The 57671-nt window shown below is 40.4% G+C and carries 61 protein-coding genes (1 of these 61 running past the window's edge); 16 read left to right on the top strand and 45 right to left on the bottom strand.

Going from position 1 to position 57671, the window contains the following annotated elements; translation table 11 throughout:
- Together JI665_RS13040 and JI665_RS29205 are read right to left on the bottom strand one after the other, a co-directional pair.
- Positions 1-369: the 5' portion of a metallophosphoesterase gene (locus tag JI665_RS13040; protein WP_206839928.1), read on the bottom strand. The gene continues 447 nt to the left of window position 1, outside the view; only the first 369 of its 816 coding nucleotides appear in the window; its start codon is at positions 367-369; its stop codon lies off the left edge, out of view.
- An 83-nt stretch (positions 370-452) separates the two neighbouring features.
- Positions 453-1010, bottom strand: coding sequence for a YkoP family protein (locus tag JI665_RS29205; protein ID WP_206839883.1), 558 nt, complete (start codon positions 1008-1010; stop codon positions 453-455).
- 259 nt (positions 1011-1269) lie between these two features.
- On the opposite strand from JI665_RS29205, the gene JI665_RS13030 reads away from it, so the two are divergent.
- From JI665_RS13030 to JI665_RS13020, 3 genes are all read left to right on the top strand, one after another.
- Positions 1270-1473: a DUF1657 domain-containing protein gene (locus JI665_RS13030; RefSeq protein WP_206839881.1), complete on the top strand. Its 204-nt coding sequence runs from the start codon at positions 1270-1272 to the stop codon at positions 1471-1473.
- A gap of 65 nt (positions 1474-1538) precedes the next feature.
- Positions 1539-1745: a DUF1657 domain-containing protein gene (locus tag JI665_RS13025; protein ID WP_206839880.1), complete on the top strand. Its 207-nt coding sequence runs from the start codon at positions 1539-1541 to the stop codon at positions 1743-1745.
- Between the two features lie 20 nt (positions 1746-1765).
- The gene (locus JI665_RS13020) at positions 1766-2623 is read left to right on the top strand and encodes a DUF421 domain-containing protein (protein WP_206839879.1); all 858 of its coding nucleotides are present in this window, start codon (positions 1766-1768) and stop codon (positions 2621-2623) included.
- A 40-nt stretch (positions 2624-2663) separates the two neighbouring features.
- Here JI665_RS13020 and JI665_RS13015 read toward each other — a convergent pair whose 3' ends face one another.
- The 12 genes from JI665_RS13015 to pepF form a co-directional block, all read right to left on the bottom strand.
- The gene (locus JI665_RS13015; RefSeq protein WP_206839878.1) at positions 2664-4028 is read right to left on the bottom strand and encodes an amino acid permease; all 1365 of its coding nucleotides are present in this window, start codon (positions 4026-4028) and stop codon (positions 2664-2666) included.
- 112 nt (positions 4029-4140) lie between these two features.
- Complete coding sequence (locus tag JI665_RS13010) at positions 4141-4482, bottom strand: hypothetical protein (RefSeq protein WP_206839877.1); 342 nt, start codon at positions 4480-4482, stop codon at positions 4141-4143.
- A 32-nt stretch (positions 4483-4514) separates the two neighbouring features.
- The gene (locus JI665_RS13005; protein ID WP_206839875.1) at positions 4515-4967 is read right to left on the bottom strand and encodes a YndM family protein; all 453 of its coding nucleotides are present in this window, start codon (positions 4965-4967) and stop codon (positions 4515-4517) included.
- Between the two features lie 103 nt (positions 4968-5070).
- Positions 5071-6948 (bottom strand): molecular chaperone HtpG, encoded by a 1878-nt coding sequence (gene htpG / locus JI665_RS13000; protein ID WP_206839873.1) that lies wholly within the window; start codon positions 6946-6948, stop codon positions 5071-5073.
- A gap of 117 nt (positions 6949-7065) precedes the next feature.
- Positions 7066-8001, bottom strand: a complete 936-nt coding sequence (locus JI665_RS12995; RefSeq protein WP_206839871.1) for a phosphotransferase — start codon at positions 7999-8001, stop codon at positions 7066-7068.
- A gap of 114 nt (positions 8002-8115) precedes the next feature.
- The gene (locus tag JI665_RS12990) at positions 8116-8709 is read right to left on the bottom strand and encodes a polysaccharide deacetylase family protein (protein WP_206839869.1); all 594 of its coding nucleotides are present in this window, start codon (positions 8707-8709) and stop codon (positions 8116-8118) included.
- Between the two features lie 56 nt (positions 8710-8765).
- Positions 8766-9539, bottom strand: a complete 774-nt coding sequence (gene phnC, locus JI665_RS12985) for a phosphonate ABC transporter ATP-binding protein (RefSeq protein WP_206839867.1) — start codon at positions 9537-9539, stop codon at positions 8766-8768.
- Positions 9540-9551: 12 nt separating this feature from the next.
- On the bottom strand, positions 9552-10307 hold the full coding sequence (gene phnE, locus JI665_RS12980; RefSeq protein ID WP_206839866.1) for a phosphonate ABC transporter, permease protein PhnE: 756 nt from the start codon (positions 10305-10307) through the stop codon (positions 9552-9554).
- Between the two features lie 11 nt (positions 10308-10318).
- Entirely contained in the window at positions 10319-11221 is a 903-nt protein-coding gene (gene phnD, locus JI665_RS12975) for a phosphate/phosphite/phosphonate ABC transporter substrate-binding protein (RefSeq protein WP_206839865.1), read from the bottom strand.
- Between the two features lie 64 nt (positions 11222-11285).
- Entirely contained in the window at positions 11286-12335 is a 1050-nt protein-coding gene (gene selD / locus JI665_RS12970; RefSeq protein WP_206839864.1) for a selenide, water dikinase SelD, read from the bottom strand.
- Positions 12336-12351: 16 nt separating this feature from the next.
- Positions 12352-13368 (bottom strand): glycosyltransferase, encoded by a 1017-nt coding sequence (locus JI665_RS12965; RefSeq protein WP_206839863.1) that lies wholly within the window; start codon positions 13366-13368, stop codon positions 12352-12354.
- 169 nt (positions 13369-13537) lie between these two features.
- Positions 13538-15325, bottom strand: a complete 1788-nt coding sequence (gene pepF, locus JI665_RS12960; protein WP_206839862.1) for an oligoendopeptidase F — start codon at positions 15323-15325, stop codon at positions 13538-13540.
- Between the two features lie 132 nt (positions 15326-15457).
- Between pepF and JI665_RS12955 the strand changes: the two genes are divergently transcribed.
- Entirely contained in the window at positions 15458-16267 is an 810-nt protein-coding gene (locus JI665_RS12955; RefSeq protein ID WP_206839861.1) for a hypothetical protein, read from the top strand.
- Positions 16268-16296: 29 nt separating this feature from the next.
- Here the strand turns inward: JI665_RS12955 and JI665_RS12950 are convergent, their stop codons facing one another.
- A complete protein-coding gene (locus JI665_RS12950) occupies positions 16297-17328 on the bottom strand; it encodes a DUF438 domain-containing protein (RefSeq protein WP_206839859.1) in 1032 nt (343 codons plus the stop codon).
- A 205-nt stretch (positions 17329-17533) separates the two neighbouring features.
- Here JI665_RS12950 and JI665_RS12945 point away from each other — a divergent pair, with 205 nt between their 5' ends.
- Positions 17534-18697, top strand: coding sequence for a glycosyl hydrolase family 18 protein (locus JI665_RS12945; protein ID WP_206839857.1), 1164 nt, complete (start codon positions 17534-17536; stop codon positions 18695-18697).
- 48 nt (positions 18698-18745) lie between these two features.
- On the opposite strand, the gene JI665_RS12940 is transcribed toward JI665_RS12945, so the two are convergent.
- The 3 genes from JI665_RS12940 to JI665_RS12930 all read right to left on the bottom strand — a co-directional run bounded on the left by JI665_RS12940 (position 18746) and on the right by JI665_RS12930 (position 21265).
- A complete protein-coding gene (locus tag JI665_RS12940; RefSeq protein ID WP_206839855.1) occupies positions 18746-19657 on the bottom strand; it encodes a CBASS cGAMP-activated phospholipase in 912 nt (303 codons plus the stop codon).
- 129 nt (positions 19658-19786) lie between these two features.
- Positions 19787-20053, bottom strand: coding sequence for a DUF1292 domain-containing protein (locus JI665_RS12935; RefSeq protein ID WP_206839853.1), 267 nt, complete (start codon positions 20051-20053; stop codon positions 19787-19789).
- Positions 20054-20167: 114 nt separating this feature from the next.
- A complete protein-coding gene (locus JI665_RS12930) occupies positions 20168-21265 on the bottom strand; it encodes a branched-chain amino acid aminotransferase (RefSeq protein WP_206839852.1) in 1098 nt (365 codons plus the stop codon).
- A gap of 433 nt (positions 21266-21698) precedes the next feature.
- Between JI665_RS12930 and JI665_RS12925 the strand changes: the two genes are divergently transcribed.
- The gene (locus tag JI665_RS12925; RefSeq protein WP_019379946.1) at positions 21699-22004 is read left to right on the top strand and encodes a hypothetical protein; all 306 of its coding nucleotides are present in this window, start codon (positions 21699-21701) and stop codon (positions 22002-22004) included.
- Positions 22005-22043: 39 nt separating this feature from the next.
- Here the strand turns inward: JI665_RS12925 and JI665_RS12920 are convergent, their stop codons facing one another.
- The 3 genes from JI665_RS12920 to JI665_RS12910 all read right to left on the bottom strand — a co-directional run bounded on the left by JI665_RS12920 (position 22044) and on the right by JI665_RS12910 (position 24913).
- Positions 22044-22643, bottom strand: coding sequence for a response regulator transcription factor (locus JI665_RS12920; protein WP_206839850.1), 600 nt, complete (start codon positions 22641-22643; stop codon positions 22044-22046).
- Complete coding sequence (locus tag JI665_RS12915) at positions 22640-23776, bottom strand: sensor histidine kinase (RefSeq protein ID WP_206839849.1); 1137 nt, start codon at positions 23774-23776, stop codon at positions 22640-22642. Before JI665_RS12915 ends, JI665_RS12920 begins: the two co-directional genes overlap by 4 nt.
- A 93-nt stretch (positions 23777-23869) precedes the next feature.
- On the bottom strand, positions 23870-24913 hold the full coding sequence (locus JI665_RS12910; RefSeq protein ID WP_206839848.1) for a fatty acid desaturase: 1044 nt from the start codon (positions 24911-24913) through the stop codon (positions 23870-23872).
- Positions 24914-25170: 257 nt separating this feature from the next.
- On the opposite strand from JI665_RS12910, the gene JI665_RS12905 reads away from it, so the two are divergent.
- The gene (locus JI665_RS12905) at positions 25171-25464 is read left to right on the top strand and encodes a hypothetical protein (protein WP_206839847.1); all 294 of its coding nucleotides are present in this window, start codon (positions 25171-25173) and stop codon (positions 25462-25464) included.
- Positions 25465-25519: 55 nt separating this feature from the next.
- Here the strand turns inward: JI665_RS12905 and JI665_RS12900 are convergent, their stop codons facing one another.
- From JI665_RS12900 to JI665_RS12885, 4 genes are all read right to left on the bottom strand, one after another.
- The gene (locus tag JI665_RS12900) at positions 25520-26152 is read right to left on the bottom strand and encodes a spore coat protein (protein WP_206839846.1); all 633 of its coding nucleotides are present in this window, start codon (positions 26150-26152) and stop codon (positions 25520-25522) included.
- Between the two features lie 112 nt (positions 26153-26264).
- Positions 26265-26846: a branched-chain amino acid aminotransferase gene (locus JI665_RS12895; protein WP_206839845.1), complete on the bottom strand. Its 582-nt coding sequence runs from the start codon at positions 26844-26846 to the stop codon at positions 26265-26267.
- Positions 26847-26868: 22 nt separating this feature from the next.
- Positions 26869-28257 (bottom strand): DEAD/DEAH box helicase, encoded by a 1389-nt coding sequence (locus tag JI665_RS12890; RefSeq protein ID WP_206839844.1) that lies wholly within the window; start codon positions 28255-28257, stop codon positions 26869-26871.
- Positions 28258-28405: 148 nt separating this feature from the next.
- On the bottom strand, positions 28406-28849 hold the full coding sequence (locus JI665_RS12885; protein WP_206839843.1) for a YndM family protein: 444 nt from the start codon (positions 28847-28849) through the stop codon (positions 28406-28408).
- Between the two features lie 249 nt (positions 28850-29098).
- Between JI665_RS12885 and JI665_RS12880 the strand changes: the two genes are divergently transcribed.
- Positions 29099-29581, top strand: a complete 483-nt coding sequence (locus JI665_RS12880) for a ribonuclease H-like YkuK family protein (RefSeq protein WP_211202544.1) — start codon at positions 29099-29101, stop codon at positions 29579-29581.
- A gap of 40 nt (positions 29582-29621) precedes the next feature.
- Here the strand turns inward: JI665_RS12880 and JI665_RS12875 are convergent, their stop codons facing one another.
- Entirely contained in the window at positions 29622-30083 is a 462-nt protein-coding gene (locus JI665_RS12875; RefSeq protein WP_206839840.1) for a CoxG family protein, read from the bottom strand.
- Between the two features lie 248 nt (positions 30084-30331).
- Here JI665_RS12875 and JI665_RS12870 point away from each other — a divergent pair, with 248 nt between their 5' ends.
- Positions 30332-31465 carry a zinc-dependent alcohol dehydrogenase gene (locus tag JI665_RS12870; RefSeq protein WP_206839839.1) on the top strand — a complete coding sequence of 378 codons (1134 nt, stop codon included), beginning with the start codon at positions 30332-30334 and terminating at the stop codon, positions 31463-31465.
- Between the two features lie 53 nt (positions 31466-31518).
- Here the strand turns inward: JI665_RS12870 and JI665_RS12865 are convergent, their stop codons facing one another.
- Entirely contained in the window at positions 31519-34095 is a 2577-nt protein-coding gene (locus tag JI665_RS12865; RefSeq protein ID WP_206839837.1) for a helicase-related protein, read from the bottom strand.
- A gap of 207 nt (positions 34096-34302) precedes the next feature.
- Here JI665_RS12865 and JI665_RS12860 point away from each other — a divergent pair, with 207 nt between their 5' ends.
- Complete coding sequence (locus JI665_RS12860) at positions 34303-34836, top strand: YceI family protein (protein ID WP_206839835.1); 534 nt, start codon at positions 34303-34305, stop codon at positions 34834-34836.
- A gap of 55 nt (positions 34837-34891) precedes the next feature.
- On the opposite strand, the gene dacB is transcribed toward JI665_RS12860, so the two are convergent.
- Positions 34892-36376, bottom strand: a complete 1485-nt coding sequence (gene dacB, locus JI665_RS12855) for a D-alanyl-D-alanine carboxypeptidase/D-alanyl-D-alanine endopeptidase (protein WP_206839834.1) — start codon at positions 36374-36376, stop codon at positions 34892-34894.
- Between the two features lie 263 nt (positions 36377-36639).
- On the opposite strand from dacB, the gene JI665_RS12850 reads away from it, so the two are divergent.
- Positions 36640-36897, top strand: coding sequence for a YpbS family protein (locus tag JI665_RS12850; RefSeq protein ID WP_206839832.1), 258 nt, complete (start codon positions 36640-36642; stop codon positions 36895-36897).
- 50 nt (positions 36898-36947) lie between these two features.
- Here JI665_RS12850 and JI665_RS12845 read toward each other — a convergent pair whose 3' ends face one another.
- The 6 genes from JI665_RS12845 to JI665_RS12820 form a co-directional block, all read right to left on the bottom strand.
- Positions 36948-37265, bottom strand: coding sequence for an MGMT family protein (locus tag JI665_RS12845; RefSeq protein WP_206839830.1), 318 nt, complete (start codon positions 37263-37265; stop codon positions 36948-36950).
- Between the two features lie 76 nt (positions 37266-37341).
- The gene (locus tag JI665_RS12840) at positions 37342-38151 is read right to left on the bottom strand and encodes an endonuclease I family protein (protein WP_206839828.1); all 810 of its coding nucleotides are present in this window, start codon (positions 38149-38151) and stop codon (positions 37342-37344) included.
- Positions 38148-39113, bottom strand: a complete 966-nt coding sequence (locus JI665_RS12835) for a S8 family peptidase (protein WP_206839826.1) — start codon at positions 39111-39113, stop codon at positions 38148-38150. Before JI665_RS12835 ends, JI665_RS12840 begins: the two co-directional genes overlap by 4 nt.
- Before the next feature lie 200 nt (positions 39114-39313).
- Entirely contained in the window at positions 39314-39823 is a 510-nt protein-coding gene (locus JI665_RS12830; RefSeq protein ID WP_206839824.1) for a mismatch-specific DNA-glycosylase, read from the bottom strand.
- A gap of 135 nt (positions 39824-39958) precedes the next feature.
- Positions 39959-40150, bottom strand: a complete 192-nt coding sequence (locus tag JI665_RS12825) for a YbxH family protein (RefSeq protein WP_206839823.1) — start codon at positions 40148-40150, stop codon at positions 39959-39961.
- Between the two features lie 106 nt (positions 40151-40256).
- Entirely contained in the window at positions 40257-40694 is a 438-nt protein-coding gene (locus JI665_RS12820) for a peptidylprolyl isomerase (RefSeq protein WP_206839820.1), read from the bottom strand.
- Positions 40695-40859: 165 nt separating this feature from the next.
- Here JI665_RS12820 and JI665_RS12815 point away from each other — a divergent pair, with 165 nt between their 5' ends.
- Positions 40860-41516, top strand: coding sequence for an MtnX-like HAD-IB family phosphatase (locus JI665_RS12815; protein WP_206839818.1), 657 nt, complete (start codon positions 40860-40862; stop codon positions 41514-41516).
- A gap of 345 nt (positions 41517-41861) precedes the next feature.
- Here JI665_RS12815 and JI665_RS12810 read toward each other — a convergent pair whose 3' ends face one another.
- The 5 genes from JI665_RS12810 to JI665_RS12790 all read right to left on the bottom strand — a co-directional run bounded on the left by JI665_RS12810 (position 41862) and on the right by JI665_RS12790 (position 48596).
- Complete coding sequence (locus JI665_RS12810; RefSeq protein WP_206839817.1) at positions 41862-42386, bottom strand: HD domain-containing protein; 525 nt, start codon at positions 42384-42386, stop codon at positions 41862-41864.
- A 21-nt stretch (positions 42387-42407) separates the two neighbouring features.
- Positions 42408-42602, bottom strand: coding sequence for a hypothetical protein (locus JI665_RS12805; protein WP_206839815.1), 195 nt, complete (start codon positions 42600-42602; stop codon positions 42408-42410).
- Between the two features lie 180 nt (positions 42603-42782).
- Positions 42783-44861 carry a transglycosylase domain-containing protein gene (locus JI665_RS12800; RefSeq protein WP_206839813.1) on the bottom strand — a complete coding sequence of 693 codons (2079 nt, stop codon included), beginning with the start codon at positions 44859-44861 and terminating at the stop codon, positions 42783-42785.
- Between the two features lie 136 nt (positions 44862-44997).
- Positions 44998-45969: a ring-cleaving dioxygenase gene (locus JI665_RS12795; RefSeq protein ID WP_206839812.1), complete on the bottom strand. Its 972-nt coding sequence runs from the start codon at positions 45967-45969 to the stop codon at positions 44998-45000.
- A 389-nt stretch (positions 45970-46358) separates the two neighbouring features.
- A complete protein-coding gene (locus tag JI665_RS12790; protein ID WP_206839811.1) occupies positions 46359-48596 on the bottom strand; it encodes a DEAD/DEAH box helicase in 2238 nt (745 codons plus the stop codon).
- 178 nt (positions 48597-48774) lie between these two features.
- Between JI665_RS12790 and JI665_RS12785 the strand changes: the two genes are divergently transcribed.
- A complete protein-coding gene (locus JI665_RS12785) occupies positions 48775-48948 on the top strand; it encodes a hypothetical protein (RefSeq protein ID WP_019379882.1) in 174 nt (57 codons plus the stop codon).
- A gap of 7 nt (positions 48949-48955) precedes the next feature.
- On the opposite strand, the gene JI665_RS12780 is transcribed toward JI665_RS12785, so the two are convergent.
- From JI665_RS12780 to JI665_RS12765, 4 genes are all read right to left on the bottom strand, one after another.
- Complete coding sequence (locus tag JI665_RS12780; protein ID WP_206839810.1) at positions 48956-50218, bottom strand: glycosyl hydrolase family 18 protein; 1263 nt, start codon at positions 50216-50218, stop codon at positions 48956-48958.
- 206 nt (positions 50219-50424) lie between these two features.
- Positions 50425-51111: a hypothetical protein gene (locus JI665_RS12775; protein WP_206839809.1), complete on the bottom strand. Its 687-nt coding sequence runs from the start codon at positions 51109-51111 to the stop codon at positions 50425-50427.
- A gap of 153 nt (positions 51112-51264) precedes the next feature.
- Positions 51265-51843: a TerD family protein gene (locus tag JI665_RS12770; protein ID WP_206839808.1), complete on the bottom strand. Its 579-nt coding sequence runs from the start codon at positions 51841-51843 to the stop codon at positions 51265-51267.
- A gap of 117 nt (positions 51844-51960) precedes the next feature.
- The gene (locus JI665_RS12765; RefSeq protein ID WP_206839807.1) at positions 51961-52542 is read right to left on the bottom strand and encodes a TerD family protein; all 582 of its coding nucleotides are present in this window, start codon (positions 52540-52542) and stop codon (positions 51961-51963) included.
- A 249-nt stretch (positions 52543-52791) separates the two neighbouring features.
- On the opposite strand from JI665_RS12765, the gene JI665_RS12760 reads away from it, so the two are divergent.
- Positions 52792-53721 (top strand): 3'-5' exonuclease, encoded by a 930-nt coding sequence (locus JI665_RS12760; RefSeq protein WP_206839806.1) that lies wholly within the window; start codon positions 52792-52794, stop codon positions 53719-53721.
- 146 nt (positions 53722-53867) lie between these two features.
- Entirely contained in the window at positions 53868-54770 is a 903-nt protein-coding gene (locus JI665_RS12755; RefSeq protein ID WP_206839805.1) for an aldo/keto reductase, read from the top strand.
- A 48-nt stretch (positions 54771-54818) separates the two neighbouring features.
- Here the strand turns inward: JI665_RS12755 and JI665_RS12750 are convergent, their stop codons facing one another.
- Positions 54819-55313, bottom strand: coding sequence for a hypothetical protein (locus JI665_RS12750; protein WP_206839804.1), 495 nt, complete (start codon positions 55311-55313; stop codon positions 54819-54821).
- A gap of 296 nt (positions 55314-55609) precedes the next feature.
- Here JI665_RS12750 and JI665_RS12745 point away from each other — a divergent pair, with 296 nt between their 5' ends.
- The gene (locus tag JI665_RS12745) at positions 55610-56518 is read left to right on the top strand and encodes a hypothetical protein (protein ID WP_206839803.1); all 909 of its coding nucleotides are present in this window, start codon (positions 55610-55612) and stop codon (positions 56516-56518) included.
- Between the two features lie 40 nt (positions 56519-56558).
- Here JI665_RS12745 and JI665_RS12740 read toward each other — a convergent pair whose 3' ends face one another.
- Positions 56559-57527: a LysM peptidoglycan-binding domain-containing protein gene (locus tag JI665_RS12740; protein WP_206839802.1), complete on the bottom strand. Its 969-nt coding sequence runs from the start codon at positions 57525-57527 to the stop codon at positions 56559-56561.
- Between the last annotated feature and the right edge of the window lie 144 nt (positions 57528-57671).

The raw sequence follows: 57671 nt of genomic DNA, 5'->3' as shown, positions 1-57671 counted from the left end.
TCCTTTTAAAACATAATCATGATTACCAAAGACGGCATACATGCCATGCTTTGGATTTGTCTTGTGCAGGGCATGGAGATAGCCCGCGAGTTTAGGAATACTTCGTTTGCGGTCAAGAAAATCGCCAGTAAGAGCAATTAGGTCGACTGGCTGTTTTGAGACCATTGCAAATAATTCATCCGGACTGACAGATAAATTTTCGAGGTGCATATCAGATATATGAAGAATTTTAATGTTATCTCCCGAAACTGAGATATTAGGACGGGAAACAGAAATTGAATTTATAGTTACGTTCTTTGTGTTTTTATTGGCTTTGTAAATAATAAAACAGAAAACGGCAGAAAAGATTAAAGTAATAAATAATGCCATATTCAAATCCCCTCCCTCCTTAAAAGTATAAGAGGATTGAGGAGATAGTCCTAGTGGGAGTTAGAGGAAACAGTCTGCATCATTTATTTATATTTTTTCATGAGGTTTTCTTTAGACATCAACAAGTAAACAGTGCGATGTTTTTTTATATTTGCAGCAGAAATTTTTGAACACGATAACAAATATATAGGCAATTGAAATGTTTTTTTAAACCAGCAGTATAGTTTATTTTTTGGAAGTATACATTCAAATCCAAGCGTGCTGAATCCCTTGTTTATAAGGGTGATGCCAATAACCCCTTTTATTTTCGTTTCTTCCGGATGGTTGAGGATAAAAGCAGTCAAAAGAGGCATAGAATCCTTAACTCGTTTATAGATGGCTCTTCCTTTTAATAATTCATTTTTCATATAGTTAAATTCATTTAACAGCCTGACATTATGCAGATGGATTTTAAGTAAAAGATCATTTTTTCTTATGATAATACCGTCAGATAATTCAATGTCATTCCCTTTATATTTTGTTAGCCGTACACGAAAAACCCCTCCTTTTTCCGGATCTGCTGTAAGATGCTGTAACCGTGTAAAAGGATAATAAAGAGGATCCAGGAATACCCATATTGATAATAAAATATTGCGGAACATGATTTTTTTAGGTCTCCTTCCTTTCCTAACCTATAGTAAATAGGATGTTAATCTAATGGTAATTTTAATAATGGAAATGAAAGGATGTATTCCCTTTTTTAATAAGGGAGCTCGCAGGGAGGTCAAGCCAAGATGAGATCCGGACCGCCATGTATGTTAAGCTTTTTGAAATTGGCATGAAGTTTATTACATAAGCATTCAATAAAAAGTAATAATACATGGTGTAGTTTATATTCTTATTTGAAAGAAGGAATTAAAGATGACAGTTGGAACTCAAGTAAAGCAAGCGATTGTTGGATTGAAGAGCGCACAGGCCAGTCTTGAAACGTTTGCACTTGCTACGGACAACCAAAATGCTAAACAGCTGTATCAGAATGCTGCACAGCAAACACAATCGATTATAGACAGCCTTGAACCAAGACTGCAGGAGATTCAGCAAGAGGAACCTCAATATAATCAGTAGACATTAAGGCTGGCAGATGCCAGCCCTATTACAATTTAAATTTTATCCTGAATGGTGTGATCCCATTGACAATTGCTTCGAATGTAAATCAATGTCTTGCAGCAATTCGTTCTATAGAAGCACAGTTATCAAATTTGGCCTTAACCTCAATGGATGAAGAAGCAAAGCGCCTTTTCCATGAATCCATGCTCGAGGTAAGCGAGATAAAAACCGATCTTGAAAACCGGAAAAAGGTTATAGAGTTTGAGGAACCCCAATATAAACCAAATTAAATGAACTTGGAGATGAAAATATGCCTGAATGGCTGCTTATCGGTGCTCGTTCTATTTTATTCGCAGGTGTTTTATTTGCTATAACCAAACTGATAGGAAAAAAACAAATATCAGAGCTTTCATTTTTTGAATATGTATCAGGTATTACAATCGGAAGTATAGCCGGTGAAATTATTATGGGGCTGGATAACCATTGGGCCAGCGGTATCCTTTCTATTTTCATCTTTGGTCTTGTAACATTATTTGCCGATATTCTTTCCCTTAAAAGTAAAAGCTTCCGTGATTTCTTTGAAGGAAAAGGTACTATCTTTATTAAGGATGGAAAAATATTGGAAGATAATCTAAAAAAAGAAAGATACTCGATAGATGACTTATCCTCCCTGCTTCGCCAAAAAAATGTCTTTAAAACAGCAGATGTGGAGTTTGCTGTTTTAGAGCCGCGCGGAGATCTTAGCATCATGCTGAAGAAAGAGAACCAGCCGCTTACCCCAAAGGATCTTCAATTGAATTTACCTCAGGAAAAAGAGCCGCAAACGGTTATTATGGATGGGAAAATTCTAAACGATCCCCTTGCTGAGTCAGGGAAAACAAGAAAATGGCTTAACATGGAGATAGAAAAACTGGGCTTGACCATTGATAATATCTTTTTTGGTCAAATTAATTCTTATGGAGAACTGACTGTAGATATTTTTGATGATTCACTTAAGGTTCCTGCACCACAACAGCGTCCTCTGCTTATGGCAATGATAAAAAAGTGTGCAGCTGACCTTGAAGTATTTTCCCTGCAGACTGATTCCAAAAAGGCACAGCAAATGTATGAAAAAAATACTCAAAAGCTGAATCAAATCATTCAAAAATTATCTCCATATTTAAAGTAAGACAAACACCAGAATGAAAACTGGTGTTTGTTTCTTTTTGTTAACAGCTGCTTCCGCCTTCTTTTTTCCATACTTTTTTTTGCATAATTAAGGCCACGATCGCTATTAATGCAACAAATATTAAACTGACAAAAAATCCAAGCCTTATTGACTTTTCAAGTAATGTGCCGCTTACCGCAGCTAGGATCAGAAGTAATCCCGCCGCAGCACTTATCTTACCGAACACTTTATTTTCCAAAATCCGAAGAGCTGAAATGATGATGAAAGACCAATTGAATAAAATTAATATACCAGCAGCAGTAGTGATATACTCATATATTTTGCCTGGCAGCAATAGGGCGGTTACGATGGATGCAATTAAACCGGCTGTAGCCAGCCCCAGCGAAGGTAAAGGAAGGTCCTTCCATTTCTTTATCTTTTTTGAAAATACCGCTGGAGCATCACCATCATTAGCCAAAGTAACCAGCAATGCCGTTACTCCAAACAGCGAAGCGGTCATGGTAGAGAAGCCGGCAATAATGATTGCTGCATTAAAAACGTGCGGGAAGAAGTCCAGATTATACTTATCCATTGCAGTTACGAAAGGACTTTCTTTTTCGTTAAAAGCACCATGTGAAGCCATATACACGGCTAACCCTAGGGAAATGACATAGATGATGACAAGGACAATAAGCATGATGATGCCAGCCTTAGGTGCATCCTCCTTCTTTTTTAATCTTGTTGCCATTAACCCAATTACTTCAATACCTCCATACGCATAAAAAGCATAAATCAGCGATGACCAAAAGCCCTTAAAGCCTTCAGGAAACCATTCCCCTGAAGAACCGGGGAATCCGGGGTGCCTTGCATCTCCATCAATCACTCCGGACAAAGCAGCGGCTGCGAGAATGATAAACATAATAATGGCTGCTGTTTTAATTACCGCAAACAGGTCCTCCACCTTGTCAAAGCCTTTGTTCCCAGTTAACACTACAATAATTGAAAGAATGGCATAGCCCGCTGCAAAAATCCAAAGCGGTACATGGGGAAGCCAGAATCTTGTTAAGATGGAGAGTGCGGTTAACTGGCTGCCCATGATTAATATATTCGAGCACCAGTAATTCCACCCGCAGCTGAATCCTGCCCACTTTCCATACGCTTTATTGGCATAATAGCAAAAAGATCCTTCCTGAGGGTCTTCTGCGGTCATTTTAGCTAAAAGATTATAGACTATATAGGTTCCGACAGCAGCTAATATAAATGAAAATACGATCGCAGGTCCGGTAATCTTAATCCCAATGGCAGATCCAAGGAAGAATCCGGTCCCGATCGTGCAGCCGACTCCAATCAGTGATAATTGCCACCATTTTAAATCACCTGCTTCACTTTCCTTCGAGGAATTGCCGCTTGGAAGAAAAAAATCCATGATGTACCTCCCTTTCAGCTCGGTTGCTCAGTTGCTTATTGGCAAAAAAATAAGCCGATTCAGATGATGATCGGCTTCTGTTTTCATGTCGAAAGGAAACTTGCCATAATTTTTATTTCTTTTTTTCAGAACTGTCGCTCTTTAATCCTGTTACAGATCTGAACATCTGTGTATGCATGCTTCCCTGGACAATATCCTCAAGGAAGAATTGCTCGATCAGCTTTTTGTATTCCTCATCTTCAAACATCTTTTTGTTTTGCAGTTCCATCTCGGCCAGACCCTCATATGTGGAAAGAAAAGCATATGTATGATCATCTCCTGATATTGGTGATAATAGCTCAACCTTGTGCTGGTAATTTTCATTCCGATAGCTTTGGATCATCCTCATATTTTTTAAGGCCTCAACAAAATTATCCTGCTTCACTTCAAATGTTTGGTAAACGAAAACAGACATATTATTCTCCTTCTCAAAAATTTTAGAATGGATTATTTACCTTCACCGCTTTTGCCATTTGGGTTTAGGGGAGTTAGGTCCTCGGAATTTTCAGTAATATAACGAAGGTTCCCTTGGTTTATAGTGCCTTTTTCTACCTTTGTTTCAGTTAAATTACTTAAGAGATATAAATGGAATGCATACTCGAAAATGGCTGTTCCAAAAGCTGCAGCCAGTGACATGTTAATGAGCTCATTTTGAAGTGTTAAAATAGAGCTCAAAAACCATATGAGCACAAAAGCCCATCCGAAATCAGCAATGGATGCCAATGCGTTATTTGTCCGGCGAAGTATCAGCATATCACCCAATATGTATGAGGTGATCACAAGCAAGGCTGTAATGATAAAAATGTTTTCAAAGCTCATGCCGTACCTTTTACCAAGAATAATATAGAAAAGGACAAGACAGGCCATAAATTTCAGCGATAGTGCCTTGCTATGCAGCATAACACTCCTCCTTTACTGCTTAGTGTGTTTATTAGCACATAAAATATTCCTTTGACAAAAAACAAAAAACAGCCCGATTGATTCGGGCTGTTAAAACGGGCTGTTAAACCATTACTTTGCAAATATCATTCGTAAACTCCACAGGATCACTGATAGGCAGGCCTTCAATCAGCAGCGCCTGGTTATATAGGAGGTTTGTATACAGATTTAATTTTTCTTTATCTTTCTCCAGTGCATTTTTTAAGGCTTGGAAGACTTCATGATTTGAATTGATTTCTAAAACCTTATTTGCCTTCACGTCTTGATTGTCCGGCATGCTGCTAAGGACTTTTTCCATTTCTATGGTAACTTCTCCATCAGCTGTCAGGCAAACCGGGTGGCTTTTAAGCCTTTTGGAAATTCGTACATCGGTCACTCTTCCTGACAATATTTCTTTCATGCTGCTGAACAATCCCTCATGTTCCTTTGCTTCTGATTCGGATACCTTTCCATCCTCATTCTCTATGCCAAGATCGCCGCTTGAGACAGACTTGAACTCCTTGTCTTTATAGGTCATAAGCATCTTAATGGCAAACTCGTCAATATCTTCTGTAAAGTACAGGATTTCATAGCCTTTTTCAGCCACAAGTTCAGTTTGTGGAAGCTTTTCTATTCTTTCATGTGACTCTCCAGCTGCGTAATAAATATATTTCTGGTCATCCTTCATCCTTGATACATATTCATCAAGTGATGCCAATTTCTTTTCTTTTGAAGAATGGAACATCAATAAATCCTGGAGCATTTCTTTATGGGTTCCGAAATCGCTGTATACACCATACTTTAATTGTCTTCCAAACGACTTATAAAATTGTTCATATTTTTCCCGCTCATTTTTCATCAGATTTTGAAGTTCGTTTCTAATCTTTTTGCTGATGTTTTTCGCAATGAGTTTCAGCTGCCGATCATGCTGAAGCATTTCCCTTGAGATGTTAAGCGATAAATCTTCAGAGTCCACCATCCCTTTTACAAAACTGAAATAATCAGGAAGCAGGTCTCCGCATTTATTCATAATTAATACGCCATTTGAATAAAGCTCGAGTCCTTTTTCATATTCCTTTGAATAATAATCAAATGGAATATTCTCAGGAATATATAAAATCGCATTATAGCGGATGGTGCCATCCACATTTATATGAATATGCTTTACCGGCTTGTCAAAGCCATAATGCTTCTCCTGATAAAATTTTTCATAATCTTCGTCTGTCAGTTCACTCTTATTTTTCCGCCAAATCGGAACCATACTATTGATGGTCTGCTCTTCAGTGATTTCTTCATACTCATTTTCAGCGTCTTCTTTTGGTTCTTTGATTGCGGTATCCATCTTAATTGGATAGCGGATGAAGTCTGAGTATTTCTTTATGATCGATTTTAAGCGGTAATCTTCGAGGTATTCATCAAAGCTTTCATCTTCCGTATTTTCTTTAATTTTAAGGATAATTTCTGTGCCGACTGTCTCTTTTTCACATGGCGTTATCGTATATCCCTCCGCCCCATGGGATTCCCATTTGTACGCCTGCTCACTGCCCAGGGCCTTGCTGATCACTGTTACAACATCAGCGACCATGAATGCCGCATAAAACCCTACTCCGAATTGGCCGATAATATCATGGCCATCTTTAATCACATTTTCTTTCTTAAAAGCCAGAGAACCGCTTTTAGCAATGATGCCAAGGTTGTTTTCAAGCTCTTCCTTTGTCATTCCAATGCCTGTATCTTTGATTGTTAATGTTCTGTTTCCTTTATCAGGAATGACCTTTATGTAGTAACTCTCTTTGTCAAACGTTAAGGAATCGTCTGTAAGTGCTTTATAGTAGATCTTATCGATCGCATCGCTGCTATTGGAAATAAGCTCCCTTAGGAACACCTCTCTTTGAGAGTAAATGGAGTTGATCATCATTTCCAATAATCTCTTGGATTCTGCCTGAAACTGTTTCGTTTCCATATTCGTCTCTCCCCTTAAAATTTTTAATACATTAGCACTTAAACCTTAAGAGTGCTAACCAATATTTAAATATCATATTAGCTATATTGTGTCAATCAACATGACCTGACTTTCGTTCTAAATGATTTCTTCAGCACATTCAACAAGATTGCGTACTGTCTCTTTTAATTGCCTCAACAGCTGTTCTGGAGTCCATTTCGCTCCCTGATTGTCCAGATCATATTGTATTAACATCATCATCCAAACCGAAAAGACAGCTGAAAACAAATAATATTCCTGTTTGAATTTTTCCCTGTCAGGCGCAGATATTTGGGATTCTTCACAATAACAATCCAGAATCATATTTCGCAAAGTATGGTTATTAGGCTTAGGGAAATCCGGATGTGAAATATCGATTAAATGATACAAATCCCAAAAAGGTGTGTTCAAATGGCAATGTTCCCAGTCCAGAACCACTGTCTTATCGCCCGCATACCCAAAATTCCCCTGGTGCAAATCCCCATGGCAAAGAACCTTCACAGCAGAAAAGGGTTTACTGGTAAATGCGCTGAAAATGATATTTCCTAAACGCTCTGAAACATTATGTAACCTAAAAATAGTAAAAACTTTCTCTTTGTTCTGCAGAATATGGTTTGCCATTTCCTCAATAGGCGGTTTAGGACCTTTAAGCTGTTTAATGGAGAACCGCTCAGCGGGCAAAGAGTGCCATTTGGCCATTAATGCAGCCAGTTCCAGTGCAATATTTGAATCAAATGTATGTGTGATGGTGCCAAGGTCCTCTAAAATAATCCAATTATTGTTTAATTTGTTTTGAACGGAGTACGACAGGATTTTTGGATACTTTAACGGGAGTTCTGCCAGAACATTTTCGAAAATCCACACTTCTTTTCCCAGCTGGGTATTGTTTGTCAGAGGTTTGAAAATATAGCTTTTTGAAGCATCAATAAAAAAGCGCTCGACAAACCGGCCGTTCGCTCCCTGATATATATTCTCTCTTCTTAAAATCCAACGGTCATTCAGAGTCCCGTTGGCAGTCACAATATTAGTAAACAAGCTAGGCGCTCCCCCTTAATAGGCATCCTATCTCCACAATATATCAATCTGTTTTAAAAAATAATACTGCTTTTTTCACAGCACAAAAAAAAGTATCCTGCACAAGGATACTTTTTAGAGCAAACTGAATTCATAACCTTTATTTCGAATCTCAGCAATTAAATCAGGAAGAGCTTCAACAGTCTGGGCTAATTCATGCAAAAGAATGATCGCTCCGTCTTCCAGGTTCTCTATGACATTTGCGATAATTTGTTCAGGCTGTTCTTTGAGCTCCCAGTCCATTGACGAGATTCTCCACATGATGGTTGAGAGCCCAAGCTGTTTGGCTGCAGCTATCGTGTGTTCATTGTACTGCCCAAATGGGGGCCGGAAAAGTTTTACATCCTGGCCGATGATGGACTCAATCTTAGCTTTGCTGCTGCGGAGATCCTGGACTTGTTCATGTGGAGTCAATTTAACAAAGTTGGAATGCTTTGAAGAGTGAGTACCAATCTGATGACCTTCGTCAATGACTCTTCTCCACGGGCGCTGAGGGTATAAAAGCCTGGATTGCCAGAAGAATACAGCTGCAACATTCTCTTTCTTCAAGATATCCAATATTTCAGGAAGAACTCTTGCTGGTCCATCATCAAAGGTCAACACCACTGTTTTCTTCGATGTAAGGCCCTCATTAAATAATTTGATTTCAGGGTCATTCGAAACGTACACGACGTTCGAGCTATCCACTACTCACGGACAATTGGCCATTTACTTTGCCTCCTTTTTTAAGTTGAACGGATAAATGACTTTTCGCTATAACTTTCAGCATCATATGTAAATACATACATATCGTCTGTAAACTGCTCTGGTTTATCATCAAAAACGACTTCCCCATCTTTTAAAGCGATAATGCGGGTTGCATATCGTTTAGCTAACTGAACATCATGAACATTTATAATGGTTTGAAGCTTATGCCGCTCATGCATCTCCTGAAGCAGGCTGAATATCCGGTCTGAAGTTCCCGGATCCAGGCTCGCAACAGGCTCGTCGCCTAGAAGGAACCTTGGCTTTTGAAGGAGAGCCCTTGCAATGCCGACTCTCTGTTTCTGCCCTCCGCTAAGATGCTCGACCCTGCGGTCGGTGAAATCGGATAAGCCCACCTCTGCAATAACTTTTTTAGCCTGAGCCTTTTCTTCATCTGTGAACCATCCGAGGAGATTTTTGAAGCTGCTCCTATAGCCGAACATCCCTGTCAGAACATTTTGCTGGACAGTCAATCGGGGAATTAAATTAAAATGCTGAAAGATCATTCCCATTTCCCTGCGGATTTTTCGAAGCTGTTCATCACTCAGTGCAGAAAAGGATAGGCCATCCCAGATGACTTCTCCAGATGATGGTGTCTGCAAACCATTTAAACAGCGGATCAAAGTGGATTTACCAGCACCGCTTTTACCTAACACACAAACAAAATCCCCAGGATGGATCGTCAGGTTTATGGAATTCAGGGCATTATGCTTCATGCCGGGATAGCGGACTGTTATATTTCGAATCTCAAGCATTTCAGGCCTCCTTTATATCACTCGGTTCCTAACATAGCTTCCGAAAAGATCCACTAGAATTACGATGATCATTATAACCAGTACATCGAGTGAAACTGAACTGTATTGGAAGGTTTTAAAATCATTAAAAAGTCTCTGGCCAATTCCTCCACCGCCAATAAACCCCAATATGAGAGAAGTTCGAATGGCAACCTCAAACCGGTAGAAATAATTCGACAATACATTTGGCCATATTTGTGGCAAAATGCTGAACAGGGAAGCAAACCAGCTTTTGGCACCAACTGCTTTCATGGCTTCCTGCGGGCCGGGATCGGATGCTTCAATGAGTTCTGAGATCAGTTTTCCCAGAACTCCAATGTTATGAAACATAATGGCCAGGACAGCAGGAAAAGGACCAAGTCCAAGAGCCGTCAGTAGAATCAGACCGAATACAATTTCAGGAATAGAGCGGACAAAGCTGAGGCCGACTCTGGTTAGATGGTAAATAAGTTTAGAGCCGGACGTGTTTTTAGCCGCCATAAAGCTTAAGGGAAGTCCAATAATAAGCCCGAAGAAGCTTCCCAGAAAAGCCATGGCCAATGTTTCCAGACTATCTTCAAGTATCTTTGGAAGAAGAGAGAAATCCATCGGAAACCAATGGGACAGAAAGTCAATCATATTGCGGAAGTCTTTGAATTTCGATAAATCGAATTCCGTTAGCTTCATGCTTAGATAAACAAATAAAGCCAACACCAAATATGTTAAAATGCTGCGTTTTTTAAACCACAATCTTATCAGCCCTATTCTTTAATGAGTCCCTCTTTTAGGGCAGCCTGGCGGATGCTTTCATAATCTTCATTGCTTGCCTCTGTAAATCCGCTTGCCCCGAAAGCATCCAGAATTTCCGGATCTTCAATCTCGAGAAATGCTTCTTTCAATGCTTTAATCGTTTCTTCATCGGTATTTTCATGTACAGCCCAAGGGTACTGAAAAAGCTTTTCTGATTTCCAGATCGTTTTAATCTGATCAGCTTCCACTTTTCCTGAATCCACTAATTGATTGTAAATAGCGCTGTCGATCGCACCTGCATCAACCTGCTTATTTTGGACTGCCAGTGCAGTAGCATCATGCGAGCCGGTAAATCTGACGGACTTAAAGCTGTGGTCATCCTCTGATTTGTAAACTTCGCGGTCCTTCAGTTCAATGGATGGGATAAGTGATCCTGAAGTTGAATTGATATCGCCGAAGGCAAAGTCAGCTTCACTGCTGTTTTTCAGTAAATCTTCAAGTGAATTCCATGGATTGTCTTTATGGGTGATGATATATGAATAATAGAATGGCTCTCCATCAATCAGCTGCGTAATGATGGCTTTTGCGCCACTCTTCTCATGTGCAACAACATATGTTAACGGGCCGAAATAAGCCATATCAATTTTATCGTAGTTCATGGCTTCTACAACCCCGTTATAATCCGGGTAAACTTCGACAGCTACATCCCTATCGAGTTTTTTAGATAAAGTGGACTGCAGTTTATCCATTGCAGCTTCCATGGACCCCTCTGTTTGAACTGGGATAACGCCAATGGTAAAGGTTTCTTTCGATTGTTCTTTTTCGTTTCCGCCTGTGTTATCTGCTTCATTACCGCTGCATGCTGACAAAAGCAGCAGTGAAAAGATAGTCAAGAGCATTAAGAATTTTTTCATGTTTGCACTTCCTTGATTTTGTTTTGTAGTAAAGGTAAAAAAGGACTCTTTTCGAGTCCTTTTTTCAGATAACCGTAATCTTTCCAGGATTCTGATCTGTGACAGTCCCAATGATGGAAGCCCATTCTACTCCTTTTTCCTTAAGGTCTTTCAGGAGCAATTCAGCTTCTGTTTCAGGAACGGTTATTAAAAGTCCCCCTGAAGTAATGGCATCACAAAGGATCACTTGATCAACATCATCAATATTTTCGTATTGAATCCGGCCGGACAGCCATTTATGATTCTTTTTGGAGCCGCCAGGAATAATATTCTGTTCAGCAAGCTCTCTTGTTTTTGGAAGGACAGGTACCCCATTGCTTTCAATGGTAATGCCTGTACCGCTTCCTTCCGCAATCTCCATGGCGTGGCCCAGAAGGCCAAAACCAGTAATGTCTGTGCAGGCATTGACCTGGTAGTTATCCATAGCTTCAGCAGCGTCTTTATTTAAGGCAGCCATAATTTGCATTACACGCTCGATGCCTTCCTGATCCAGCATATCCCTTTTAATCGCTTGAGTAAGGATGCCGACGCCGATCGGCTTGGTTAAAATAAGTTTGTCACCAGGTTTGGCTCCTGCATTTGTTCTTACTCGTTCAGGATGTACTGTACCAGTCACAGATAAGCCGAATTTTGGCTCCTGGTCGTCAATGGAGTGCCCTCCAACTAAAACAGCACCGGATTCTCTAACTTTATCGGATGCGCCAGCCAGAATGTCTGCAAGGATGCTTTTATCCAATTTGCTGATAGGAAAGCCTACAATATTCATAACAGTTATCGGCTTTCCGCCCATAGCGTAGATATCGCTAAGTGAATTGGCTGCGGCAATCTGCCCGAACATATATGGGTCATCCACGATAGGAGTAAAGAAATCAAGTGTCTGCACCAGGGCAGTTTCATCATTTATTTTATATACGCCTGCATCATCTGATGTATCCAGTCCTACTAATAGGTTGGGGTCAGGTACAGACTTTGGCAAATGACGCAGAACCTGCGCCAGGTCTTCAGGACCAATTTTGCATCCTCAGCCGCCTTTTGTAGATAAAGAAGTTAGTTTAACGATTTCTTCTCTCGACATATTTCTCTCTCCTTGCCTATTCATTATTTACTGGGGACTTTTCTAAAATTGTTTTGTAAATTTTTTGAAGTGTTTTCGCTTCATATTCTGAAGAATGGCAGCACTCAACATAGAACTTGGCAGCCCGCCCCAATTTTATCCTCAACTCGTAATTATTCACTAGTTTGTCTGCATAATCAAGAAATTCGACCGGATTAGTATAGATTAAACCTGTTTCCAGATGGTCAATGATATTTCGGTTGCCCAGGTTATTGGCTGCAAGTACTGGAAGGCAATATTCCATTGCTTCTAAAATAGCAGCAGGCTGGCCTTCAGAATGGGATGTATTCAATACGGCATCAGCTTGCCTGTATAGCTCCCCCATATGATGGTGGGGGATTTGCCCGAGATATTGAATCCACTCTTTATTCTCTTCTGCGAGGGCCTTTACAATATCCCCCTCTTCTACTTCAATAATAGGGCCCGCCAGCCAAAGTCGTACTTTGGGATTTTTTTCGTAAATCATTTTCAGCTTTTCAATGGCAAAAGGAATATTTTTCACCTTGCGGATCCCTGCAGGCAGCAAAAATAAAAAAGTGCCAGGCTCTTTCTTATAATCGCCTCCAGGTTCAGGAAATATTACAGTGCCCTGATGGATAACGCTGATTTTATCTCTTGCTTCGGGAATTTCTCTTGACAGTACAAGCTTGGCTTCTTCATCAAATACATGTATAGCCTCGGCATGGATTATCGTTTCGATAACATCGTTTTTTTTCGCCGGATCATAAAGATCGATATTCAAATCAGTGCCTGTCATGGTTACAACATATCTTTCAGGCCTTTTACCAAGCCCTTTGATAAATTCGCCAAACTTGTAAGCGTTAAAGCCATGCACAATATCAGCTTTTGGCAGGCAAGTGAATTCGTGATCGTCTGTGATATTAATGATTTTAGTCTCGATGCCCAGCTTATTAAGTCCATCAGAAATACGCTGAACGGTAACTGTATTTCCTCTTGCCTGGTGAAAATTCGGGCTTGCCAGTAGTACTTTCATCCTTTCATCCTTCACAATTATATTTGCACTAGCTTCTTATTAATTAAAGTTTGCATCAATTATTGCAGGAATATTTCATCCTGTCCATTAATTGTATTTCAGCAGGCTGTTCTTTTATCTATGACAGTAGAAAAGCCTGTTTCTAAGTTAAGAAACAGGCCGGATTCTTCTATTGGTTTCCGAATTCTTCTACAAGTTCTCTGAATTTCCGAAGTGAGTTTTCAATTGGGTATGGGGTAGTCAGATCCACTCCGGTTTTCTTAAGCAGCTCAAGAGGATAATCGGAACTTCCGCTTTTTAAGAATTCAAGATAGCTTTGCAGCGTTTCTTTGTCCCCCTCAAGGATTTTTGCTCCCAAATGAATGGCAGACGCAAATCCTGTAGCGTACTTATAAACATAAAATGGACGGTAAAAATGAGGAATCCTTGCCCACCCGAATTTCACCTCTTCATCAAAGACTATTTCATCCCCATTATATTCACGGAATAACCGTTCATAGATTCCGCTGAAAACTTCAGCGTTAAGCGGCTCTCCCTTTTCCGCTAATTCGTGCGTTTTCATTTCAAACTCAGCAAACATGACTTGCGTGAAGAAGGTTCCTTTAAACTGATCAATAAAATGATTAAGGAGGTGCCTGCGGACTTGTTTATCCTTTTCCCTGTTCAGCAAATAATGAATCAGCAGCACTTCGTTCACTGTTGATGCCACTTCCGCTACAAAGATGCTGTAACGGGCGGTAATCTGCGGCTGGTGCTGTGAGCTGAGCTTACTGTGGACACCATGTCCGCATTCGTGTGCAAGTGTGAAAAGGCTGTCCAGATCATCACGGTGATTCAGGAGGATATAGGGATGAACGCCATAGATGCCCAGGTTATACGCCCCTGAGCGCTTCCCTGGAGTTTCCCGCACATCAATATAGCGCTCAGATTTAAACTCCTTGAGAATGTTAATATAATCCTCTCCAAGAGGCTCCAGTGCTTTACACATTGTGTCATAAGCTTCTTCATAGGTTATTTCGGGTTTGACTCCCTTTACTAAAGGAACACTTAAATCATATTGCCTTAGCTCGTCAAGTCCTAACTGTTTCTTGCGGATTGCAGTATACCGATGCATTGCCCCAATATTCTTTTTAGTCGTCTCAATAAGATTTACATATACTTCCTTTGGCACCTTATCTCCAAATAAGCCTTTTTCAAGGGCTGAAGGATAATTCCGGATTTTGGCCGTTGTCACATTGTTTTTAATTGCGGCAGAAAGAGTGGAAGCAATGGAATTCTTTAGCTGCACATAAGGCTGGTAATACGCCCTGTATGCTTCTTTCCTCTTTTCCCGGTCTTCCTCTTCCATAATTTTCGCATACATGCCGCGTGTCAGTTCAACCTTTTCGCCATCATCATTTGTTACATCGCCAAACTTTATATCTGCATTATTCATCATTCCAAATGTATGACTGGGAACTGAAAGTGCTTCGCCAAGGCGGGACAGAATTTCTTCCTTGTCTTTATTAAGGACATGCGCTTTATAGCGGAAGGATTCGAGCAGGTCTTCCTCAAAGTATTTCAAGCCTTTTTCCTCAGTAATATAGTTTTTCAGTGTTTTTTCATCAAGGCTTAAAAGAAAAGGCATAAAAAAAGAAGTGGATGAACTGATTTTTACGCTTAATTGCTTTGCCCTGTCCACCAATGCCTGTGAGTCTGACACCCGTGTGTCTTCATCTGTTTTCAGCATCACATATGCATATAGCTTATTAAATATGTAAGAAAGTTTTTCTTTTTGTTCAAGATATTGATACAGAGAGCAGCCGTCATGAATCTGCCCATCATAGGTCTTCAGCTTATCAGCTAGTTGTTCAATCCTCTGGTAATCTTCCTCCCATTTTTCCATGCTTGAATAAATGTCTTCCAGATTCCATTTTTCATTAAGCGGAACGTCATTTCTGTTTTTGAATGTCTTCATCTTATAGACTCCTTTGCAGCAAAACTGTCGTTCATTTATTAACTATATTCAAAAGTTATCGGAAAAACCCTTCCTCATTTTTGATTTTATCACGAACGGCCATTAAAATAATCTTGAAAGGATGTGGACGGATTGGCAATAACTCTCCCTCATATTGAAGACTCAAACAATACGGCCTATTTTCCGCCAGTGGGGAATTTTGAAACTTTTCAGGACGATGCCCATTATGAAGAAAAAGTCAGGGAATGGGGCTTATCAACTACAAGGGAAGTGAAGAAGGAATTCTGGTATAAAGAAAAATCACAGCAGCGGCTTGTAACCGTGAAAGGTTATCAGGCATACGGTGAGTCTGGTGATTATTATACAATCATAATCGAATTTCAGGACGGAAATCTGAGCTGCATACACCCGGCTTATCTTAAAGAGATGCAGTCTCCAAGCTTTGGAAAGGCACTGGCTGCTGAATTTGCGGACAACTCCTCTGCTCCTTCTGAAAAGGATGCTCCTAAAAAAGACAGTGAGAAATCCGAAGACGTTTCTAAGAATTCGTCTGAAAACAGCAATAAGACTAAGCCTTCAGCAAAAAAAGCCAAAAAGGAAAAACAGCCTGCTTTGGAATTGCCTGCAGAAAAGGTCCACTTTACTGCTAAAGTAAAACAAATTGCCTTGAGCTGGAACCATTTCAATGAAGATAATGATGAAGTCATCGTCTTAGAAGATGTTGTCATTCAAGAGAATGAACCGATTGAAGTGGGGCTAGGCTGGTGCTCCCACTCAAAAACTCTGAAGAAATACGAACTCCAGCCAGGGGAAAGCCTTGAATTTGACGGGAAAATTGTCAAGAAGAAGCTGCCTAAAGGCAAAGACTGTGAAGAGGAATTCATAGTAGAAGAAACAGTGACATATAAGATTAATAATCCTTCAAAAATCAAAAAAAGCTAAGAGCCTGGACGCTCTTAGCTTTTATATAATTATGAAAGAATCCTTTTTTCTCCCTCGATTTCCTGGATTGGGCTGATATTTTGTGTGAATTCAAGGGTTCCTGCATAGCTTCCGTTTTCATCCCTTACGGCAAAATAACGAATATAAACATATTTATCTCTGAATTTTATCCAGAAATCTTCAGAGTCTTTTCGGCCAGCCTTGAAATCCTTCAGCAATTCTTCCACAGCATGCATACTGCGGGGGGGATGGCAATTCTGCACGGTTCGCCCAATCACTGCTTTGGTTCTGGCGAAGATTCTTTCCTTTCCATGAGAGAAATAGCGGACTACGTCTTCATGATCAATAAATGTGATATCAACAGGCAAGTGATTGAATAATAGTTCCAGCTGTTTTAGTGTTAAAATGCCAGTTTCCATTTTGATATAGCCTTCTGATATTCCATTCACTTCAATCCCTCTTCGTTCAGGCTTCCACTCACCTTCAGGGCCGGTCAGACAGAAGCCAATCGCGTCACTCTCATGGGCAATCTTAACCCATTCATCTTCTGTAAGATTCTTTAAAGCCATGGGGAAAAGGATGTTTTCCTCCCTGTAAATCATGGCGCTTATTTCATTGAACATGAACCGCACGGCATTGATGACCTTTTGCCTGTCCCCATCGTAATCGCTGAGCAGGTTCCTGGCATCCTTGATTCCATCCCTGATAAAGTCATCGATGCTCCACATATTATTTGTTGGACCATAGATTCCGTACTTCTCCAGGTATGGGAAAAGCAGATTTTCCTTGCGGCTGTAATGCTTATCAAGATCAAGCAGCAGGATGCAGTCTTCTAATAGTTTATATGCATTTTCCCCGTTATCCTCCTGGATGAACGCCTCGAGATGGACTTTTACTTTTTCCCTCAGATGCTTATCAATAGCCCTATTCTCCCGGATAAATGTATGTATGGGGTGTCCAGGCTGTTCTTCCGGCTTCAAATGAGCAGTTTCACCTTCACTGTGCCGAACAGGACTGCTGTGATGGCCATGTTGTTCACGGTTATTAATCAGTTCACTCACTGTACATTTCCTCCTTTATCAATCTTTTACTAGGCTGTTTTTATTGCTTATAAGGAATGTACCATGGGGGAAAAGCTTGGGATGTGATGAGAATCATATTTATGTATTATTTTATGAATGGAATGCAAGCAATAAATTACCACCCCCTCCTTGTTCTCTTTTTTGATACACTTTTATAGGATTGAATGATGGAGGGTTACTATTTGTGAAGAGAATACACCGAGTGCTGATATTGATTGTTCTTATATTTTCCAGCGGTTTTGCTGCAGGCATTTACTATACAAACAACACGGATCAGATCCAGCCTTTAAAACAGCCTGTGCCGGTTTCTCAATCCAGCAAACTTCCGGTCAAAAAAGGAATTCCGGAGTTTTCTGAGATTCCCGAAAAAGTGCTGATGGGTTATGTCCAGGATTACCGTGATCCAAAATCGATCGATTATTCAAATCTGTCTCATATCCTATTTTCTTTCGCTCATCCCAAAAAGGATGGAAGCATTTCTTTAAATGGTGATTCAGCCCTGAAAAACCTGAGAAGTGTAGTGAAAAATGCACACCGTCAAGATGTAAAGGCCATACTTGCCGTTGGGGGATGGTTTCATATCAATGGCGGGGAATCTTATGATTATTTTAAACAAGCCATAGCTGATGACTCTTCGAGAGATAGGCTGGTAAAAGAATTGGCGAAGCTGGCTCAAAACGAAAACCTTGATGGCATTGACATTGATTTTGAGCATCCGCGTTCCAAAGAGGATGCAAAATACCTGGCTGTCTTTATCACTAAGCTTAGCGAAGTGCTTCATGCAAACGGCAAAGTGCTGTCTGTTGCGGTCCATGCCAAAATTCATAGTGTAACTGGTACAGAGACGGGCTATGTCGTATATGAGCCTGATATGTTCATGAAGGTTGATTATGTAAATATTATGGCTTATGATGGCCAGTGGGATGGCGGATACAACGCTGCTAATCTTTCTCCGTACTCCTTTACAGAGAGTATTGCAAACTATTGGGGACAACTATTTGATTCAGAGGGTATTCCAAAAGATAAGCTGGTTCTGGGGGTTCCGCTTTATGCTCAGCCAGCAGATCCTGCCATTAAGCCTGTATCATATAAGGCAGTCATAAACGATAATCCCGAAAACGCAGCAAAGGATAGGATCAGCCTAAATGGCACCAACTACTACTATAATGGTGCCAATACGATGAAAAAGAAAACAGCACTGGCTCTCAATCACGGATTCGGAGGAATGATGATCTGGGAAGTTGGCCATGACGCCAAAGGGCCATACAGCCTTATGGGTACGATTGCTGAAGCTCTCCAAAATACAGAAGAACACGTGAAGTATTATTCCTTGAAAAATACAAAATAAGAAAAAAGAGCATGGGCAATACCCTTGCTCTTTTTTACGGATTTCAAATCACGATAGTAAAAACTTTTTTATTTCCTTCCGTCGGTCCTGATAGACCTTCTCTCCAAGCATGACCAATTCCTCCACAAACTTTATGTCATCAAATGGCATTTCTTCTCCCAGTTCTTCATTTATGCGCAAGTAATTTTCTCCGAGCAGATGCTTGCAATGGTACGTAACAGATTCGGAAGATAAATGAAGGGCCAGGTCCAAAAGCTTCGGCGTAACTTTCATGGACGGGAGCTGGAAAGGCAGCCAATGCTTTACACCCCAGTATTTATTATTGTCAATTGTAAAGTCAATTTTTTGAAGACCGGTTCCAAGGGAAATGATTTTAATATTTTGCAGTTCCTCCTTGAAGTGGTGCATAGCCTCCGTAATACAGACGAGTGATGGATTATTCGCCCAAAGTCCTCCGTCTATCGATAAATAACTGTTGCTGATGTTATTCGGAGGGAAATATACAGGTGCTGAACAGGAGGAAAGGACTGCATCCCAAAGCTTCATTGATAGACTTTCATTTCCAGTACTGCCGTAATTGGAACGGTGGATAAATGGCTTGCCATGAGTCACATCGACAGCAGGAATTAAAAGGGGCTTTTTAATATCGGAAAGCTCCGTTTCGCCAAAAGCTTTTCGGATAAAACGCCGCAGGTACTTATCACTGTATACACTTTTAAAGAGTCCAACCTTTGCCTGTTTTACAAAAATTTTCTTCCCGAATGACTCGTATCCTTTCAAGACTCCGCTCATATCTTTCTTCAGGATCAGTGAAGAGGCAATGATCGATCCGGTGCTTGTGCCAGCAATCATATCAAAATAGTCGCCTGCTTTCAGTTTCAGTTCCTCTTCGAGAGCTTTTAAAATGCTGACAGCAAAGACACCGCGTATTCCACCGCCATCGATGCATAATATTTTCATTGGATCACCTGCTGTTTCATTCCTTTTGTGAGATTTGCGCATTAATTTTGAAGAAAATTACGTTTTCTGAAGATTAGGAGCTTAAGCATTTTCCTATGTAAAAAAAGAGAAGGAATCATTCCTTCTCTTCTATTCCTCATTTATCATTTCCTCGAATACGGCAGAGACTTTGGAAAATTCTTCATCGCTTTCAATGGGTGTGAAGTCGCCGTCTTCATCCAGTTTTAAGAAGAACACGTCGATATCTTCTTCTGTGTCTTCTTCAAGATCTTCTACGAAGCTGACAGCAGCATATTGATGGCCATCTACCTCTGCAGAAGCGAGGACCTCCACTTCCATTTCCTGATCATTTTCATCACTTATTGTAAACACTTCTCCAACTTCTATCTTGTCCATTTTTTATCTCCCCTCGTAATAGGTTCTTTCTTTATTTTCCCATTTTAGCAGATTTTCATGCCTAAAATAAAAAAGGATCGGCTTTATGATGCCGATCCATGCCTGCATTGGGGATTACTTAATGCCTGCTGCCTCTTTTTTTTCCACTTTTACACTCCACCCAAACGGGTCTGGTGCGGTTCCTTTTTGAATGCCTGTCAAAGTATCATAGATTTTCTTGGATAATTCCCCGGTGATGCCACCGCTGATTTCAATTTTCTTATTGTCCCAGAAAAATTCGCCAATTGGAGAGATAACAGCAGCAGTGCCTGTTCCAAATGCTTCTTCAAGCTGTCCATCCGCATGTGCCTGGTAAATTTCTTCAATGGAGATTCTGCGCTCTGCTACAGGGATATTCCAGTATTTCAGTAACTCGAGTACAGAGTTTCTGGTGATTCCTTCTAAAATGCTTCCATTCAGCTCAGGTGTTACAACTTCACCGTTAATTTTGAAGAAAATGTTCATGCTTCCCACTTCTTCAATATATTTATTTTCTTTTCCGTCCAGCCATAGAACCTGTGAATATCCAGTTAAGCTGGCAAGCTCCTGTGCTTTCAGACTCGCTGCATAGTTTCCTCCGGTTTTAGCAGTGCCTGTTCCCCCTTTTACAGCACGGACATATTCGTTTTGAACAGCAATTTTAACAGGGTTGATGCCTTCCTTATAGTAGGCGCCTACTGGAGAAAGGATAATGATGAATTTGTATCTCTTTGATGGTGCTACTCCAAGGTATGGCTCAGTTGAAATGACAAATGGACGGATGTACAGTGAGGTTCCTTCAACATTGGGAATCCAGTCACGATCGAGTGATATTAATTCTTTTAAGGCATAAAGAGCAAGCTCTTCATCAATTTCAGGAATGCATAACCTGGAGTTGGATTTATTCAATCTCTCCATATTCTTTTCAGGCCTGAACAGCAGTACTTCATTATCGATTGTAAGATATGCTTTTAACCCTTCGAAGACACTTTGCCCATAATGGAAAATCATTGCAGCGGGATCAAGTGAAAGAGGCTGGTAAGGTACAATTCTTGGATCATGCCATCCCCGGCCGGCAGTATAATCCATTTCAAACATATGATCGGTAAAATTTTTGCCAAACTCCAGGTTATCAAATGCAGGTTTTTGTTTTTTCTCAGGTGTGCGATTGATTTCAATTTTAAATTCAGTCATTGTCAAAACTCCCTATCTGTAGATGATTTAAAAACCTCATGCCTGCTTTTCCTGCTGCTCTTAATAGAGGATAAATAAAAACGCCCAGTCATCCCCCGAGCGTGGACGAAAGGGCTTGCTTCCCGGCAACAACCATATGGATGTTCAACAGCTGCTTACAGTTATTGTAATAAGACTCATATGCTGTTTTTGAAAAGGTTCCCTTTCGCTCTTTTCTACTTCAAGGCAGTAGTGCAGTTATCTGTTAAAGTTTTTATAAGTTTTTCTAATATTATGATATTCTCCTATTTAATTGTCAATATGAATTAACAATAAATTTAGAATTAATTCGGATTACTGAAAATTCTATCTGCAAAAGAAATGGCAATTAAGATGAAAAATCATGGATTTATATCTATAATCAATATATAAATACATAAGGAGATTTATGAAAATGAACAGCAAAGAGCTTGAAGAAAGAATTATTCAAAACTATCAGGGCGAAGAAAAAATGATGATTCTCGTTTTTGCCCAGTGGTGCATTAATCACAATTTAGATCCCGAGGAAATCTATTTAAAGGCATACCCTGATCAAAGCAAAAATATTTCACTGCAGGAAGCGCTGGAGCTGACAGTTCCAAAAGAAGAAGCGGGCGATGTGCCTGATGAGACATTGCTTGGTGTTCTATCAATGTTTGGAAATGATGATTTGGCCTTCGTTGTTATGGAAGAATTAAAGAAAATGAAAAAGGACAGCTAAGCCTGGGTTGGCTGCTGCCTTTTTATGCAAGAAACACCTTTATTTAAACCAGCCCTTCTCTTTGGACTGGGTAATGGCTTCAATCCTATTCGTAACTTCGAGCTTGTCAAGAATAGCAGATATATAGTTACGGACGGTTCCTGTTTTAATGCTGAGCTGGTCGGCAATTTCCCTGGTGTTTTTGCCGTCGGCAATCAGCTCAAGCACCTCTTTTTCACGGTCGGTCAGCGGGTTTTCTTCTCCATATACATCATCCATTAATTCAGGTGCATAGATGCGCTTTCCTTCCACGACGTTTCTGATTGAGCTGGCGAGCTCTTCACTCGGGCTGTCTTTTAATAAGTATCCCCTTACACCGGCCTTAAGGGCACGCTGAAAATAGCCTGACCTTGCAAAGGTTGTCAGAATAATAACTTTGCATCCCATGCCTTTCAATTCTTCCGCCGCTTCCAAGCCGCTCTTTTCCGGCATTTCAATATCCATGATGCATATATCCGGTTTGAGCGATTGGACAAGAGATATGGCTTCCTTGCCATTCGATGCTTTGCCAATGACCTCCATATCGTCTTCGAGATTTAACAGGGATCCTAAAGCACCAAGCACCATCCGCTGGTCTTCAGCTATGACGATTTTAATCATGCCTTTTCCTCCTTATTTGTTTCCTTTACGACTGTTGGCACCTTCATTGTAATCGTTGTTCCATTTTCAGATGCGATTTCAAGGCTTCCATTGACAAAGTCGAGCCGCTCTCCTAATCCAAGCAGTCCGGACCCCTTGCCGACATCTGTTGCAGGATTCATGCCGACCCCGTTATCCTGGACAGTAATGCTAACTTCATTCCAGGTTTGTTCAATGCTTATTCGGCATTCTGTTGCATTACTGTGTTTTACTACATTTGTCACAGCTTCTTTCATGCACATGCTTAGAATATTCTCAAGGAATAGTGACACATTCTTTAATTTGATTTCTTCTTCCCCGATAAATTCGATAGAGGCGGCCTTTAAAATTTGCTTAACAAGTATAATTTCTTCCTTCAGCCTGATTCCTCTCATCTGGGAAACCATTTTTCTTACTTCGTTTAATGCTGTTCTGGCCGTTTGCTGAACGTCTACAAGCTCTTCCTTTGCCTGGTCAGGATCCTTGCTGATGAGCTTCCTGGCCAGATCGCTTTTTAACCCGATCAGAGACAATTTTTGTCCAAGGGTATCATGAAGATCGCGGGCAATCCGCTGCCTTTCTTCCTGTTTGACAAGCTCCGCAATCCTTTTGTTGGCATCTTCGAGCTGTTCTTCAAGCATTTCCTGCTTTTTCTTATTGTGGATGTTAAAAGGAAGCAAAATTACACTGATCCAGATGATAATGATAAAAGGTATCTGCTCAAGAAATAATGGCTTTTGTGTGACAAAATTAATGTTAATTGAGATGGTAGTTGCGACAAGATGGATGACATATAACGTTAGAAATGCAATCCTGTTTTTGATATGGCCATTGTAATAAGCAATATAAAAAGCAAAGTAAATAAACGAAAAAAGAATGGTCATTGTAATCGATATGCTGATTAAGATGCCAGTCCATAGATAGACAGGCCACTTCCGCGATATAAAGGCAAAACGCAATGATATAAAAAATAAAATGGTCAGGATAATCCCTACGGCTATGGCGATTTTTGAGGTGGATCTGAAGATGAAATAAAACGGCAAAATGCTGAATACACTCCATATATAAGGAGAAATGCCTGAACTTTTCAATGTGGTGAAATACTTTTTAAACATGTGAGGTACCCTCTTTTTATTCGTGAAATAATAAAACAGCTCCTTTGCTATCATATCACAAAGGAGCTGTTCTTCAGTAGACTATAGACTAAGTTATGGCTTCACAGATGCCGTTTTTGCTCTGCTTTGTTTTTTTCTGAGTGCAGACTGCCTGGCTGTTCCATAACCCGTGAAGTCCTGGGCTTCTTCATCCCATAAGCGGAATCGAAGGGACTTCAGGCTGGTCGAAAGCGTAATGGTCGGTACATTCTGGAGCTCAGCTGTATTATAATGTGCGCTTTCTAGATTATAGTTAGGCACGCGCGGGCTTAAGTGATGAATATGATGGAACCCGATGTTCCCGGTCAGCCACTGAAGCACTTTTGGAAGCTTGTAAAAGGAGCTTCCTTCTACTGCCGCTTTTACATACTCCCACTTATCATCTTCTTCAAAATAGGAGTCTTCAAATGTATGCTGTACATAGAAAAGCCAAATTCCCGCTGCTCCGGAAATTAGAAAGATTGGTCCTTGCACCATCAGGAATGCTTCCCATCCGATGGCCCAGCACATGAACGCATACAAACCAGCGATGGCTGCATTTGTAAGATAAGTATTGATGCGTTCATTCTTTCTTGCCCCTTTTCTGTTAAATCGGTTTTTCAACAAAAATACATAAATCGGGCCTAACCCTAACATGACGAACGGATTGCGGTAAATGCGATAAGCTGCACGTGTCGGCCATGACGCATCCTGGTATTCTTTCACAGTCAGTGTCCAGATATCTCCTGTACCACGCTTGTCCAGATTACCGCTGGTTGCATGGTGAACATTGTGGTCATGCTGCCATTGGTGATAAGGGAAAATGGTAAGGATCCCTGTGAATGTGCCAACGATTTTGTTTGCTTTGCGATTTTTGAAAAAGGAATGGTGGCAGCAATCATGGAAAATGATGAAGATCCTGACCAGAAAGCCTGCTGCAATGACAGATATGCCAAGCGTCAGCAGGTAAGAAATGCTCAGGCTCTTATAAGCAAGGAACCACAGCAGGAAAAAAGGTCCCAGTGTATTGACCAGCTGCATGGTGCTGCGTGTTAAATCTGATTTTTCATATGGTGCCATTTGTTTTTTTAAGTTGAGTTGTTTTTCTTTAGAAGTCATTTTTTAATTCCCTTCTTCATGACGTTAACCTTATGATAAAGGGTTTTCAGAAGGTTTTGTAGACATGAGTGTCATGTACAAACCATGATAAATGTCATGGTTGCCTGGAAAATTGTGATGAGATCCTATAAACAGGCTATAATTTTTATGTTTCATTAAAGATTTTTTTATTTTATAGGATTATTTTGCCTCGCACATGACTTCTAATTCCGAAGGACATAATGAAATTGATATTAAATAAAAAGGAGAGTTTATGTATGCACAATCATAATCAACACGGCAAAACGAATATTGATTCACCCATACAAGCTTCTATTGAACAGATTTGGCAGAACATATGCGGAGGCTGGGGTCAATTTAATCAATCAGCCGTACAGGATTTTTTAAGCCAATGTGAGGAAAAAGGCATTGATTCCCAATTCGCAATGAGCTGGATTGAAAAATTTAAGGATAAGATTCCAGATTGGCAGACAGTTTCCAAAGTATCTCTTGAATGGATGAATCAGCATACATCTGCTGGCTCTCCATTATCGAATGAAACCTTTAAATAACCACATATGCAAAAGAATGCAAGAGCCCCTGGCATTTTACCAAGGGGCTCTTTTTTTAATGAGGAATATTAGGATTAGGCATTTGCCCTTGAGCAGGAGCATATGCATTTAACATTTGCTGCATATCCTGCTGTGTAAACTGAGGTACCTGGTAATAATGATGTTTGTTTTGATAAATCGAAAGTTCATAAGCCATCTCAATGCAATTTGGGACTGAATCAGCCAGTACTCTACGAACAACAGGATTTGTTGTTTCGAGTGCAGCCATTGTTTTCATGGAAGCGGCCGATTTTAATGCTCCCAGAAGGCAGCCGGAAACTGTTTCTTCATTCATTTCGGAGATAGATTGGATTGGCTTCTTTGGCTGAGCAGGCTTTAAACCATAAATAAAATCATTATCCTGGTTCATTTTATAGCTCTGGGTTGGTTTAGAAGGATCTTTACCTGTCTGGAAGCATTCCAGTGTAGTATTGTACTCCTCTTGAATAAATTGATATTGGCGGTCCATTAGACTTGCCAGTTCCTGATCTTGTACGTGCTGACGCAAAAGTGAGTATGTGTTTAAGGTGCCGACTGTACCTGATAAAACTTCATGAACATCTAGAACTTCATGTGCTCCATGGTTGAGCTGCTGAGGTATATTTCCCGTATGCATGTTTTGATGCAATTGGTTAGACTGAATTTCCATTTTGATTCCTCCTTTTTTATTAACAATCTATATCATGCAGAATTTCACAAAGAAATATCCATGGTATGGGAAATAAAATAAATAAAAAAAGCAGTTCGATTGAACCGCTTTTTTAGTTTGCTTCCTCAATTTTTTCTGCCAATAAGAATAGATATCTGTAAATTAGATTGTAAGCTTCGTTTATGGTCATATCTTCTTTAAAGCCCTCCAGGTCATCCAAAGCAAAATTGAGTTCCCATAACCCATCTTGCTGGTTAAACATTAAATCAAATGTTGCTGAATCACCTTGTAATGTCCTTTTTAAATATGACCTTATTGCTTCTGCTTTCTTCTTAGGCAATTTAAGTCCAAGCATGACATCATAGTTTCGGAAAAGGTCATCGAATTCAAATGAGATGGCTTCTGCCCCAATAATCCCAAACCATTCAGACTCAAGGTACATAAACTCTTTAATGTTTTTTACAAAATAATCGATAGGCTGGTTTAGAAAATCGAAAGTCTCCTGTGAGAGGACTTCTTCTGTTTCCTTGTTTCCTCTCTCTATATAAGCATTTGCAAAGCGAGTTTCAGGATTTTTGACTATTAAAGTTTCAGCATTTGATAATAGCTGATGCTTTTCAGCAAATTCCTTTTCTTCTTTGTATATTTCGTTTTCTGGTTTTTTAAGATGATTTTCAATCCGTTCTTTTAACATATTGTTCCTCCTTTAATTATGGTCACCTTCCGCGTCTTTTTGACATGTCACTCACAGTTTTAGGCGCTGAAGTCTTCTTTTTGGATTGTGATTTACTGCGGTTTACATTACCAGCTGAATTCAACGGTATGGATTTTTTCCTTTGGCTTTTTCTGCTCTTTGTTGGGGAAGTTTTGCCTTCATTCTTTTTTCTGTCTGCATCGTCCCAATTATCCTTTTTCTTTCTTCCACGTGAAGATGGGCTTTTTTGCAGGTGAGAGTTTTTTTCTGGTGGCCTGGATGGCTTTTGCTTTTCCTGGCTTTTGCCAAGGTTCTGCCTTGATATTGAAATGTTCAGCCCTTTTTCAATTGCTTCGAGAAGCGGTTTGTCTGCGGATGAATAAAAAGTGATTGCAAGCCCCTTCATGCCAGCTCTTCCCGTTCTTCCGATGCGGTGAACATAGCTTTCCGGATCCAGTGGAATATCATAATTAAATACATGTGTGACACCTTCCACATCAAGTCCCCTTGCTGCTACATCAGTTGCTACTAATAGCTGTAATTCTGCGTCCCTGAATCGTTTCATCACTTGTTCCCGTTTGGACTGGGATAAATCCCCGTGCAGCTCATCACTTTGGAAGCCATTTGATTTTAGTACATCATTAAGCTTGCTGACCCTGCGTTTGGTCCGGCAAAAGATGACGGCTAAATAAGGTCTATGAGTTTGAATTAATTGCATGAGTGTAGCCTGCTTGGCACGGTCGATCGTATGTATGGCGATTTGCTTTACTGAATCTGCCGGTCCCTGTGTTTTTTCAACTTGAATATACTGTGGTTCTTTCAGGTGTTTTCGTGCCAGTTTTTTTATTTCTGCTGGAATTGTGGCTGAAAAAAGCATGGTCTGCCTGCTTTCGGGAGTCTCATTAATTATATCTTCCACTTCTCCCAGAAAACCGATATGCAGCATTTGATCGGCTTCATCCAAGACTAAAAAATCTGTCTTTGATAAATCAATAGTTTTTCTATTAATATGGTCGAGCAGCCGTCCGGGAGTTCCGACAACAATATGGACATTTTTCTTTAGTTTGTTCAGCTGTTTGTCTACATCCTGGCCGCCATACACAGCTAAAACCTCTATATCATCAGCCGCAGTCAGTTTTTGAACTTCTCCCGTGATCTGCAGGGCTAATTCTCTTGTGGGTGTAACAATCAGTGCTTGTATATGGGATGCTGCCGGCTCCAGCTTTTCAAGAATCGGCAGGATAAAAGCAAATGTCTTTCCTGTTCCGGTCTGTGCCTGGGCAATGATATCCCTTCCCTCCATTAAAGCGGGAATGGCTTTCTCCTGGATGGGGGTAGGATTCCCGATGCCAGCCTTAAGCAAAAGCTCGGTTCGTTTTTTTGAAATGCCAAGTGTTAAAAAATCCTGCAAATAAGACCCTACTTTCTTTTCTTTGGATAAAATGCACCTTATTAATATTGGGTGTTTGATGACAAAATAGCAAGAGTATTCTTATGAATGAATGAGAAAAACCCAAGCAGCCGTAATGTCCGCATTGGGTTTAGCTGCTTTATGATTTTCAATCCCAATCCCGTGTCGGCTCTTTCTCCTCCGCCATTTCCATTCCATAAGCAAGGCGGGGGTTCAAGACGGCTTCCTCCCGGTTATCCTGGTGATTGGAAGCTGCGGTTTTTAGCAAATAGCGGTGGATAAAGACTTCGGAAAAAGTGATAATTCCTGCCGCAATGATGCTTCCCCATGCGATTTGCAGGTAGCTGTTAAGCAGCACACTCCCAAACACCCATACAGATGCATAAACCAGGAAAAAGTCTGCAATAAGGGCATTCCGGTTTCCCAGCCTTGGAAGTATGATGCGGTCTCCGAGTAAATAAGACATGACTGTTACCAGAAGACTGAAAGAAACAATATCCGCCAATGAGGCATCGAAGAATAAATCAAGTGCTATGGCAAAAGCAATCAAGCTTGCTGCTGATTTAAGGATAAAAATGAGTGTTTTGTTCATAAGAGCTCCTCCTTTTACCATAGTTTTCATCAATCTTCAAATTCCCATTCATTTTCCGTTCATCCGCTGCAAAAACAATTTTTTTAAAAAAATAAACAACTTGTTCAGTGTCCCTCAATATAATGGCAGTAATAGGGATTACATTTTAAGTTAAAGGTTGTGGAAGAGTGATACTCCGAGACAAAATACTTAATGTGGTGATAATAGGTGAATGCTGAATATACATTTCAAAATCTTCAGGAGAGGAATATGACTTTTGAGCAGGTATTCAACCGTATCTTACTTTTTATAAAGCGAAATCCTGATGGGAACTTCAGGCTGATGATTGGAACAGATTCACAGGTGCATTGCAATCGCACTGTGTTTATAACCGGGATTGTGATTCAAAATGAGCGAAAAGGCGCCTGGGCATGTATTCGAAAAACCGTTATCCCCAGGAAAATGCTGCACCTTCATGAGAGAATCTCCTATGAAACCTCGCTGACTGAAGAAGTGGTCTCTTTGTTTACAGAGGAGTACAAAGACAAAATGTTTGATATCGTTCTTCCATTCCTTTACAAAGGCGGTTCGTTTTCTATGGAAGGACATATGGACATCGGATCAGGCAAAAGAAACAAAACGCGGGAATTTGTGAAGGAAATGGTCTCCAGGATCGAATCGATCGGCCTAGAGCCAAAAATAAAGCCGGAAGCTTTCGTAGCCTCCAGCTATGCTAACCGATATACGAAATAAAAGAACTCAAGTTAATGAGTTCTTTTCAATGAGAGACAAACTAAACGCCAGCATGCTCCCTGTATTCCTGTTCGGCTTTTAATGCAACAGTCTCTGTCAATTCTGCAGTAATTTCCGGAAGAGCCGTATTTAGCAATGAGTTAGCCACTTTGGCCATCATTCCCTCGGCTGATATTTCAAGTGACCCTGTCATGATGTTAATATTATTGCTGCCTTTTTCCGCAAGAAAATATCCATGTCCAGTAAACTTCTCATTAAGCCCTGTTAATTGAAAGGTCACCTTTGTGGGCTCCTGCCAGCTGGTTATATCCACTTTTAATTCAATCTTTTTCTTAATAATCCCCATATCGCTTTTAAAGCTCCAGGTTGATTCTTTGTCACTTAGTATCTCATGTGCAATATAACCGGGTACTAAGGGTGCCCAGTTCCCAATATCACTGACAAAGTTCCAAATTGCCTCAATCGGTATGTTTACTTCAGCCTGATGTGTGCAGCTTGCCATTTTTACCGCCCCTTTAAGACTCTCTTAATTGTTTTCCATGAATATCTATTCGTAATGAACGGGTAAAATTCATAAATTTAATGAATCGCCCAGTTGCCAAGCTAATATTATCCATCCTCATCTCTGAATGAGCCGAATAATAAGAAGAATTTAAGTGAAACTTATAATATTGTTAAAAGACACTTTCCATAAATTTAACAAAACTTATTCGCAATCGAGAACAAAATCTCAGAACAGGAGTGCTAAAAATGAAGGCAGTAACCTATCAGGGACCAAACCGGGTAGATGTGACCAACGAAGATGACCCGAGGCTGGATAAAAAGGATGACATTATTGTCAGGATTACTTCCACAGCAATATGCGGTTCTGATTTGCATCTGTATCAGGGGAATATGCCGCTGCCGGAAGGATATATTATTGGTCATGAACCAATGGGGATTGTGGAGGAAGCCGGGCCTGAAGTAACCAAAGTAAAAATAGGCGACAGAGTGGTCATTCCCTTCAATGTTTCCTGCGGAGAATGTGCATACTGCAAGCAGGACCAAACAAGTCAATGTGACAATTCAAACCCGCATTATGATTCAGGAGGCTATTTTGGGTATACTGAAAAATTTGGGAATCACCCAGGGGGCCAGGCGGAATATTTAAGAGTCCCCTTTGGCAATTTCACTCCATTTCTTGTACCCGAATCATGCGAGCTTGAAGATGAATCACTGCTGTTTTTATCTGATGTCCTCCCTACAGCTTATTGGAGTGTCGTGAACGCAGGAGTTAAAAAAGGAGATACAGTCATTGTACTGGGCTGTGGTCCTGTTGGATTAATGGCACAGAAGTTTGCCTGGATGGAAGGTGCAGAACGTGTCATTGCCGTGGATTATCTGGATTATCGGATGAACCATGCCAAGGAATCAAATAAGGTCGAGGTATTTGAATTCACAAAGTATCCTGATATGGGAGAGCATTTAAAGGAAATTACACATGGAGGCGCTGACGTTGTTATTGACTGTGTTGGAATGGATGGCAAAAAGTCACCTCTGGAATTCATTGAACAAAAGCTGAAGCTTCAAGGAGGTACGCTCGGGCCAATACAGATTGCAGCTAAAGCGGTAAGAAAAACAGGAACGGTTCAGCTTACAGGTGTTTATGGGGCTAACTATAACATGTTCCCGCTGGGTGCCTTCTTCGCCAGGAACATCAATTTGAAAATGGGACAGGCTCCTGTTATTCCATTCATGCCCATGCTGTATGAAAAAATTGTCAATGAAGAATTCGATCCGAAAGACATCATTACCCATAAAATTAATCTTGAAGACGCAAGTCATGGATATAGAATTTTCAATGGCCATGAAGACAATTGCATAAAAGTAGTTTTGAAGCCCTAATACTTAAAAGCCTGCTGTCTTGCCAGCAGGCTTCTTAACTGGAATGAGGGATATTACCTTCTATAGTAATGAAACCTTCTTCTTGAACGTGAAGAATGACATTCATCACAGATTTGATATTCGTGTTCCCAGGGCAATTTTTTGCCGCATTTTCTGCATTTTCTTGAGAGCTCTTTAATATCGGTTTTCAGTCTCTCGTGAACATGGTCGCTGATCTCTTCCCTTAATCTTTCCCAGTATAACGCTTCTGTTCTCTGTTCAAGACGATACAGGAACAGCAAATGCAGGCCAATTGCTTTATAAGTCAATTCCAGCTCTTCCAAATTCCGGTTCTTGATTCTGGGCTCAGGAAGCTCCTCCCCATCAATAATGGCATACATGGTTTCTTCCCATTGACGGACAAGATCATGTTCTTTTTTGGAGAATGGCAGATGGAGAAAACCATATAAGTCCATTAGGCCAAGCTTTGCTTCAATTTCTGTGCCGCGTATCCTTTCATACAGGTCTCTCTCCTCTGTTAATGCCGCTTTTTTGGTTCCTCTGGGGCTCTCAAACTTATCCCAAAGCTCAAAGAATGATCCGAGATCACGGTAATACCTTTGGAATCTTTCAAATACTGTATTTGTTGGGGCTATGGCAAAACTGTGGACTGGGGCATCCTCCATTTCAAGCAGGGCCTTCATTCTTTTAATATCTTTTGTAAAAGCAACTTTCCCTATGTTGTAAAGCCCTTTTCGCCCTGCCCTTCCAGCAATTTGCTTAACTTCCTGTGAAGTAAGGGTTCTCCTTTTCGTTCCGTCAAACTTATCATTTTCCAATAAAACAATTCTCCGGATAGGCAGGTTGAGTCCCATCCCAATGGCATCAGTGGAGACGATGACGGAAGTTTCTCCATTTATAAAACGCTGGACTTGTTTTTTTCTGGTTTCAGGAGGCATCGCTCCATAAATCATACTTACTGAGTGCCCTTCCTGCTGCAGTCTGGAGGCAGTTTCAAGTACTCTCTTCCTTGAAAAACAGATGAGTGCATCGCCTTTTCGCACATGACTGAATTTGAATTCCTTTGCTTCGACCTCAAGAGGAATATCCCGGCTGTATTCATTCAGTTCAATATTTGCTTCGCCAAGAAGCTGGAGCATCATGCTTTTAGCGCTGCGGCTGCCAATGATATGGACTTCATTGGCATTTGCCTTGGTAATTGCTTTATACCAGGAAAAGCCTCTGTCTTTATCCGTGATCATTTGGGCTTCATCAATGACAATGACGTCATAATAGTCCTTTTCATAGAACATTTCTACGGTGCTTGAAAGATGCTCAGAACCGGCAACTGACTTCTCCTCTTCGCCGGTTTTCAAAGAACAGGGTATCCCTTCGCGGTTCAGTTTATCATATACTTCGAGTGCCAATAGCCTTAAAGGTGCCAAATACATGCCGCTTTGGGCCGATTTCATTCCTTCAAGGGCATGATGTGTCTTCCCTGTATTAGTTTCACCAATATGAAGTACATACCTTTTGGCCCGTTCTACAGAGGGGCTGTATTCCTGCCCGAATATGTATTCGAGCATGCGTTCCTCTTCTTCTTTCTTCCGCTGCTGCTCAGCCAGTTCTTCAGCAATTTTTCTGTCCCTGTCAGCAATATCCTTCTCGAGCAGAACTTTATGGACTTCAGGGTCAAACGGTATATCCGCAAGCCTCAGCAGATCTTCAATATATTCCTCCTGAATGCTTTCAAAAAAACTTTCATCAAGATCCTGAAGAGTATGGGCCATTAACTTCTTCACCGACTTACCGGTAAGAGGTTTCTGATAAGCGTCTTCATATTCCTCGAATAAATGATGCGGAAGGTTTTGAAGGACGAACGATTGCAGAGAATCGGACAGAAATCCCGATATATGGTTCTTATAGACATAGTAATAGGCTTCATATTCAAAATAGCCTTTGCCCCCATACAAGGCTTTATGAATATTTCCAGTCAGCTCCTCAAAGAATTCCCCCATTACTGTATAATCACCTGCATCAAAGCTGCCTGTCTCCTCAAGTTTTTCCTCTAGAGCAAAGGTATCCGCTTTTTGATATCGTATCTTGTTTCTAAAATCGGAGGCCAGCTGCTTTGAAGCCTTATGTCTGACATGAAGATATAGAAGGCTATAATCTCTTTCAATAATTTCATCCATTTTCTTTTCAATATCTTCGCGGATTCGATACTTCTTTCGCTGAAGAAGCTCCTCTTCTGCTTTCTGCAGATAATGAGCCCGTGCATTCTCATAGCGCTCAGCCCAAGCTTCATTATTGCTTTCAAATAGGTCATTAAGCCAGTCCAAACTGTTAAAAGGCTGATAATCCCTCATTTCAGTCCGGAAGAGGTGATTAATTATTTTCCTGTCTGCATTTTCTGTGTCATACCCTTTTTCACCTAGATATTTCTTTTTTTCATGCTTGGATATTTTGGCAGTGATTTTATTCAGCCACACATTTACCCAGATTTGGTCGATATAATGAAATCTTTCAGAAAGATATTCCTTATAGGATGGCATCGGCTCTTTACTTCCCAGATAGCGGTCGGCATCCTCCAGGATTTTTATTTTTGTATGCTCTGCAGCATTATTGTAAATCTGTTCAAGCTGATTCATGGTCCGTTCCCCTTTAAACATCACCAAATCGTGATGAAATCATTATGACTTAGGTTATGTATGAAATCGAAAATTTAAGTAGTCTTCATTTTACCATCTTTTGAAAAAATATCATTGACATAAAACTTGAACCAGCATATAATTTATTTAGAATTAAAATATCTTGAATTCGAAACAAATGAATTCGAACTATTGGAGGAGAAAAATATGGCTAAAACAAAATGGGCAGTTGATCCTGCGCACAGCAGTGTGGATTTTTCTATCAAACATATGATGATCGCTAACGTGAAAGGCAGCTTTAATAGCTTTGATGCAGAAATAACTGCAGATCCTGCAGATTTAACAACTGCTGATATTTCTTTCAATGTTTCACTTTCAAGTGTTGATACACGCAATGAAGATCGTGACAATCACCTGCGTTCTGCTGACTTCTTTGATGTTGAGAACCATCCGAAAATGACCTTTAAATCAACAGGCATTGTAAACAAAGGTGATGATGAATATGATGTTACCGGCGATCTTACTATTCATGGTGCAACAAATACAGAAACCTTTACTGTGACATATGAAGGGTCAGGCAAAGATCCTTGGGGCAATGAAAAAGTCGGTTTTACTGCTGCTGGAGCAATCAAGCGAAGCGACTATGGCTTAACATGGAATTCAGCCCTTGAAACAGGCGGAGTACTTGTTGGAGATAAAGTGAAAATTGACCTGCAGATACAGGCAGCAAAAGCAGAGTAAGAGCGAAAAAGGGCAGGTTTACCGGCGAAACGGTATCCTGCCCTTTTCTAATGTTTTATTGATCGGCTAATAGCGTGGCTATTTTGTCCTCAATAACTTTACCTTCACTCCCATCAGTTAAGTTATTCAGAATAATAGAAAAGATAAGCTCTTCCCCGCTGGATGTCTTAACATATCCTGATAATGAACTGACTGTTGAGATGGAGCCAGTTTTTGCTCTCACGTTCCCTGCGGCATTGGAGTTTTTCATGCGATTTCTAAGAGTTCCTCCCGCCATCCGGTCTGTATTGCCCGCAATCGGCAATGAGTTCAAATAGGAGCTGAACCATTCTTCGTCCTGTACTTCGAAAAGAAGTTTTGAGATTTCATTTGCAGGAATTAAGTTCACATGTGAGATTCCAGAACCGTCCCTGAGTACGAGAGTTTCCTTATTCATCCCAAAGGCTTCTGCTTGTTCTTCTAATACCTCCAGCCCTTTTTCCCAGCTGCCTTCTCCTTTGGCAACTTTGCCCATTTCCTTGATTAATGTTTCCGCATGGCCATTATTGCTTAATTTCATAAATGGTATGAACAAATCTTTGATCGGCATGGATTTATGCTCAGCAAATAGTGTTGCGTCTTCTGGGGCAGTGCCAGCTTCTGTTTTCCCTTTGATTTTAATGCCTTGTTCAGCGAGAGAAAGCTTCAATAGATCCAATGCGTAGCCAGTAGGCTCCCATACAGCGATCCATTCCCTTGAACGGCTGCCTTCAACTGGAGTTTCTCCTTCGATTGTAACGGTGTTCGTTCCGTGATCTCTTTCAATATGGATATCCTTCTTTTCATCTTTAGTGACGGTTTTAGCCTTATTGACGATTTTTATGTAATCTGTTTCCGGGACCATTTTTACAATCGGTTCCTGCCCGGCTTTTTCTCCGGGATAAACCTCTACAATTACTGTGCCAGCGTCATAGTCCTCGTTTGGGGAGGCAGTTAGTGCCGAGACTTGTCCGCCATAATACCATGATTCATCGCTCCATGACAGGTCGGTTGAATAGCGTACATTATCATACCACGTGTCATCACCGATCAGCCTGCCATGAATAACTTTGATGCCTGCTTCTTTTACTTTAACGGCAAATGAATCAAAATCCTTTTTTAAAAGGGTTGGATCCCCTTTTCCTTTTAAGATCAAGTCACCTTGAAGTGTATTTCCCTTTATTGAACCTGTGTGAAGAAGTTCTGTTGTGAACTGATAATTTTCTCCTAATGTTTCTAGAGCTGCAGCTGCTGTTAGAAGCTTCATATTAGAAGCCGGTCTTAAACGTATATCTCCGATATGGTCGTATACCAGCTCGCCTGTTTCCGCATTGCGGATACTCACTCCTGCAAGTCCTCCCTGAAGAATTGGATCATTATTAAGCATTTGGTTTAACTGCTGTACAAGTTCGCTGCCTTCTTCCGTTGCCTGGACTTGAGGCGATTCGGGCTGAGCAAAAGGAACAAGTGCCAGCATAAATACCAGCAATAAACTGATATTTATTTTTACACTCTTTTTCATATGTATTAAGCCACCTTCCATTTTGTTTCTTAACCTTTTCTTCTTAGAAAGGTGTGTTCCCTTTATTTCCATAATGAGGAAAAAGAATCAATTTTTGATTTACTTAACTATTTTATTCTCCACTGTAAAAGTTATGAGGACTGGCTATTATTTCCTATTTTTATTTAAAATAAATATTATGCTAATAAGAATATATTTACTCTTAAAATGCTATTAGAAAATGGTATGATAAAAACAGGTGAATTTTATAAGGGGTGGAAAGAATGAGTGTACATAAAGCAATATCAGAACATGTAGGAAAGCAGAATAAGATTATTACGAAATTTGCTGCCCTGGAGCAGCAGCGCGAATACTATATTGAGCAAGCATTGGATTTATGCAGGAGGGGACTTCCATTTTCTGCGGATAAGATAAATGAAGTAACTGCTGAAATCAATAAACTTTCTAAACAGGGAATTATACCTGCAAGAAAGTATGTAACCGTTGAGATGATTGAGGAATATGCATCAAAGACAAAATAGGTACTTATGATTATTAAGAAGCGTGACTTCCAATTGGATGGCACGCTTTTTTATATTTGCTGTGATGATTCATAGGCAAATTCCTGCAAATCAATTCTATTATTTATATTAAAGTAAATCCCCTCATTTTCTAATTGTTCTCTCTGAATGTCATGCAAATCTCCGTCTTTAAACCCAATTTCCCCTTTCCCATTCACAACCCGATGCCACGGAAGCTGATGCTTTTCACTTTGGGTATGAAGTATCCGGACCACCTGTCTAGCTCCCCTGGGGCTCCCGGCCAGCCTTGCTATTTGTCCGTATGTCATGACTTTTCCTCTTGGAATGTTTTTAATGATTTTTATAACGTTTTCTGTAAATGGCTGCACATGATTGCTCCTTTTTTATCTTATATTATAAAACAAACCCGCCTGAGTTTCAGGCGGGCACATTTATTATCCTATATTATCCTAACATTTTCTTTGCACCTTCCGGAAAATCAATAAATGGGTTGCGGTTTCCCTGGAGCTCTTGAATGGCAGCGTTCCTATGCTTCTCATATACAGTCACTGGATATTCTGCATGCCATCTCAGCAAAATCTGCATATCCATCTTTTCTTCGATTTTAATTACTTTTTTATATCTGACAGCAAAATAGAATACTGCTCTTGCGGCAATACCCTTTCCATATTCAGGCTCAAACTTTTCCTGTTCTGCCATTCCGCATCCGGTCCTGACACTCTCAGCCTCGAATTCCGGAGTATAGGCTTCAAAATCATGGTAGGGGAAGTTGCTTCTCATACTGTTGCATGCCGGTTCACATGCAAACAGGTGATGAAGATCCCCTCTCATTGGCTGACTTTCTTCAAACCAGGATTGCGGAATGACATGCTCAGTATTAAAAATTACTCTTTCTCTGCTGCTAAAGCCGCTTTCCTGAACCGACTGCAAAAGCTTGAGATCCTGGTCAATGGCTTTAAGCGGGTCCATCCCTTTCCCGGAATATAAACTTTTTAGCTTGAGATTTTCCTGCAGATCCACCCATGGATATACATATTGGTGAGGGGAGTAATCCAATTGCCGGTTATGGCTGCGAACCAACAGAGTATGGATTTGTTCCGGGATGTCTTCTTTTTCAAAATCAAGGCTGCTGTAGTAGTCCTCCAGATTGAGGATATCCTTCTGAGCGTCATAATACGGTTCATTCTGAACATTTTCAATATACTTTGACTGAGCCTCTGCCCATGCTGCAGAAATATTGTTCACTTTAATCATATAGCATTATGAACCATGGATTTGAATTTTTGGTCAAAGATCCCGGCTAAATGCTCAGGTACGGTTAAATAAACAAGTCCGTTTCCTTCCAGTTTAGGCGAATTGCCTAACGGAACTGTCCTTCTGATTAATTGTGCATATAATTCCGGTTCTGAAAGCTTTCTTTCAAATTGCTTGTTTGCTAAATCTTTGATTAGAGCCAGCGCACCTGAAACATGCGGGGCTGCCATTGAAGTGCCGCTAAGCGTTGCGTATTTCCCGTTCAAAAAGGTAGATAATATCTCTTCACCAGGTGCCACTAAATCTATTTCATTATGAGAGTTTGTAAATTCGGAAGAATCCCTTTCAAGGTTAATAGCCCCTACACTAATCACCTCATTATAGCAGCCGGGATAAGCAAACTCGTCGGTTGAGTCGTCCCCATCCCCTTCATTTCCTGCTGCGCAGACCACAAGGATATTCTTTTTAACAGCAGCTTTTATCGCATCATGCAGTTCAGGAACATCAGCTGGTCCGCCAAGTGACATGGAGATGATATCAGCATTTTGTTCGATGGCATAATAAATGCCATTGATGATCCATTCGTATTGGCCGGAACCATCCTTATTTAAGACCTTCACAATAAGGAGATCAGCTTCAGGCGCTACCCCAATGACACCAGCATCATTTTCATACGCAGCGATAGTTCCTGCAACATGTGTGCCGTGGCCGTTATAGTCTTTGAAAACATTTGGATCGCTGTTATCGTCGTCTGTAAAATTCCGTCCTCCTGTTATTCGATCCTTCAGATCAGGATGGCTTAGGTCACATCCGGTGTCCAAAACAGCAATTTTAATTCCTTTTCCTTTTGTTGCGTTCCACATCTTTGGCGCCTGAATCAATTCCACGCCTTTTGGAACTTCCATAACTTCCTCTTCCTGACGAATCACCTTAAAAGGAATAACACGAACATATTGCTCCATTTCTTTCCCTCCTTAAGAGATTAAATTGAAGCTGGTTCTTGCTGTTGAATTCATTTTAACAATTCTGAATATTAATTAACAGTACCGTTGGTAGGGGAAAATACTAGAAAATTGTTTGTGAATAAGGAAGAGTTTGTGCTATTTGCCCTATGAAACAGCATGATGCTGACCAGGCGGCAACCATTCAAAAATTGGTTTTATCAGAGAGTTTTTAATAGCTTCGGAATCTCCGCATAGATTTGAATAATTTCATCCATTTTCATTCGGACCAGTCCAGAAGACGAAGGAGCAGCAAAATCAATCGTTCCGGGAACCACAGATTCCTCCTGCACTCCCCATGGCAGCTTCTTTTTGCGGCTGTATTCCTGATATACTCCTTTTCCAACAAAGCAAATGACCTTAGGTTTAAGTTCACTTACTTTTTTAATCAGCTCTTCTCTGCCCTCTTTATATTCTTCCTTTGTTATTTCGTCCGCAGCTTTAGTAGGACGGGGTACAATATTTGTCATGCCATATCCCAATTCCAATAACTTGTAGTCTTCAAATGCATCAAATTTACGAGGAGTCAGCCCTGATTCATATAGGATCTTCCAAAATCGGTTGTTTGGATTTGCAAAATGATGACCTGTCTCTCCTGATCGAATACTTGGATTGAAGCCGACAAACAGCAAATCAAGATTTTGTTTCAAATGGTCTTTAATAGGCTTCATTTAACCATCCTCTCTTAATATCAAGGTATAGTTATTTTACATAAAATCCAATTGGGTTTAAAAGAAAAACTCTTAATAGGAAAATAGGGCAGGCGCCCTTCTTCATACCGAAGGACGCCAAACTTAGAGGAATTTCTACAATCCATGCCTAGTGCAATACTGAGCAACCATCTCTTCTATTTGGTCGTTTTCGGGGAATTTTCCGGAAAATTCGAATTTAAGTTCTTCTACAAATTTTCCATTATGAAAAACATGTATGGCACCGTTCTGGCTGATGACGCTAAATTCAGGCTCAAACCGGTAGCCGTTTCTTTCAATGGCACCCAATCACATCAACTCCAATACAGTTAGTTTTTCTTAGTATAAGGAATTTTCAGCCAGGTATTTATGGCAAAACAAAAAAGAGCCATTTCGGCTCTTTTTGCTGAACTATTTATCCTTCAAGAATTTCAACTTTCTCCATAACATCGCCGTTTCTCATTGCCTTAACTGCTTCCATCCCGGAAGTAACTTTTCCAAAAACAGTGTGAACACCGTTCAGATGCGGCTGTGGCTCATGTACGATAAAGAACTGGCTTCCGCCTGTATCGCGGCCCGCGTGAGCCATTGAAAGAGATCCTTCTTCATGCTTATGAGGGTTTCCTTCTGTTTCACATTTGATTGTGTACCCTGGACCACCAGTTCCTGTTCCGTTCGGGCACCCTCCCTGACTTACAAACCCAGGAATTACACGATGGAAATTCAAGCCATTATAAAAGCCTTCATTAGCAAGCTTTTTGAAATTTTCAACTGTCCCTGGTGCTGCTTCAGGATATAGTTCAAATTCAACCTTTTCACCGTTTTTCATTAATATGTATCCTTTTTCTGCCATACTAATCATCTCCTTATGTAAAAATCAAATTAATAATACCATTAATCTCATCAGGAATAAAATCAAAAGACGTTTTTTCACTGATTGAACATAAAAAACAAAGGGTAAAGTTAAGATAGCATGGTACCATAAAAAGCATAAATGTCTTATTTGGAGGTTTATAGAATGAAAAAGTGGGCTTTTGTCTCAGATTTTGATGGAACAATATCAAAAAGAGACTTTTATTTGATTATGATGGATAAATATTTTCCGGAGGGGCGAAGGCTGATGCCCCAATGGAAGGCTGGAGTGATAAAGGATATCGACTTTTTGAATAAAGTCTTCACTTCCATCAATCAGGATGAAGAACAAATTATCAGTGATATTTATTCAATAGAAATAGATGAATATGTACCTGACTTTATCAAAAAGATTCAGCAGAACGGCGGAGATTTTTATATTTTGAGTGCCGGCACAGACTATTATATTTATCACTTATTAAAAAAATATGGAGTGGAGCATGTGAAGGTTTTTTCGAATGAAGGTCATTATCATGAGAAGAATGTGCACATGAATATAGATAAGAATCATCAGCATTACTCTGAGAGATATGGCATTGATAAATCGAAGGTCATTCAGGACTTAAAGAAGGAATATGAAACTGTGTTTTTTATTGGGGACAGTGAACCGGATTCACACCCGGCGGAGTATGCTGACATTACTTTTGCCAAAAATGGGCTTCAGGATCTTCTTCGGAAAAAAGACATATCTTTTGTGCCGGTAGAAGAATTTAGAGAAGTGGAGGATTATTTAAAGGAACAAGGAATATTGCCAAAAGTATAACGTTTCACACCAGGGCAAAGCCGCTTTTTTGCCCTGGCATTTTTGTATGTATTTTAACCAAATAGCTCCAAGAATAAAATTAGGATAAAAATGATAAAGGCATAAAATGAGAGATGCAGAAATACTGTTGTTAATTTAAATTTGATTTCTTCCACATTAAATGACTGTTGTCTTCGAGTCCTTGCTCTCACTGCCGCAACACCATCCCTGCTTATAATAATATTAATAATCTGATTATTTTCCATGAATTATATTTCTTCATGAAACAGGCGCTTCCCTTTAAAAAGCAGCAGTTTATTTGTAGCGAATTTCCTGGGGAAGCGCATAACATGACAGAAATTTAGGTTATTCTGCTTTTTTCTTAAGATAAATATCAATCTTATTATCGAGATTATCGAGGCTTTTCATCGCCCGCTCAAAATCGAGTTCACGGTAATGATGCGCTCCTCCTGGCTCTTCATCCTTTTCATCTGCCAATTTGACTATGGATTGCAGAGGAGTTCTTACAACCTCACCGCCAGGCAGAAATGAATCCGTGTGAAAAAGGATGGCTAAGGCAATTTCTTTTGCTTTAATCGGGTTTTCTCCAAGTCTGATCAGGAGTTTATGTGCCCGTTCAGCACCTTTAATGGCATGAATGTCATTCTGACGGTAAAGGTCGTAATCCCACTTTCCGTTTTTGTACCAGGTATAATGGCCGATGTCATGCATGAAACCTGCTTTAGCCGCTGAATCAACATCCTCACCGAATTCTTTTGCGAGCTGGAAAGAATGATAGGCAACTGCAATAGCATGAGCGATGCCTGAGCGTGTAATATATTTCTGTGCGATCCGATGCTGATAAATATCGGTTAGTTTTACATCTCTCATGTAATCCCCCTCTAAACAGGATTAAAATTTCTTATTGAGCTTTTTTTGTTTATTCATTACTTCATATGATTTTTCAATAATATCTGTTAAAACATCGCCTTTATAAATCCTGCCGAGTTTCGTGTTTTCCTGATAATAATCAACAATTTCATCAAGCATATTCGAAGTCTCTTTTGAAATGCGTACATTAAGCTGAATCCGTGTTTCTCCACTCATATGAATCCTCCTAGCTATTAATATCTGTAAGCTAGCAATTCGCTAGCGAATGCTGTCGTTTTGTTAGCAGGTACTATAACTACTTAGATTACACTGTTTTGCTGAATTATTCCAGTATAAAGATTGCACAGCAAAAAAAGAGAATGGCTACTTTGGCCATTCTCTCTTTCTTTTTAATTGTTAATTACTGAATTGATCCAATTTGTCTTTCAGGAACCTGCCGAATTCCTCAAGTTCCTGCTTTCCTTCTCTCAATTTTTCCTTCCAGATTGGAAGGTCTTCTCTTATTTTGCCTTCAAATTTTTCAGCCTGTTCTTTAATGGTCTGTCCAATTTCTTCTGTTAATTCCTTTTTTTCCAGCTTTTCGTTTACCGATTTAGTAGTAAATTCCCCTTCCTGCATATATGGCAGGCTAGATTCCATTATCGCCCTAAAAACAGGAACAGCTGTTTCAGAACTGCTTTTTGACAGATAATGTTCTCTGTCTGTCTGGTCATACCCCAGCCAAACTGCACCAACCAAATTCGGTGTATAGCCTACAAACCATTGGTCTTTCGTTCCGTTAATATCTTTATAAGGAAGCTGGGTTGATCCCGTTTTTCCGGCGATTTGAACTCCCTCAATCTTCGTTGCGCTGCCTGTGCCTGTTTCAACCACATTTAACAGCATGGAAGTCATTTGATTCGATACCGTTTTTGTCGTAACCTTAACTGTTTCTTTATCACGTTCGGCAATGATGCTGCCTGTTGGGCCAACTATTTTCGTAATTAAATGGGCATCCTGCCGCTTGCCGCCATTTGGAAATGCGGCATATGCTTCTGCCAGCTTTAAGGGTGAGACCCCTTTTCTCATTCCGCCTAATGCAATCCCTAAATATTCATCTTCCTTCTCAAGCGGTATGCCGAACCTGTCAAGTGCATCCAGTCCTTTATCAAGTCCAATTTCATTAAGGAGCCATACGGCTGGGACATTTATAGAATCTTCCACAGCTTTATACATGGACACTTCGCCCGCATATTGTCCGGAAGCATTAGCTGGAGTGTAATCTCCGTATGTTACTTGTTCATCTTTTAGCATGGATGTTGGTGAGTATCCTTCTTCAAGTGCAGGCGTGTAGACCGCTAATGGCTTGAGTGTAGATCCAGGCTGGGCTTTAATGTGTGTTGCCCTGTTGAATCCCCTGAAAACATGCTCACCCCTGCCCCCGACAAGCCCTCTGACACCTCCTGAAGCAGGATCAAGAAGGACAGCACCACTCTGTACGATTTCTCCATTCATGCCTGGAGGGAAGATTGAATCCTTTTCATAAACATTTTCCAGGCTTGATTGCAGGTTCTGATCCATTTCCGTATATATTTTGTACCCTCTTGTAAAAATCTCTTCCTGTGTTAATCCGTACTTATTTATAGCTTCATCCAGGACAGCATCAACATAGTAAGGATATTTTCTTTCTTGCTTGCTTCGTGTCCCTTCCTTTAATTGGATCTTTTCATTTACAGCGTTCTCATACTCTTCAGCTGAAATCATCTTGTGCTCTTTCATCTTTCCGAGGACAACATTCCTTCTTTTCATTGCCCGTTCGTAATGATTATAAGGGTCGAGTGCTGAAGGCGATTGAAGCAATCCTGCAAGCAGTGCACTCTCGCTTATGTTCAGTTCCTTTGGTGTTTTGCTGAAATACTTATTGGATGCCTGTTCAATTCCCCAAGAACCGCTTCCGAAATATACCTGATTTAGATACATTTGCAGGATTTCATTTTTTTTATAATTTTTTTCGATTTCTACTGCAAGGAACAATTCTTCGGCTTTTCGGCGGTAAGTCTGTTCTGGTGACAGCAAAGCATTTTTAGCCAGCTGCTGAGTAATGGTGCTTCCCCCGCCCGTTATGCCGCCAGCAAATAAATTGCCAAAAAAGGCTCTTGCAATTCCTTTAATATCAAATCCATTATGCTTATAAAAGCGTTCATCCTCAATCGCAATAACGGCATTGCCTACATGATCCGGCAATTCTTCAATATTTGCACCCTCCGCCCTATTTTCCGCAAGTCCTGCAGCAGCATCTCCGTCTTTATCGTAAATAACAGTTGACTGCCTTAAACCTTCTTTTAAGGTCTCCACGTTTGCTGTAGCTGCCAGAAACGCAAAAAATAGAATGGTTAAAAGTATTATTGTTAGTGTTAAAAGAAGCAGAATTTGTGTCAGGTGCTTTTTGCGCCAAAACCCTGCAAAAGCTTCTTTGAAACGCTGAAATTTTTCCATGATGACTCCTTCTCTATTTCTCTAAGTTCCATTATTATTATCCCCTATTATATATTAAACGAATAAACTCTATAAAAAGTTTCAACTTCAAAAGTAAGGGGACGAACACTTCGGTTCATCCTCTTACACCATTTATTTAATTTTTCGTATTCAGCAGCTTTATGTTTGCCTCGATTTCTTCCCGCCTGTCTTCAATATAAGGAGGAAGTGCAAGCTTTTCTCCCAATTGCTCGAAAGGTTCATCTGCTTCGAATCCAGGTCCGTCTGTTGCCAGCTCAAAAAGAATCCCGTTCGGTTCCCGGAAATATAAAGATTTGAAATAATACCTGTCTACAAAACCAGAGCTGGCAATCCTCCATTTTTTCAGTTTTCGTACCCAGTTTCTTAATTCCTCTTCAGTTTCCACCCGAAAAGCAACATGGTGGACACTCCCCCGGCCTGGACGCTGCTGCGGCAAGTCAACCTGTTCTTTAATATGGATTTCTGCCCCGTTTCCGCCTTCACCGGTTTCAAATACAGTTACAGTATCTTCATCCAAAGAATATTCTCCTATTCTCCGATATTCCATTACTTCTGTAAGCAGATTTGTGGTGGGTTCAAGCTCAGAAACGGTGAGCATTACGGGTCCAAGCCCAATTATTCCGTGGCTGGGAGGAACGGCAGCTCGATCCCATGGCTTCCCGCCTTTTACTCCTTTATTATTTTGATCAGAAATCAGGGCCAAACGCTGGCCTTCGAAGTCTTCAAAGAACAGCATCTTCTTTCCGTTTGCTTCTCTTATTTCTTCATGTAAAACATCTTGTTCTGACAGCCTCTTTTTCCAATAAAGAAGCGATTCATCAGATGGCACACGCAGAAAAGTACAAGTTATACTGTCTGTCCCCCTGTAAGTGCGGCCAGCATTTTTGATTTCAAAGAAAGTTAAGTCAGTACCAGGGTTACCCCTTTCATCTGCGTAAAATAAATGATACATTGTGGTATCATCCTGGTTTACAGTCTTTTTTACAAGCCGCATTCCAAGGATTCTGGTGTAAAACTCATAGTTCTTCTGAGCATTGGCTGTTATGGCAGAGACATGATGCTGACCTTTTAATGGTTTCATATTCATATGATCACAACCCTAATCAATGTATTTTAGGTATATTTTGATTGAACAATGAAAGGAATGCAACGGAAGCGCACAATAAACACTTGTTTTCTTTATAGAATAATGCTATATTAGTAAAGCGATGAGCTAATTGCATAAGACGACAGACAAGCCTTATTGGCAATGCACTATGTGGAGTGCAGTCGGGTCGCCGCAATACGTATAAAAAGACGCCTCTCTGGGGCGTCTTTTTTATTGGATAAGAATGTAAAAATTCCGCAGTTAGATAACTGTCAAGCGCAAACAGCCTACCCTCCTCGAGGAGGCCCCAGGATGGGGATCATGCAGACCTTGCCACAGGACGTGGCGTTCTTAGTCTGCGATCCTTTAGTGGGCTGCTTGCGCTTTTCTTATTTTAATTGAGATGAAAGATACGACCCTGCAGCAGCTGACTGAAGCCTTGCAGCTACATAGGGGGGCCGTGCGTTTTTATGGGCCTCGGCCGGCATGCCAAGCCACAAAATATGTCCGTCAATTAATATGCAAGGGAATGGGAAGCCTTTTGGCAATATCTTATCAGGATCACCGGAAGGGATAGAATGCTCGGTAAGGATGGTAAGCTTTGTTTGCGAACCTCTTTTGGAAAAAGCCTGCCCCCACTCGTTCCCCAATTGTTTGCCATTAGGCAGGGAAATGATAATCTCCTTTCTGGCTTTGGAAATATCCTCAAACACTTTTTCCAGCTTTTTTGCATGCATCCATTGCAGGCGTGGATGCTGATTTTTGATCCACCTGCCAATCTGATCAGGATGAATGGCCTGTCCATTGTGCAGCTGATGGTCCGCAAGCTTCCGCCATGTTTTGTTTTTATATACCTTGTTCTGTATAAATTCTAAATCGCAAATATGAATAAATTTACCCTTGGTTCTCGTTATGGCAACATTCATAAGTCTTTCGCTTTCTTTCCCAACTAATAGCATTCCAGCTCTGTCATGGGGCGGAGCATCGACAGAGTCAAAAATCATGACATCCCGTTCACTTCCCTGAAAACGGTGAACCGTTGCAGCAATAATATCAGCAGCAGTTCTTTCTTCCCCATAAAGCTCAACCAGAAGCTGTTCCATTAATAATGCCTGTGCACGATAAGGAGTGACATAACCTATGGACCTGCTTCCTCCTGCATAAGCTTCATGTATCAGCTGAAATCCCAGCAAAAGATCCCATAAATTGATTCTTGAATTCGAGCTGCCATCTTTTATGCCATATTCACCTGATCCAGCTGTATTAAGCAGGATCGAGGCTTTGCCGGGAAAAGGCGTACAGGAAGCGATATCAGATCTTGCTGCAAGAACATCCGGATGGTCACCTACAAGTGAATGGTAGATATGTTTATTCGAAAAAGCTGAAATGTCCGGGTGCATACGTCGCTGCTCTTTTAATAGAAAAAGGTGCGGATGTAAGTGACCATCCTTGACTGCGTCAGACACACCAGAGTGATGAAAGATATCTTCTCTTAGCCATTTTTCCGACAATTTATGTTTTGAAGCAGCAATAGGAGGAAGCTGTTTAAAATCCCCGCAAATGATGACTCTTTTGCCAAGTGAAGCTGCAAAGGCAGCCTGTGGAACATAAGCCATGCTGGATTCATCGATGATGACTAAATCAAAATTTTTCTCGTATATTGCCGGATCGCTTGCTGTTTTTGCCAGTGTTGCTCCTATAATAGAAGCATTTTTTACAAACTCTATTTCCTTTTGCCTGATTTTTTCAAGTACTCCAGACAGCTTCTTTTCTATTTCAATAAGATGATCGGAATCTCTCTTGCTGAAGGATCGGGATAAATCCTGTTTAAGCAAGCGGCGTTCCTCAAATAGAGCAGCTTTTTGGTCCGAGAGATTAGAATGCTGCTTATTTAGAAGATATTCGGCTGTTAATGAAGAATGATCGAATAGTGCCGGACCGATTTGTGACCCGTAACGAAGCAGATCCCCATCAGGAATTTTTCGTTTGCATGATGCAAAGGATGAAATCTCTGCCATAAGGACATCTATTGCTTGATTTGAGTGGGCCAGAATGAGAACACTTTGACCTTTAAAGTATTTGTTGGCGGCCACACGTGCAAGTGCATAGGTTTTTCCTGTGCCCGGCGGACCCCAGACATATGTGACTGGATTATATTTAGAACGCAATATCAATTCATGGGCACCAGTCTTTACCTTTTCGGCAGGGTGTTGGGGAGGCATGGAAGGATCCATCAATTTTTTTATTCTATTTCTTTTTCTTTTGCTGTCTTTTATGTCCTCTAAGCGCTGAAAAAGCTGATCCAACAGCTCCCAGGGATCATGAAGCAAATATGCTTCCGATAGATCGATTCCAATATCCTCTTCTAAAGCCACTATGACATTATTTCCTTCCGCAGAAAGGATTCTTCCTTCCACCCTCTTTCTTCCCCATTCGATTTTTATGGAAGATCCAGTTGGAATTTTAATGGCAGAAGGTGTATCGAAAAAATAAGTATATGCATCTGATTTTGAAAGCAGCTGCCCATTTAACATTAAGTAGCGGGAGCTCCCATATTTTTTTAAATGTAAGATCTCAGCCTGAATGGCTTTTTGCCACTCTCTTATAAAGCCAAGTGTTGATGTCATTTTGTATCTTCCTTTGTTCACTATGGTATTCAATTAAACTAATATATCATTTACTTGCCGATATGCAAAAGAAATGATGGAACCTGCATGGTTCCACCAAAGTCAATAGGGTTAATTCCGCAGAAGTATGAGATAATGTGTTAATAACACTTTATATGTTAAAGAAAGAGGGATCAGCGTGAAGCGCAGAAATAAGTTTGAGCATAATGATATTGTGATTCTGATTGACACGGGAGAGAAAGTTACGATCAACAAAACCTGTTATGTGGCGAAAATGAAGAAATACACATATACAATTAAAGAAAAACCAAAAATGTTTTATTTTGAAGAGGAAATGAAGGAGCTTCTTTAGAAAAGCACTATAGAATAGTAAAATTTTTATCCGCAAATGCCCAGTTCTGCGGAAAACGCAAGCTTATTTGCCAGTATGTCATCCCTAAAAGATTATACTGGTCAATTAATTTATATTTTTCTGTAATGCTGCGGATATCTTCAAACCAGACCACATGTTCTTCTTCTCCGTTCCAATATCGGAACCATGGGGATGCTGCATAAGCATCGAATTGAATAATTGCTCCTCTGCTTATAGATAAATTCTGAATGGCTTGCATGGAAAATGAGCGGGTTAGATTATCCGCTGTTCTCCAGTCATATCCATATAATGGCAAAGCTATTTGCAGTTTTTTCGGGTCAATCTGGGTGATCGAATATTTAATGACTTCTTCCACCCACCATAGTGGAGCGACGGGATTAGGAGGACCGGTGGGATAACCATAGTCCATGGTCATGACTGCAACAATATCGGCACCCTCTCCAATTGCTTTATAATCATATGCCCCTATTATCCGGTTTGCCGGGATATCTTCAGTCTTAGCATGTACATTGACATGAAGAACTTTTGGCCCTAAGGCATTCTTTAATTCTTTAATGAATGAATTGAAATCCTGGCGCCTTAATGGCGGGATAAATTCAAAATCAAGACTGATGCCTCCATATCCTTTTTGAGTGACAAAATTTATCAGGCTTAAGATTAAGTTCCTCCTATTTGCCGGACTTTCAAGCACCCCGCCAATCAGTTCTGCATTAAATTCACCTTGTGCAAGATTTCTGATCATCAGCAGCGGAATGACATTCAGCCGGCGGCTTTCTGCCAATATAGCTGTATCGTCCAATTCAATATATGCGTAACCTTCCCTTGTTAAAGAATAGGCAGAAATGGCGATGTAGGTTAAGTACTTTGCTGTTTCCCTGAAAGCGGGTAAAAAAATATCAGGAGAATACGGGACTATGAACCCTAATGTTTCCATTACTAATCTGCTTGGTGATGGAATATTTATCCTCTGTCCGATATATAGCCCCTCCGGCCTTATCTCCGGGTTTGCTGACAGTATAGCATTAATTGTAGTTTGATAACGCTGGGAAATGCTCCATAATGTATCTCCCGGCTTTACAAGATAAGACCTGATAACTGGTCCGCTTACCGGAATGTATAGCGCTAAACCAGGGATGATACCAGGTCCATTCTCAAGGCCATTAGCCGTTCTTATATCCTGGATAGGAACCTTATACCTTTGAGAAATGGTCCAAAGGCTATCGCCTGCCTGAACGATATGAATCCCCATAATGCACCTCTTTTCACTTGCTTTTAAACAGTTTATGGGGGGGGCAAGCCTGAATAGTACCAACTGAGAAATCCAGCCCAATATTAAAATGGTTTTTAAGTTTATCCGGGGACTGATCGCTGGATGAAGGAGGCATTTTAGTTAGCACAAAAAACAAGTGGCTTCAAGAATTCTTGATAGCCACTTTCTCATTTCGCATTAAATCATTACTGATAATCCGCTTCATGCCCGCTCAGGGAATCCATGTGGCTGGCAATCATTGCAATGATTGTGCTTGCCTCTTCTTTGCTGAAGATAAAGTGATCTTCATCTTTGATCATTTCTTCGTCATCGGTCCAAATGCGATTAACTCTGCGAAGGACTCCATCACCGGTTTCCTGCACCACTCCAAACTGATAGGATACCTCCACTTCGTCTTCCTTGAAAAAGGCAGTTACTTCAGGAGTTTCCCACTCTACATCAACTTCTTCAAAGACATCACCTTCGCCGTCAAAAGCATATTCGGCGGCAATGTCGAAATCTTCCTCTTCTGAAACATATATTTCTTCCTCATCTTCAAATTCAAAATGATCCTCATCTTCAACATTCATATAATCGTGAAGGCTTTCGTGGACTGTATCGATGATGTCTTCAATATCAAAAAGCATCGTTTTCGAAGTATGTCCAAGTTCAAAATCAAAGTCTTCTACATAGAATTCTTCATTATGCGGATCAAAGAAAAGTGTGCAAAAATATTCTCTATCATTATCACTGGTTTCAATAAAAAACTCCATTCTGGGATGCTTGGCACCCCGGTCAATCGACATATGGCCAATCTGATCATATTTACTGCAAATCGATTCAAGATGGTCCTGCAACTCACCGCTTACTCTGTCAAACCATTCAAGTGACATGCTGCATCCCTTCCTCTCAAGGTTTTTCTCACACCTATTTTGCCCATTCGCTATTTATTAAGTATGGGATTATTACCCAATTGAATGGGCCGGGGGATCTCGCTTGATAAACAAAAAGGCACCCAAAACCATTTGGGTGCCAGAAAGAAAAAATTAAACCTGCAGTCCATAGTTGCGGCAAAGAGCTGCCAAACCGCCTGAGAAGCCGCTGCCAATGGCATTGAACTTCCAGTCATTCCCATGGCGGTATAATTCACAGAAAACCACTGCTGTTTCAATGGAAAAATCCTCTCCAAGATCAAAACGCAGCAGCTCCTGATTATTGGATTCATCCACTAATCTTACGAATGCATTGGAAACCTGGCCGAAATTTTGCTGCCTTGATTCTGCATCATGAATCGTAACAGTTATGCCAATACGATGGACATGTGAAGGTATTTTGGTAAAGTCGACAACAAGCTGCTCATCGTCGCCGTCTCCTTCACCTGTACGGTTGTCTCCTGTATGTATAACTGCTCCGCTTGGATGCTGCAGATTATTATAGAAAATAAAATCATGATCGTTTACACATTTACTGGTGTCATCAGCAAGAAATGCAGAGGCGTCAAGGTCGAAATCATGTCCGCCGCTATATCTGTTCGTATCCCAGCCCAGTCCGATAATGGCTTTAGTCAGGCCAGGATTTGTTTTAGTCAGATCAATTCTTTGACCTTTTGATAATTGAATACCCAAGATAATCACTCCTTCATAACACAAATCCTTTTTTCACGACAGATCATTGATATGTGGGGAATTTACCCTAAAGAGGAAGCCAGGAAAAGCGGCTGCTCTGCCTGGCAATAATGAAACTTAACCTATCTGCAGACCGAAGTCAGTCGCAATACGGGCAAGTCCTCCCTGATAGCCTGAACCAACGGCAGAAAATTTCCATTCTCCATTATGACGGTATAATTCGCCCACAACAATGGCCGTTTCAATGGAGAAGTCTTCTCCTAAATCATAACGGATTAATTCTTCATTTGTTTCTTCATTAATGATTCTTGCAAATGCATTGGAAACCTGTCCAAAATTTTGACCGCGGCCCTCGCCATCATGAATCGTAATGACAAAGGAAATCTTCTCAATGGAAGCAGGAACAGCGCTAAGGTTAACTTTGACTTGCTCGTCATCACCATCTCCCTCACCTGTTCTGTTATCTCCTGTATGCAGGACCGAACCGTTGCCGCCTTCAAGCTGGTTGTAGAAAATAAAATCTTTATCAGATGCACACTTGCCGTTTGCATCTAATAAAAATACACTGGCATCAAGGTCAAAGTCCAATCCTCCATCATATTTATTCGTATCCCAGCCGAGTCCAACTATTACATTAGACAACCCAGGATTAGTTTTTGTTAAATCAATTTTCTGCCCTTTCGATAAAGAAATACCCAACGTTCATCCATCCTTTCAAGTTCAATAATTTTACAAGAACTATCGCAATCATATTTGCGACTAAAACTATGTACCCTTTAAGTGTAAACGTTTCAATAGAAATCGTAAACCGATTTGCCATTGGGCTGGGAAAAAAGTTCAATCCCTCCATACATATCTTCATGGATAATTCTGTTCCTTCCTTTTTTGCCGGTCATTCTTTATAATATCTTGTTGGATAGCTGGATATTAGAAAAGGGGTGAAGGCGTATGGCCGAGCTAAAGCAGCTGATTTTTTTTGATTTTGAAATGCTATGCAGCAAAAATGGTATGCTTTTTGAAGATATGGAGGCCATTCGCCTTGGTGCTGTAAAATTTGAACTTGAAACGGGTAAGGTTACTGGATTTGACAGCTTCATCCGTCCGCAGCAGGACTCACCGCTAAGCCCATTCTGCAAGGAATTGACGGGGATATCCGACTCTGATCTCAAAACAGCAGATGACTTTTCTGAGGTGTTTAAAGATTTTCTCTTTTGGGTCGGCGGAGTAAAAAAAACAAGATTTTATTCCTGGTCAACCAGTGACATCTTAAGATTGAAAGCCGATGCATTCAGGCATAATCTTCCGCAGGCAACTATTGATAAAATTACTAAAAGATATGTCGACTTTCAGGCTATTTTTACAAAAAGAGCTTCCCGGACTGCAGCTTCAGTTGAAAAAGCATTGTCATTCTATGAGCTTTCTTTTATCGGCGAACCGCATCATCCCATGTTTGACGCTTATAATACTTTAAGGATATATCAATCATTTGAAGAACAGGATGTAAAGACTGATTTAATTATGCTGCAGCAGTTTATATTTCAGGAAGATGAACTCCCTCCTATTGAAAGACTCAGCCAGGAACTTAAGAATATTTTCCAAAAAGACTTGATAGAATTCTACTCCCATTTAAATGATGCATTTCGTATGAAGGATGCCTGGAAATTGATAAAGAAAACTAAAAAACTTGTTGAAAAATATGAGAATATCCTTCTCAGCCGTTCAGGCATTTTTGATGAAGATATAACTTCTAACGTTGAGGAATTAATCACTTTTTATCAGGAACTTCAAACAGCCTATAAAGAGCATTGTTCCTACACATCAAAAATTATGATTCTGCATGAGCAAATGGTTGAACCTCTGCAGAAAATATGCGGATAAAATGAGGCGACAAATCAGTTGCCTCTTTTTTTTATGCTGAAAGATTAATTCGGTTCAGTACCCTTTGCGATGCTGAACTTTTAACTTGGTATTCTTTGAAATTTTAGAGATAATAACAATGCAAATAAAATTGGGAGCTGATACGTTTGGATAGAGTGCAGATGGCAGAGGATCTGTCGTTTTCAAGAATAGTACATGGTCTATGGAGACTGGCTGACTGGAAAGTTTCAGATGAAGAAATAATCACTTTAATAGAAAGGTGCTTTGAGCTGGGTATAACGACATTTGATCATGCCGATATTTATGGCAGCTATACATGTGAAAGCCTGTTTGGAAGGGCTCTTGAGAAAAAGCCGGAGATCCGCGGAAAAATGGAAATTGTAACGAAATGCGGGATTGTACTCCAATCACCAAACCGCCCTGAGCATAAATCCCATCATTACAATACTGGAAAAAACCATATTATTGCTTCGGTTGAGAAGTCTTTGCAAAATCTGAAAACAGATTACATAGATACCTTGCTCATTCATCGTCCCGATCCTTTTATGGATCCGGAAGAAGTTGCTGAGGCATTTTCAGCTTTAAAGGCTGCCGGCAAGGTAAGGCATTTTGGAGTATCCAATTTTAAAAGCCATCAGTTTACAATGCTTCAGTCATACCTTGATATGAATCTGATTACAAATCAAATTGAACTTTCTGCTTATCATCTGGAGAATTATGAGGATGGCACATTAAATCTGTGCATGGAAAAAAGAATCGCTCCGATGGCCTGGTCCCCTTTGGCCGGCGGCAAAATTTTTAGCGGTACTGAAGAAAAATCGGCACGCCTTAGAGCAGCATTACATAAAGTCGCAGAGGAAATCGGGGCAAGTGATATTGATGAAGTTTTATTTGCCTGGCTATTAAATCATCCTGCCCGAATCATGCCAATTGTCGGATCCGGCAAGATTGAAAGAGTTGAACGTGCAGCCGGGTCATTATCTTACAAACTTAACAGGGACCAGTGGTTTGAGATTCTTCAAAGTTCAATGGGGCATGATGTGCCTTAATACATACAAACAGCCCTATTCCTTTGAGAATAGGGCTGTTTGCTGCATTTATTGGAAAACGCTGTTGAAAGCAGGAGCAGATAGTTCCACTTCTTTAAAAACTTTAGTCATTGAATTGATATACTCCTTTTTAAATGGCTCGGCTTCCGCCATGTCCTCAGATCCTGCTTTTACCAGCTCAGCTTTTTTAGCATAGTATTGAGATAAGCTATCAACTGCAGCTTCAATATCCTTAGTGTAGTCTGTTAATTCTTCTGGTACTGACACGGCTTTCGCTTCCTTTTCAAAAGCTGCAGCTGCTTCAGCCGGATCCTGACCTTCAGCGGTCAAGTTTGCATCGGTGTTTCGGATTACTTTTGTCACTTCTCCCTGATAGTTTAGCAGAGCCGAGCGCACTTCTTTCGCTTCATCAGCGGCCTCTGTCTCTGTCGCCTCTGCTGCCGGCTCTTCTTTTTCTTCCCCTTTAGAAGCTTCTTCGTTTGAGCATGCTCCAAGCATTAGTGTCAGTACAGCTGCTGAAAGCAAGAACGATAATTTCTTCATGTAATGATCCTCTCCTTCTTTTTGTTTTAGAGGTAGTTTTGGTTGATCCCCTATGTAGTCAGATCCATGACATTTACTGCCAATTTACTGACAATTAATAATTTACCTATTATTTGAATTTTTTGCAATACTTTTATTGCGATTTACGAAATTTTTTCCAGGGAGCGGGAGCATCCTGCTCATTTGTGTGTACCAATATCAAATTTCAAATGTTTAGGCTTTTATAGGATAGTGCCCATCCATCTCAAAAAGGGCTGGCATAGCCTATAAAAAAAGTGAAAATGAGGAGTGTTCCTATGGCCAAACAATCAAATGAGGCTGTATTCCCTAAGCTTTATCTAAGCCATCCAGATACTGTTTCCAATCAGGGTACTTATCGCCTCAACTATCTCCAGGAGGTTTTGAAAGAACAGCAAGCTGTTAATACCCGATTATCTGAAACATATGACAATATGAAAAATCAGCTCGATGATTCCTTTACTGACATGAGTAAACTCGTAAAAAGAGCAGCTGGTAAACAAAATAATCATATTGAGCATTTGGCAGCTAAGCTTAAAAAGCAGGATGCTTTTTTAATGAGTTTTCTGGAAATAATGAACCAGCGCGAAAAGGAAAATGATACTTTGAATAAAAGGCTGGCTGCATTGGAGGAAATAAATAAAGCAATACTGGAAACTCTTGAAAATGAAGAGCCGGTAAATCAGAAGATACTTGAACATGTATCATTCCAGGAAGCGGAAACTCAGGCACTTTCCCGAAAGTTTGATAAATTTGACGATTTTACTGAGGAAGCTGTTTCAAATTTTAAAGCACAGGAAGAAATGAATGCAGAATTATGCAAAAAGCTTGACGTACAGAAGGTATTTCATAATACCGTAATGGAACGTTTAGAGCAGCAGTTTACTGCATTTTCAGAGGAAGCTGAGAAAAAGTTTAAAACACAGGAGCAAATGAAAGAAGAATTAAACAAACAGCTTGGTGTACAGGAACAGGCAAGCAAGTCGATAATGGAACGCTTAGATCGACAGGAAGCAATCACAGAAAAAATCAGCAGGCAAGTAGACAATCTTAAATCGGCTGTCTACGAGAGGGCCTCCCACCTTTCTGAACGCTTTGAAAATAGTATTAAGCTGCTGGCAAAACCAGTCCACAGTTTCTTTGTAAATCAGGAGGAAAAAGCAAAACAAAGGAATGATAAAGAGTAAAAGAAAGAAGGCACCCGGTAAAGTGCCTTCTTTTCTGGTATTAATCTAGAATCGTAACTTTAACTGTTTTTCTGCCGAAATTAATGGCGTCTTCCTGAGAAGGCATAAAGATATCGATCTTGTTGCCTTTAATGGCTCCGCCAGTATCACCTGCGACAGCATTACCATAACCTTCAACATGGACTTTAGTTCCAAGAGGTATCACATTTGGATCCACAGAGATTACTTTTTGATCCGGATTTTCTTTTAAATTGATTCCTGTAGCAGTAATTCCTGAGCAGCCTTCACAATTGGCCGTGTAGGCTGTTGCTTCCATATTCAGCACTTTTTGAGCTTTTTCTTCATTTGCAGTTTCCGCCGGCTTTTCTGCTTGAGGCTCAGCAGCAGACTGGGATTCCGCAGCAGGCTTGGCAGTCTCAGATGCAGGCTTTGATTCCGCAGCAGGTTTAGCTGGTTCTGGATTTGATGCTGCTGGCTTTGCTTCCGGAGCAGGCTGTGATTTTTCAACTGGCTGTGCAGCTTTCTCAGCTGACTGTGTTTGATTTGCTGCAGGCTGTTCAGTCTTTTGCACAGGAGCTGAAACTGTCTCTGCAGGTTTTTCTGATTTGGCTTCAGCTTCCTTAATTGGAGAAACTGCAGCATTAACTGCTTTAGCATTCGGATAAAGGATTAACTCATCGTCCGGCAGAATTAGATCAGAGCTTAAGCTGTTCCATTCTTTGATTGCCTCTGCTGTGACGTTATGTTCTCTTGCTATATCCCAAAGTGTATCGCCTTTTGATACTATGTATTTCTTTTCCGGATATACATTAAGTACATCATCTGGATGGATGATATGAGAAGACAGCCCATTCCATTCTTTTATCATGTCAACTGGTGTATTATATGTTTGGGAAAAATCCCAAAGTGTATCGCCTTTTTTTACTGTCACTTCTTCTGCTTGTACATTAGCACCAGCTGTTCCGGTAATTGCCGCAGCAGCTACAAAAGATAAAATTGATTTTTTCATGTTGTTAAAACCTCCCGTATAGCTCGTTTTTAGCTAACGGGGTTAATAATAACATGGAATCTTTACTAAAAAAGAACAAACAGATAATAATCCGGTTACGCATATAACAGAACGATAACAAACACATTTCAGAGAAACGGGCTC

Origin of the sequence: Bacillus sp. NTK034 (assembly GCF_017303275.1) — a bacterium.
Lineage (GTDB): Bacteria > Bacillota > Bacilli > Bacillales > Cytobacillaceae > Cytobacillus.
This window is presented reverse-complemented; position numbering and strand designations above follow the sequence as displayed.

Excerpts from the sequence above, each read along its gene's own strand:
- JI665_RS12870 (WP_206839839.1), top strand. The coding sequence starts at position 30,332 with ATGAAGGCAGTAACCTATCAGGGACCAAACCGGGTAGATGTGACCAAC.
- JI665_RS12810 (WP_206839817.1), bottom strand. The coding sequence starts at position 42,386 with ATGAGAGATGTAAAACTAACCGATATTTATCAGCATCGGATCGCACAG.
- JI665_RS13010 (WP_206839877.1), bottom strand. The coding sequence starts at position 4,482 with ATGTCTGTTTTCGTTTACCAAACATTTGAAGTGAAGCAGGATAATTTT.
- JI665_RS12925 (WP_019379946.1), top strand. The coding sequence starts at position 21,699 with ATGAACAGCAAAGAGCTTGAAGAAAGAATTATTCAAAACTATCAGGGC.
- JI665_RS12850 (WP_206839832.1), top strand. The coding sequence starts at position 36,640 with ATGAGTGTACATAAAGCAATATCAGAACATGTAGGAAAGCAGAATAAG.
- JI665_RS12830 (WP_206839824.1), bottom strand. The coding sequence starts at position 39,823 with ATGAAGCCTATTAAAGACCATTTGAAACAAAATCTTGATTTGCTGTTT.
- JI665_RS12775 (WP_206839809.1), bottom strand. The coding sequence starts at position 51,111 with ATGTCACTTGAATGGTTTGACAGAGTAAGCGGTGAGTTGCAGGACCAT.
- JI665_RS12875 (WP_206839840.1), bottom strand. The coding sequence starts at position 30,083 with ATGGCAAGCTGCACACATCAGGCTGAAGTAAACATACCGATTGAGGCA.
- JI665_RS12965 (WP_206839863.1), bottom strand. The coding sequence starts at position 13,368 with ATGAAAGTACTACTGGCAAGCCCGAATTTTCACCAGGCAAGAGGAAAT.
- JI665_RS12895 (WP_206839845.1), bottom strand. The coding sequence starts at position 26,846 with ATGTTAAAAGAACGGATTGAAAATCATCTTAAAAAACCAGAAAACGAA.
- JI665_RS12865 (WP_206839837.1), bottom strand. The coding sequence starts at position 34,095 with ATGAATCAGCTTGAACAGATTTACAATAATGCTGCAGAGCATACAAAA.
- JI665_RS12815 (WP_206839818.1), top strand. The coding sequence starts at position 40,860 with ATGAAAAAGTGGGCTTTTGTCTCAGATTTTGATGGAACAATATCAAAA.
- JI665_RS12750 (WP_206839804.1), bottom strand. The coding sequence starts at position 55,313 with ATGAAGAAATTATCGTTCTTGCTTTCAGCAGCTGTACTGACACTAATG.
- JI665_RS12800 (WP_206839813.1), bottom strand. The coding sequence starts at position 44,861 with ATGGAAAAATTTCAGCGTTTCAAAGAAGCTTTTGCAGGGTTTTGGCGC.
- htpG (WP_206839873.1), bottom strand. The coding sequence starts at position 6,948 with ATGGAAACGAAACAGTTTCAGGCAGAATCCAAGAGATTATTGGAAATG.
- pepF (WP_206839862.1), bottom strand. The coding sequence starts at position 15,325 with ATGAAGACATTCAAAAACAGAAATGACGTTCCGCTTAATGAAAAATGG.
- JI665_RS12940 (WP_206839855.1), bottom strand. The coding sequence starts at position 19,657 with ATGAAAATATTATGCATCGATGGCGGTGGAATACGCGGTGTCTTTGCT.
- JI665_RS12840 (WP_206839828.1), bottom strand. The coding sequence starts at position 38,151 with ATGATTAAAGTGAACAATATTTCTGCAGCATGGGCAGAGGCTCAGTCA.
- JI665_RS12930 (WP_206839852.1), bottom strand. The coding sequence starts at position 21,265 with ATGACTGAATTTAAAATTGAAATCAATCGCACACCTGAGAAAAAACAA.
- JI665_RS12910 (WP_206839848.1), bottom strand. The coding sequence starts at position 24,913 with ATGACTTCTAAAGAAAAACAACTCAACTTAAAAAAACAAATGGCACCA.
- JI665_RS12860 (WP_206839835.1), top strand. The coding sequence starts at position 34,303 with ATGGCTAAAACAAAATGGGCAGTTGATCCTGCGCACAGCAGTGTGGAT.
- JI665_RS12795 (WP_206839812.1), bottom strand. The coding sequence starts at position 45,969 with ATGAATATGAAACCATTAAAAGGTCAGCATCATGTCTCTGCCATAACA.
- JI665_RS12820 (WP_206839820.1), bottom strand. The coding sequence starts at position 40,694 with ATGGCAGAAAAAGGATACATATTAATGAAAAACGGTGAAAAGGTTGAA.
- JI665_RS13020 (WP_206839879.1), top strand. The coding sequence starts at position 1,766 with ATGCCTGAATGGCTGCTTATCGGTGCTCGTTCTATTTTATTCGCAGGT.
- JI665_RS12780 (WP_206839810.1), bottom strand. The coding sequence starts at position 50,218 with ATGGGGATTCATATCGTTCAGGCAGGCGATAGCCTTTGGACCATTTCT.
- phnD (WP_206839865.1), bottom strand. The coding sequence starts at position 11,221 with ATGAAAAAATTCTTAATGCTCTTGACTATCTTTTCACTGCTGCTTTTG.
- dacB (WP_206839834.1), bottom strand. The coding sequence starts at position 36,376 with ATGAAAAAGAGTGTAAAAATAAATATCAGTTTATTGCTGGTATTTATG.
- phnC (WP_206839867.1), bottom strand. The coding sequence starts at position 9,539 with ATGCTTGAGATTCGAAATATAACAGTCCGCTATCCCGGCATGAAGCAT.
- JI665_RS12760 (WP_206839806.1), top strand. The coding sequence starts at position 52,792 with ATGGCCGAGCTAAAGCAGCTGATTTTTTTTGATTTTGAAATGCTATGC.
- JI665_RS13005 (WP_206839875.1), bottom strand. The coding sequence starts at position 4,967 with ATGCTGCATAGCAAGGCACTATCGCTGAAATTTATGGCCTGTCTTGTC.
- JI665_RS12805 (WP_206839815.1), bottom strand. The coding sequence starts at position 42,602 with ATGAGTGGAGAAACACGGATTCAGCTTAATGTACGCATTTCAAAAGAG.
- JI665_RS12880 (WP_211202544.1), top strand. The coding sequence starts at position 29,099 with ATGACTTTTGAGCAGGTATTCAACCGTATCTTACTTTTTATAAAGCGA.
- JI665_RS12915 (WP_206839849.1), bottom strand. The coding sequence starts at position 23,776 with ATGTTTAAAAAGTATTTCACCACATTGAAAAGTTCAGGCATTTCTCCT.
- JI665_RS12790 (WP_206839811.1), bottom strand. The coding sequence starts at position 48,596 with ATGACATCAACACTTGGCTTTATAAGAGAGTGGCAAAAAGCCATTCAG.
- JI665_RS12935 (WP_206839853.1), bottom strand. The coding sequence starts at position 20,053 with ATGGACAAGATAGAAGTTGGAGAAGTGTTTACAATAAGTGATGAAAAT.
- JI665_RS13030 (WP_206839881.1), top strand. The coding sequence starts at position 1,270 with ATGACAGTTGGAACTCAAGTAAAGCAAGCGATTGTTGGATTGAAGAGC.
- JI665_RS13015 (WP_206839878.1), bottom strand. The coding sequence starts at position 4,028 with ATGGATTTTTTTCTTCCAAGCGGCAATTCCTCGAAGGAAAGTGAAGCA.
- JI665_RS12885 (WP_206839843.1), bottom strand. The coding sequence starts at position 28,849 with ATGAACAAAACACTCATTTTTATCCTTAAATCAGCAGCAAGCTTGATT.
- JI665_RS12835 (WP_206839826.1), bottom strand. The coding sequence starts at position 39,113 with ATGGAGCAATATGTTCGTGTTATTCCTTTTAAGGTGATTCGTCAGGAA.
- JI665_RS29205 (WP_206839883.1), bottom strand. The coding sequence starts at position 1,010 with ATGTTCCGCAATATTTTATTATCAATATGGGTATTCCTGGATCCTCTT.
- JI665_RS12905 (WP_206839847.1), top strand. The coding sequence starts at position 25,171 with ATGCACAATCATAATCAACACGGCAAAACGAATATTGATTCACCCATA.
- JI665_RS12920 (WP_206839850.1), bottom strand. The coding sequence starts at position 22,643 with ATGATTAAAATCGTCATAGCTGAAGACCAGCGGATGGTGCTTGGTGCT.
- JI665_RS12900 (WP_206839846.1), bottom strand. The coding sequence starts at position 26,152 with ATGGAAATTCAGTCTAACCAATTGCATCAAAACATGCATACGGGAAAT.
- JI665_RS12740 (WP_206839802.1), bottom strand. The coding sequence starts at position 57,527 with ATGAAAAAATCAATTTTATCTTTTGTAGCTGCTGCGGCAATTACCGGA.
- JI665_RS12745 (WP_206839803.1), top strand. The coding sequence starts at position 55,610 with ATGGCCAAACAATCAAATGAGGCTGTATTCCCTAAGCTTTATCTAAGC.